Here is a 56,850-nt window from a genome sequence, read left to right as displayed (position 1 = left end):
CACCTGGCCACCTGCCCGTTCCCTGCCGCGTTACCGCACTTGCCGCCACCACTGGGTGGATGGCGCCGGTGCACCGATATCCAACCGCTCGCCCATCTGCGGTGCCGTCAGCACCACACCCTGTTCCTGCGCCAGCGCGGTGATGCGCTCGAAGGGTTCCGTCCACGGATGCAGCGCCAGGTCGAAGGTGCCGTTGTGGATCGGCATCATCACCTTGCCGCGGACATCCAGATGCGCCTGGAGACTCTGTTCGGGCTGCATGTGCACGTCGGCCCAGTCGGCGTCGTAAGCGCCGGTCTCGACGAGCGTCAGGTCGAACGGACCGTACCGTTCGCCGATCTGGGCGAAGCCGTCGAAGTAGCCGCTGTCACCACTGAAGAAAATGCGCTTGCGTCCACTGTCGATCACCCACGACGCCCACAACGTGCGGTTGCCATCGGACACGCCACGACCGGAGAAATGCTGTGCCGGCGTGGCAGCGATCTTCAGACCGTGCACCTGGGTCTCCTGCCACCAGTCCAGCTGCTGGATCTTGTCGGCGGGCACGCCCCACGCCCGCAATCGATCCCCCACACCCAGCGCGGTGATGAAGTGGTCGACCTTCGGCGCCAGCGCACGGATGGCATCGTGGTCCAGGTGGTCGTAGTGGTCATGGGAAATGATCACGCCGGTCAGCGGCGGCAACGCTTCAATATCAAGCGGTGGCGCATGGAAGCGCTTGGGTCCCATGAACGACATCGGCGAGGCGCGCTCGGAAAAAACCGGGTCGGTCAGCCAGAAATGACCATCCAACTTCATCAGCACGGTGGAGTGTCCCAGCCGCCACAGACTGTCGTCCGGCGCGTCCAGCAGGTCCTGGCGGGTCAACGCATGCACCGGAATCGGCGCGGGCGGGGTGGCATCCTTGGGCTTGTCCACCATGAAGCGCCAGAGCACCCCCAGGGTGCCGACGAATCCCAGCGACGACTTGCCCGCGGGATTGTGGAAGCGTCCCTCCTGGTACTGGGGAGATTCTTCGTAGGAAGCGGCAGGACGCGCGCCGCAGGTCAGCAGGCCAAGTGTCATGGCGATCAATACCGTAGAAAGGAGGAGGAAGCGCGGCAGGCGACGGGTCATTCGGGCTTGCCCTGAAAAGTACACCGAAGAGTCTACTTCTATTTCGTTGGAAGTAAACTGAACGGTGTAAAATATCGGTATGAGTGCCGATACCCGCCCTACCCGCCTGACCGACCGCAAGCGCGCCGCCATCCTCGCGGCGGCAGTGACGGAGTTCCGCAGCTTCGGGTTCGCGGCCACCAGCATGGACCGGATCGCTGCCACGGCAGAGGTGTCCAAGCGAACGGTCTATAACCACTTCGCCAGCAAGGACGAGCTGTTCACCGCCATCCTGTTGCAGCTGTGGGAGGCCAGCCAAGACTTGGATGCGCCGGACTACGCGCCAGCCCAGCCGCTTCGTCCGCAACTGCTAGGATTCGCCGCAAGGAAGATGCGGCTGATGGCCGATGAGAGTTTCATCGACCTGTCGCGGGTGGCGATCGCCGAACTGGTGCATGCGCCGGAGCGCGCGCGGGCGATGATGGAGCGGCTGGCGGAGAAAGAAGAAGGGCTGACTGCCTGGATGCGGGCGGCACAAGCGGATGGTCGGCTGCGCACACTGCCCTCGCCGGCTGAAGCCGCGCATCAGCTGCAAGGCATGCTGAAGGCGTTTGCGTTCTGGCCGCAGGTGGCAATGGGGCAGGCGCCGCTGGCACCGGAAGCGCAGCAGCGATTGATGGAAGAGTGCGTGGACATGTTCCTGGCGCTGAACGCACTGGAACATACGTCGGTCTAGCCCCGAGCGGCGCAGGAGGTTGGCATTGGTAGAGCCGACTTCAGTCGGCTGGCGGCGGGAAGCCGACTGAAGTCGGCTCTACCAAGCAGCGACAGCGAGAGCAACAGCCACAGCGACAGCAACAGCGAGAGCGAGAGCAACAGCGACAGCGACAGCGAGAGCGAGAGCGAAAGCAACAGCGACAGCGACAGCGAGAGCGAGAGCAACAGCGACAGCGACAGCGAGAGCGAGAGCGAGAGCAACAGCGAGAGCAACAGCGACAGCGAGAGCGACAGCGACAGCGACAGCGAGAGCAACAGCGACAGCAACAGCGACAGCGACAGCAACAGCCACAGCGACAGCGACAGCAACAGCAACAGCGACAGCGACAGCAACAGCAACGACAGTTACAGCGAGAGCAACCGCGATCGCGAAGGCAACCGGAACCGCGAAGGACAAGGCGACAGCAACGGCAACGGCAACGGCACGGCAGCAGCGACCGCTACCGCAATCACGAAGGCAGCGGCGATGGCACCAGCAACCGCGCCCGTCCCAGCAAGAGCGGGTGCCGACCGACGTCAGCACCCGCTTTCGGTGTTACTGGGCTTCGGCCTTGGACAGCATGTCCTGCACCGAGCCGGTGGTGATCGGGTGGTAGCCCGGCTTGGCCTTTTCAAAGGCAGCCTTGGCAATCTCCAGACCTTCCGGCGTCTTCACCAGTTCGGCGTAGATCGGCATGATCAGCTTGCGACGGCCCACCCGCTCGATGAACTCGGCGGCGGCCGGAGTCGCCTCGGCGTAGCCACTGCGGATCGCCAGCGGGTACCAGCGCATGGCGATTTCACCGTTCGGCGTACCGGTGAACTTGAAGGCACGGTCCAGCGCGGTGAGCTTGTCCAGCGGCTGCTTCGCGCCCAGTCCGTCGATGAAACGCACCCATTCCTGCGTGCTCCATTCAGCGGTCAGCTGGTTGGTGGGCAGCTTGCCGGTACCTTCCCACGCAATGCGCGCGGTATCGACATTGCTGAAGTTGCGCGACTGCGCCTTGGCCGCGAATGCCGGGATGCCCGGCTCGTCGAGCCATGCCTTCAGTTCGGCATCCGTCACTGCGCCGGGCTTCTTGTCGAGCAGGTTCTTCTTCAGATAGTCGACGAACTGATCGGTGTTCGCGCTCTGGAAGGCATGGTCGTTGAACCAGCCACGCAGGAAGGGATCGAACACCTCGCGGCCGAAGCGCTGTTCCAGGAACTCCAGGAACCAGGACCCCTTTACATAGGCAACCTGGCTCAGCGCCTCGTCCGGGTCACGTTCGTTCAGCGGCGGCAGGGCCAGCGCCTGGTCGGCCGGGCTCATGTCCTTCACCTCGGCCAACAGGTCGGTCTGGTCGATCTGCCGCTCCATCTCGGCCATTTCCTTGCCATACAGCGCTTCGGTGATGCGACCCTGCACGTAGGTGGTGAAGCCTTCGTTGAGCCAGATGTCCTTCCAGCTGGCGTTGGTCACCAGGTTGCCCGACCAGCTGTGCGCCAGTTCGTGGGCGACCAGCGAGACCAGCGACTTGTCGCCCACGATCACGGTCGGGGTGGCGAAGGTCAGGCGCGGGTTTTCCATGCCGCCGAACGGGAACGACGGCGGCAGCACCAGCATGTCGTAGCGGCCCCAGCGGTACTCGCCGTACAGCTTTTCGGCGGCGCCGATCATTTTCTCGGTGTCTTCGAACTCCTTCGCTGCCTTGCCGACCATGGTCGGTTCAGCCCACACACCGGAGCGGCCGGAGATCGGCTCGAACACCAGGTCACCCGCAGCGATCGCCAGCAGGTAGGAAGGAATCGGCTGCGGCATCTTGAAGGTGTAATCACCGTCACGCGCGGCCTTGGGGTCGTTGTCGGCGCTCATCAGCACCATCACGTCCGGGCGCGAGACCACGTGCGCGCTGTAGGTGAAGCGAACGCTCGGCGTGTCCTGCAGCGGCACCCACGAGCGCGCGTGGATCGCCTGCGACTGGCTGAACATGAAGGGCAGCTTCTTGCCTTCGGTCATCGACGGCGCCAGCCACTGCAGGCCCGAGGCCGTCGGAGCGGTGTGGTAGCTGATCTCGACCTTGGTCGGCTGCGTGGGGGTTTCGATGGTCAGCTTGCTGCCGAACACCTTGTCCACGGGCGCCAGCACGAACGGCAGCGGGCTGCGCGCGCCATCGGCCGCGATGGCCTCGACCTTGGCGACGGCCAGCTCACGCGTGTCCAGCACCAGCTGCTTGGCGTCCTTGTTCTTCCACTCCAGCGTGTAGGTCGCGGTGCCACCGATCTGCTTGCTGTCGAAATCCAGCTTCAGGTCGAGGGCGATGTCCTTGATGACGACCTTGTCCGGCTCGGCATAGGAGCTTTCGTCGTGGCTGCGGTTTTCAGCGTTCACGGGGGCAGCCGGCGCACTCTGCGCGGGGGGAGTGGCGACCGGCGCGGCGGTCTCCTGGGAGCAGCCGGCGGCGAGGGCCACGGCCAGCGGAAGGAGCAGGAACGGGGTACGCATGCATCGAGACCGTTTCAGGGGTAAAGGCTGATTTTACCCCTGTTCCGCCCTTGGTAGCGCCGAAGGTAGCGGCAGGAGCCGCTGCCAACGTCGCTTGCGACGGCCCGGAGGGTGCCGGTCAGGACGACCGGCATAGCCACGCTAGGCGGGATCCCGCACGCCGAGCATGGCTCGGCGCTACCGGGTTACAGCTTGTAACCGGAGTGGATCGAGACGATGCCCGCCGACAGGTTCTTGTAGTGGCAGCGTTCGAATCCGGCCTCACTCATCATCGCCTTCAGCGCATCCTGTGGCGGGTGCTTGCGGATGCTTTCGGCCAGGTACTGATAGCTGTCCGAATCGCGCGCGAACAGACGGCCCAGCTTCGGCAGCACCTTGAACGAGTGGAAGTCGTAGATCGGCTTGAACCAGTCCAGTGTGACCTCGGAAAACTCCAGCACGCGTGCCTGCCCGCCTACTTTCAGCACGCGATGCATCTCGCGCAGCGCCGCATCTTTATCGGTCACGTTGCGCAGCCCGAACGCGATGGTCACCAGGTCGAAGCTGGCATCCGGGAACGGCAGGGCTTCTGCATTGCACTGCACGTAGTCCAACCCGGCCACCAGGCCGCGGTTGGTCAAGCGATCACGGCCCACCGACAGCATGCCGGCGTTGATGTCGCCCACCACGACCGCACCGTCCGTGCCGACCCGCTCCTTCAGCAGCGCGGCAATGTCACCGGTACCGCCGGCCAGATCCAGCACGCGGTCACCGGGCTTCACCTGCGCGGTGGCCACGTAGTAGCGCTTCCAGACCCGATGCACGCCCAGGCTCATCAGGTCATTCATCAGGTCGTAGTTGCGCGCGACCGAGGTGAAGACCTGGCCGACCAGCTTCTGCTTGTCCTTTGCATCGACATCGCGGAAGCCGAAATGGGTAGTTCCGGACTTGTAGGGGGATTCGCTCATGGATGGATTATCGCACCGCGCGGAGCCGGCGGCACCCCCTGCCCGTATCATGACCCTCTGAATTCACGGAGACCCCCATGATCACCACGCCCGACTACCACGCCCTGCTGCAGACCGCCCTCGCCGAAGCCCGCCAGGGCATGGCCGAAGGCGGCGTGCCGATCGGCGCGGCGCTGTATCACAACGACGGTCGGCTGCTGGGCTGTGGCCACAACCGCCGGGTGCAGGAAGGCGACCCCTCCGTGCACGGCGAGACCGATGCGTTCCGCAAGGCCGGCCGCCAGCGCGGCTACAAGAACACGATCATGGTCACCACCCTGGCCCCCTGCTGGTACTGCAGCGGACTGGTCCGCCAGTTCAACATCGGCACCGTGGTGGTGGGCGAGTCGCGCACTTTCCAGGGCGGCATCGACTGGCTGCGCGAGAGCGGCGTCAACGTGATCGACCTGGACAGCCAGGAGTGTGTCGATCTGCTGGGCGCATTCATCGAACGTCATCCGGAGATCTGGGACGAAGACATCGGCGAGTGAGCGGGACTCGCTGAATATTTCAGCCTTGGCATGGCGACCACGACCTTGGAACGCCGATTGCACGCAGCAATGACGCTGCGTGCACTGGCCGATAGCGATGATCGGGACTCCCCCACCCCCACATCATCAGAAGAAGTAGCAGCCATGCGCGCAGATGTACCCAATGTCCCTCCGGTCATCGACGTGGAGGCAGAGCTGAACCACTGGCGCCAGCGACACGCCGAAGGCGCCATGGGCCCGGGCTCTTTCGGCCATTTTGTCCCGTGGATCAAGTTTGCCTGTGACTCGCTGATCACCCACCCCCGCGCCACCAACGAGCAGCGCGAGGACGCGTTCCAGACCCAGTACGCCCTGCAGATCATGCCGCGGCTGACCGAAGCCCAGGCCCGCGCCTTCATTGAACAGGTATGGGACCACGTCTATGTGGCCAGCATGGTCCGCACTGACGATCGTCCGCGCCTGATCGCCTGATCTGCGCGCTCACGCGGCGGCCTGCGGTTATCTGAAACGGCCACCGAGGGGGCGATGGCCGTTCATCCGGACGAGCGATCAGCGCGCAGCCGGGTGAGCCGGGTGAATGGGCAAACGGTTGAAGGGGGCAGCCGACTGAAGTCGGCTCTACCCGGTCGGCGTTAGTTACCTTCCTGATTCGCGCCAGCCGCCACCCAGCACTTTGTACAACGTGATCCGGTTTGCCTGCTGTGCCAACGCGGTCTGCAGCTGGCTCTGCTGTGCGCTGTAGGCGGTACGCCGCGCGTCCAGCAGCGTGACGAAGCTGTCCAACCCGGCGTCGTAGCGCGCCTGCGACAGGCGTTCGGCCTGCGTCGCGGCCTCCACCAGTCCACGCTGCGAATCGGCCTGGGCATCCAGGCTGGTGCTCAGCGCCAAGGCATCGGCGGTTTCGCGGAAGCCGACCTGGATCGCCTTCTCATACTCGGCCAAGGCGATGTCGCGGTCCGCTTCGGCCACGGCCAACCCGGCACGCAACCGGCCGCCCTGGAAGATCGGCAGGCTGATCGTCGGCAGGAAGCTCCACATCCGCGTGCCGCTGTCGAACAACCCCGACAGTTCGTCGGACCGGCTCCCCAGCGTGCCGGTCAGGCGGATGCTGGGAAAGAACGCTGCACGTGCCGCACCGATGTTGGCGTTGCCCGCCAGCAAGGTGTGCTCGGCCGCCATGATGTCCGGGCGGCGCAGCAGCACATCACTGGGCAGGTCCGCCGGCGGCGGCGCCAGGGCCAGCAGCTGCAGTTCGTTGTTGCCGGACGGCAGCAACGCGGCGTCCACCGGCCCGCCGATCAGCAGTGACAAGGCATTGCGGTCCTGCTCGACCTGACCGCGCAGGCGCGCGGCATCGGTGCGGGCGGTTTCCACCAGCGTACGGGTCTGGGCCAGCTCCAGCGCCGAGCTGCCGCCGCGCTCGAAACGCGCCTGCGCCAGCCGCAGCGAATCTTCGTGGCTGGCCAGCGTGGCTTCGGAGATACGCAGCTGTTCGCTGTCGGCACCGAAGGTCAGCCAGGCCGTCGCGGTTTCCGCGACCAGGCTCAACTGCGCATTGCGCCGGTTGGCGGCCACCGCGAAGTACTGCTGCAGTGCCGCCTCGCTGAGGTTGCGCACACGTCCGAACAGATCGAGCTCGAACTCGGTGATGCCCAGCCCGGCCGTGAACTGCTCACTGACCGGCATGTCACCGCCGATGCGCTCCATCTGCCCCTGCACCGCGAGCCCGGGTACGCGGTCGGCGCGCTGGATGCGGTACTGGCCGCGGGCACGTTCGACATTCAGCACGGCCACACGCAGATCGCGGTTGTTGTCCAGCGCCTGGGTGATGACGTCCTGCAGACGCGCATCGGTAAAGAAGTCACGCCAGCCCAGCGCGGCGACGTCGGTGGCCCGGCCCTGGCCCGCTTCGATCGGCCACTGCGCGGGTATGGCGGGCGCCACGTCGGTGCGCTCAGGCACCAACGTGGCACAGCTGGTCAGGCCGAGGCTGGCCACCAGGGCCAGCAGCAAGGGGATCTGCTTCATGGGGTCTCACTCGATTGCGGCGCGTTGCGCAGCTTGCGGTTGAACACGCGCTGCACGACGACGAAGAACAGCGGGATGAAGAACACGCCCAGCAAGGTGCCGGCGAGCATGCCGCCCAGCACACCGGTGCCGATCGCGCGCTGCGCACCCGAGCCGGCGCCGGAGGCGATGGCCAGAGGCAGCACGCCCAGGCCGAATGCCAGCGAGGTCATGATGATCGGACGCAAGCGATCGCGCACGGCGTGCATGGTGGCCTCGATCAGTCCGGCGCCCTTCTCCAGGTTGTCCTTGGCGAACTCCACGATCAGGATGGCGTTCTTCGATGTCAGGCCCACCGTGGTCAGCATCGCCACCTGGAAATAGATGTCACGCTCCAGCCCGAGCAGCGTGTTGGCCAGCACGGCACCGAGGATGCCCAGCGGCGCGACCATCAGCACCGAGGTCGGCACGCTCCAGCTTTCGTACAACGCAGCGAGGCACAGGAACACGATCAGCAGCGACAGCGAGTACAGCAGCGGGGTCTGCGAGCCGGCCTGACGCTCCTGATAGGACAGCGCGGTCCACTCGATCTCGTAGCCCGGCGGCAGATCCTTGGCGATGCGCTCGATCTCGTTCATGGCATCGCCCGATGCCACGCCCGTGGCAGGTTCACCCTGGATTTCCATGGCCGACACGCCGTTGTAGCGCTCCAGCCGCGGCGAACCGAAGTCCCAGCGCTTGGACGCGAAGGCACTGAACGGCACCATCTCGCCGGCCGCATTCTTCACCGACCACACGTTGAAGTCGTCCGGATTCATGCGGAAGTCCGCATCGGACTGCACGTACACGCGCTTGACCCGGCCACGGTCGATGAAGTCATCGATGTAGCTGCTGCCCCACGCGGTGGCCAACGTGTTGTTGATGGACGTCATGTTCAGGCCCAACGCATTGGCCTTTTCCACGTCCACGTCGATGCGCAGCTGCGGGGTGTCTTCCTGGCCGTTCGGTCGCACGTTGGCCAGCAGCTTGCTCTGCCCGGCGGCACCCAGCAGCTGGTTGCGTGCGTTGAGCAGGGCCTCGTGCCCCTGGCCACTGTTGTCCTTCAGGAAGAAGGTGTAACCCGAGCCGATACCCAGTTCCGGCATGGCCGGCGGCGGGAACGCGAAAATGAAAGCGTCCTTGATACCGCTCAGTGCGCCCATCGCACGGCCGGTAACGGCCTCCACGCTCTGCTCCGAACCGCGATCCTTCCAGTCCTTCAGCTTGACGAAGGCCATGCCCGCGTTCTGGCCCATGCCGGCGAAGCTGAAGCCCTGGATGGCGAAGATCGATTCGATCGCTTCGCCTTCGTTCTCCAGGAAGTGGTTTTCCAGCTTGGCCATCGCCTCCAGCGTGCGCTCCTGGGTGGAGCCCACCGGCGTCTGCACCAGCGCCATCATGATGCCCTGGTCTTCGTTGGGCAGGAACGAGCTGGGCAGGCGCATGAACAACAGCACCATCACCAGCGACAGCGCCGCGAACACGCCCATGAAACGCCACGGGCGGGAAATGATGCCCTTGACGCCACGCTGGTACTTTTCGCTGGACTTGTCGAAGCCGCGGTTGAAGCCACCGAAGAAGCGACCCGACCAGCCCTTGTGGGCGACGTGATGCTCGCCCTTTTTCAGGGGCTTGAGCATGGTGGCGCACAGCGCCGGCGTGAGCACGATCGCGACCAGCACCGACAGCGCCATTGCCGAAACAATCGTGGCCGAGAACTGCCGGTAGATCACGCCGGTGGCACCGCCCATGAAGGCCATCGGCACGAACACCGCCGACAGCACCAGGCCGATGCCCACCAGCGCGCCGGTGATCTGGGTCATTGATTTGCGCGTGGCCTCCAGCGGCGACAGGCCCTCTTCGGCCATGATGCGCTCGACGTTCTCCACCACCACGATGGCATCATCGACCAGCAGGCCGATCGCCAGCACCATCGCGAACATCGTCAGCATGTTGACCGAGAACCCCAACACCGACAGCACGCCGAACGTGCCGAGCAGCACCACCGGTACGGCGATGGTCGGGATCAACGTGGCGCGGAAGTTCTGCAGGAACAGGTACATCACCACGAACACCAGCACGATCGCTTCGATCAGCGTCTTGATCACGCCCTTGATCGACACCTGCACGAACGGGGTGGTGTCATACGGCACCACCGATTCCAGGCCGGCCGGGAAGGTCGCCTTCATGTCCTCCAGTGCCGCGCGCACGCCATTGGCGGTATCCAGCGCGTTGGCGCCGGTGGCCAGGGTGATGGCGATGCCGGTGGACGGCTTGCCGTTGTACCGGGTGACGAAGTCGTAGCTTTCCGCGCCGAGTTCCACACGGGCCACGTCGCCCAGGCGCAGCTCGCTGCCATCGGTGCCGCCACGCACCAGGATGTTGCGGAACTGCTCCGGCGTCTGCAGGCGATCCTGCGCGTTGATGGTGGCGTTGAGCTGCTGGCCCTTCACCGACGGCGCACCGCCCAGCTGGCCGATCGCCACCTGGGCGTTCTGTGCGGTGATCGCTGCGGTGACTTCATCCACCGACAGCTTGTAGGTGTGCAGCTTGTTGGGATCCAGCCAGATGCGCATGGCGTACTTGCCGCCGAACACCTGGATGTTGCCCACGCCCGGCACGCGGCTGAGCGGGTCGACCACGTTGGAGCCCACGAAATCGGAGATGTCGTTGGCGTCCATGCTGTTGTCATTGGACACAAAGCCCAGCACCTGCAGGAAGCCGCTGCTGGACTTGGCCACGTTGATGCCCTGCCGCTGCACTTCCTGCGGCAACAGGGGCATCGCCAACTGCAGCTTGTTCTGCACCTGCACCTGGGCGATGTCTGGATTGGTCCCGGATTCGAAGGTCAGGGTGATGGTGGCCTGGCCGTTGGCCGAGCTGTTGGACGAGAAATAGATCAGCCCGTCGAGGCCTTTCATGTTCTGCTCGATGATCTGCGTCACCGAGTCTTCCACCACCTTCGCCGACGCACCGGGATACGTGGCGGAGATCTCGACGGCCGGCGGGGCCACTTCCGGATACATGGACACCGGCAAGGTGGTTACCGCCAGCGCACCGGCAAGCATGATGATGATCGCGATCACCCACGCAAAGATGGGTCGATCAATGAAGAAACGTGCCATGGGGTTCTCCGCTTACTGCGCGTCGGTGCCGGCCGGAGCCTGGGCGGGTGCAGCGGCGTCGGGGGACGCGGCGGCCGGATCTGCGGCGGCCGGTGCAGCCGCGGGCTTGCCATCTGCCGGCTTTACCGGTTCGCTGCCCTTTTCGGTGGCCTGCACCGGCATGTCCGGGCCGATCTTCTGCAGGCCCTCCACGATCACCTTGTCGCCTGCCTGCAGGCCATCCTCGACCAGCCACTTGTCACCCAGCGCGCGGCTGACCTTCACCGGACGCACTTCCACCTTGTTGTCCTTGTTGACCACCATGGCACTGGTATCGCCCTTGGCGTCACGGGCGATGCCCTGCATCGGGACCAGCAGTGCGCCATCACGCACGCCGCCGCCGATCACCGCGCGCACGTACATGCCCGGCATCAGTACGCCATCCGGGTTGTCCACCTTCACCCGCAGGCCGTAGCTGCCGGTGGTCGGGTCCACGCTGACTTCGGAGAATTCCAGCGTGCCCTTGTGCTCGAACGGCGTGCCATCATCGAGCAGGATGCTGACAGGCAGGCTCTGGTTGTCCTGCAGGCGGCCGGCCGCCAGCTCGCGCCGCAACTGCAGCAGTTCGGCGGCAGACTGGGTCAGATCGACATAGATGGGATCCAGCTGCTGCACCGTTGCCAGTGCCTCGGGCTGAGCGGCGCTCACCAATGCCCCTTGGGTGACACTGGACTTGCCGATGCGGCCGCTGATCGGCGCGGTGATCCGCGCATAGCCCAATGTCACGTTGGCCGCATCCAGCGATGCTTTTGCCGCGCCGACATCGGCCTCGGCCTGCTTCTGCGCGGCGACCGCGTTCTCCAGATCCTGCTTGCTGACCGCATCCACCTTGGCCAGCTCATTGATGCGAGCGGCGCTCAAGCGCGAGGCGTTGGCGGTCGCCTCCGCACGTGCCAGCTGGGCGCGGGCATTGTTGGCCTGCGCGCGGTAGCTGGCATCGTCGATCTGATACAGCGGCTGGCCTTCGGTCACCATGCTGCCTTCGGTGAACAATCGCTTGCCGACCAGGCCATTGACCTGCGGCCGCACTTCAGCAACCAGGAATGCATTGGTGCGCCCCGGCAACTCCCGGGTCAGCGATACCGATTCGGCTTTCAGGGTAACCACGGTCACTTGCCCGGGTCCTTGCTGCGGCGGTTGGTCATCACCGCCACCGCAGGCGGCAACGACCGCGGCGATGGCCAGCGAAAGCGCGATGGGGCGAACACGAGTCAGAAACATGGGGAGGGTCTCGATAGCAGGGAGTCTGTAGCGCCGAGCCACGCTCGGCGGCCCTCTCCTCGGACGCCCCCATTCAGGAAGCGAGCCAAAAGCGACGGCAGTCATGGGCAGGAAATATACATACATGACTGTTTGTTTGTAAAGGGCTACACTTCGTTGACGTTTCGCACGCATTCTGAGCAATGGCCCGAAAGACCAAAGAGGAAACCCAGGCGACCCGCGAAGGCATCCTCGACGCCGCCGAAGTCTGTTTTCATGAGCATGGGGTGGCGCGGACAACGCTGGAGATGATCGGCGCCCGCGCCGGCTATACCCGCGGCGCGGTCTACTGGCACTTCAAGAACAAGATCGACGTCCTGGCGGCCGTGATCGAACGGGTCCGCCTGCCCTTCATGCAGGAACTCGACCGCGCGGCGACAGAAAGCCGCGACACGCCGGTGCTGGACCTGCGTTCGGTGATATTGGGTTCGTTGAATGACCTTGCCGCCGATCCGCGCCTGCGCAACACGATGGAGATCATGCTGCGCAGCGACACCTCGGCCGACAGCAAGGTGCTGGCTGACCTGCAGCAGGCCGGATTCCGAGATGGGCTGGAACGCATGGCGCGCGCCTTGCGGCGGGCCGAGCAACTGGGCCAACTGAAAGCCGGCGCGAACCCCGAGGTGGCCGCGCGGATGCTGCACGCCACGGTGCTGGGCGTGCTGCATGGGGCGATGGTGGAGCCGGATCTGATGGATATCCGCCGTGATGGGATGCTGGCGTTGGACATGACGCTGAGCGCGTATGTCCGCGATGGCGTGTTCCAGACGGGAAGCGAGCCGAACCCGCCGTAAGCGGCCCGCCCCCCGACTGCCCGGGTTCCGCCACCTACTACCTCATCCGGCGTCGGGATCCACACACTGCGCTGCAATCAGGTCGGCCGGCTGCGCTTCTTGCAGGGCGTACGCAATCACGCATTGCTCGCCGGGCTTCGCGCCCCAGCGTACGGTCAATCGACCGCTCGGTTCGATTCCGCGCACCCACAGGCGACTGGCCTGCCCGACGACGCCGACAACCTCCCCGGCTTCGTTGTAGACGTCCAGCCCAAAGGGCAACGGCTGCCCGTCCGCCCTTGGCGCCTCAATCAGCGCGCTGCGGCCACTGCTGGTGGGGATCACCAGCCTGACGACCGCACCGGCCGTTGGCACGCCGATCACCGAAGCGGTCTTCAGCTCCACGTCCATCGACAGTCCCTTGGGATCGATGGTCACTTCGTTGCGACGGAACGGCGTCATGTAGGGAACCACCGCGTAGCCGTCCGCGTTGGTCCTCACCCCGACGGTACTGTCCAGCGCGATGTCGGCCGCATCGGGAACATGCACCAGGGCGACCGTATCACCGAGCTGCTGGGAGAAGGTCACGCCGTCACCGTGGACGATGACGCCGCCCGTAGCGCCGAGACTCAGTCCATCGCTGCCTGCCGAGTGCGTATAGCCCGCACTGAGGCTGGCCACGGACGTCTGGTAGTTCACGCCGGTGTCGTAGCTGCCGCCCTGTCCACGATACTGGCTGGCCGTTACGTTGTAGCTGCCCTGGTTGCGATCGCCGAAGTTGCCATTGATGCCCGCGCGTGCATCATCGCGGCCACTGTTGCGCCTGTTGGCCGCCAGCGTCATCCGCGGCGCGCTGGTGCGCGAACCCAACGGGATGCTCATGTTGAAGTTGATGCTGTTGCCTTCCCGGCCTGTCCCGCCACCCAGGCTGCGCTCCGTGCTTCGCTGGAGGGCAATGCTGTAGGTGGCAGGCCCCAGCCGATCGGAGTACCCGACAGAGAAGGCACTTCGCCGCTGGCGCTGGTCCCAGTAGTCCACGCTGCTGGCACTGACATACAGCAGGCCGGAACGTTCACCCAGGCGCTGGTTGAGATTCAGGTCGAGCCGCGCGCGTTGCTGCGCGGGTGGCGCCCACTCACTGCGTTCATCAACGTACTGGCGAAGCCGTGCGGCATCGGCCAGCGATACATAGCCGGCAGTTGAATAACGATACGCTGCCATCGAAAAGTTGGTGCCGCTGGCTGCGATGTCCTTGCTGTAGGCCAACCGGAACGACTGCCCGCTCATCCTGCCGGCCGCATCCGCCAGTGCGCCACGCAGATCGGCTCGTGCAAAGGTCACGTCACCGGAGAATGCACCCGCCGCTGTGTTCAGGGCAGCGCCAAGCAGCACGGCCTGGTAGCCGTCGCTGGCGGTGGCGCCGGTAAAGCCGGTCACCCGATTGCTCAACCCCTTGCGCAGGGTTGCTTCGAGCAGACGTGGCCTGTCACGCAGCGCCATGTCCTGCAGCACGCCCACCGTCAGGCTGAAGCGCTGCTGGCCTGCGCGCAACAGCTGCGGAACCGACGCAAAGGGCACCACGAAGCGCTGCACGCGGCCATCGTTCTCGGTGATCTCCACGTCCAGATCGCCGGCGTACGCCGTGCCATACAGATCGTTGATTTCGAACGGACCTGCGGCGACATTGGCCTGGTAGAGCACGCGATCGCGTTGCCGGATCACCACCCGCGCATTGCTCTGCGCCACACCACGCACCACCGGCGCGTAGTCGCGGAGCGAATCGGGCAACATACGCGGATCGGTGCTGATGGAGAGACCGCGGAACGACACCCCGTCAAACACGTCGCCACGGGTGCTGGCCTCGCCCGCTGTCAGCTCCACGCCCAGAGCAGCGATCGATCGCTCCGCGTAAGAGCGCCCAGCGCGATATCCCGTTCGCGGCCCACTACCCTGTGACAGGAAACCATCATGCCGCAGACGCCATGCGCCGACGTTCAACCCTGCATTGAGCACAACGCTGGTGGATTGGCTGTCGTAGCCGCGGTTCTGGATGCGTTGATGGCTTACGCTGTAACCGACCAAGGCGGCGGTAATGCCGTCGTCCCACAGCTCCTGCGGAACCCAACCACGCGGATCCCGCGCGAGGTAGGCCTGTGGGATGTCGATATCCAGCACCTGTTCGCCCACATCGAAACGCGCAGCCGCCTGCGGGATGTAGAGCGACAAGGGATCGCAGAACACCGTGTCCGGCATTGGCCGCACCTCCTCTGCCAGGCCGTCAACGTCGGACACCTGCCCGGCCGCCGGCACGCGCGCCAGCTCCAGGCCCAGCACCTGCACCAGCGCGGGCGTGAAACACAGGGCAAGGCTGCCGTCATGCAGCGCGCGCAGTTCCACCTCACGGCGGGCCACCACGGTGCCATTGACGCGTATGTCGGCGCTGTAGGTCCCCGGCAACGCATCACCCCGCTCAAAGCGGGTCAGGTCGAGCGCACCCGCCTGGGTTCCCTGCAGGAACTGCGGATTGAACTCCACGTTGGGAGCCGCCATGGCCGCCATCGGCAACAGGGACGCAACCACCGCGGATGCCAGGCGGCAGGGCCGGCTGGAGAGCAGTGACGTTGGGCAACGCAGGAACATCAATGAAACTCCAATAGGCGCGTGCGCACCGCCGTGGCCCATCGAGGCAGGCAGGTGCAAGGAAACTCTTCAGCGTGGATCAGCGCGCGGAGGCCGCTCAGTCTTCCAGTGCGACCGACTGGCCCACGTTGCCACCTTGGTCGTTGATCCAGTCGAACTGCACGTTGCCGCCGACCGGGCGTGCGTTCAGCCCCTGCACGGCAAACACCTGGGTTGCCAGCGGCTCGATCATCCGCGGGTCGTCCACCGGATGGTCCGTGCCCTGTACGCGCAGCGCGAGCCTGCTCACGTGCACGTAATACGGCGTCGGGTTTCGAGCCTGCAGCGCCCAGCCCTCCCCATCGGGAACCAGCGACCACTGCAGTTTCTGCGCGGAAGACATCACGTCCGCCAGCCCCTTCGGCCGGTAGATCAGCTTGATCCGCGTGCGCAGGCTGAACTGCAGAAAATTACCGGTGGGTACTTCGTCGGCCTGGGGAGCGGGCGGAATATCCAGTACGTTGAGCCAGTAAAGGCTTTCGCGATCCTGCGGCATCGGCGTACCGGTGAACTGGAGGCGCAGCACCTGGCTCTTGCCCGGGTCCAACCGGAATACGGGTGGCCGCAGCACGAACGGTGTCTTCACCGTCTCCGGCGCAGCCTGTTTGTCACCATCATCGGTCCATGCCTGTACAAGCGACGCACGCTTGCCGACGTTTTCCAGTCGTACCGATATCTCGCGCGCAGCGCCGGGAAATATCTGCCGCGTGCCATGCACGATGACCTGCGCAGCGGCCGGGATACCGGCGAGCAGCGAAGAGGCTAGCGCAAGGCAGGTCAGTCCCGTACGGAACAGGCTCATGAATCATTACTCCGGGGAGGGTTGCCACGAACGGACGGGGCGCTGAGGCCCCGTCCGCTACAACGGGCGGGTCAACAGATCAGTTGTAGTCCAGCGTGTACTGCAACGAAGCGGAGACGTCGCCCGCACCGGCCGCTTCACTCGCGTAGTACTCACCCTCGAAACCCAGCGTGGCCACGCCTGCAGCGAAGGGGACGCGTGGGGAGATCCACGGTGTGGAGCTCAGGAAGATCGGCGCACCGGTCGCGTCACGCAGCTGGATCTGCACGTTTTCCGCACCGCCGGCCGCGGTGTTGTCCAGGCGCCCGTTGGTTATCGCGTCGGTGTGATTCGGGTTCAGCTCCAACGCAACGCCGGTGCCGATCTCGCACGGGGTGCCGGTGCTGCCGATCTGGATCTGGAAGGGCTTGTGGCCCGCCGTTGCGCCCGCGGCGGCAAGCGAACCGGTGGACACCGTCGCCAGTGCGATTGTCGGGTTGAGGGTCGTGCCGCCGTTGCCCGGGAAGGTCACTTCACAGGTGGATGCGGTCACTTCACCGGTGAACGTGATGGTGCCGGACTGGGCGTACGCCGATGACGAGGCGCCAACGGCCAGCACGGCCAACAGAGCAATGGAAATTTTTTTCATGGGTGTAAGTGTTCCTTCATGGGTGGTTGTAGTTTTCTGCAACACGGCGCGATGTCCTCCTGCGCTTGGCCAACGTTATGCAGCACTCGCATCGCGATTAATCGGACATGGACCAAACGCCTTTTTTAAAGTCCCTTTTTGAAACTTACACAGCTTTCTTCAAGGCATAGGAGACAGTCATGTGTCGGCCGCGACGCAGCCCTGCGCCTTCGCAGGAACGCCTGTCCGGCATGCCGACCGCAGCGAGCTTCATGGATACGAAATGGTGTACTGAAGCGGCGCCTGGAATATCCCTGGCGTGGCATCCCCGCCGTCGGCGTAGTACTCGGCAAACAGCCGGAACTCCACGGCACCACCGATCGAGGATGACGGAGCGAGGGCCATGCCGCCGGTCAGGTCGATGGGCGCCCCCAACGACGTCATCAGGCCAACCACCGCGCTGGTGCCGCCGCCCACTCCGATTCCGGTAGTGCGCATGCGGCCGTTGAGCAGGCTGTCACTGCGGTCGACATTCAGCGTGAGGTTCGCACCACTGTTGGAGCAGATCGGATCGGATCCGCTGAGTGTCAGGACCACAGGTGTGTGACCGGCACTTTGTCCGGCCAGCAACGAGGTGCTGGCGACCGTGGGCAAGGGGATGGTGGGATTGTTACCGACCAGACCGTTGAAGGAGACGTCACAGGTCGTGGAGGTGACACTGCCGCTGAAAGCGATGGTGCCGCTCTGTGCGCTCGCGGTTGATGCCCAGCCCAGCAGGGCGAACATCGCAGGCAGCACGGTTGACGATCTACGCATGGTGTTGTCCTTGGTTCTACAGTAATGGAAGCGCCGAAAAGCGCATGCGCTTCTCGACCTCCCATCGTCGGACGACCTCACGGCTGACAGCCTAGTACGCGGCCGAGTGGAGACCGGGTGTTATCGAACCCCCGGCTTACGTCACGCACCCGCATTGAACTGCACCACAGCGCGCGGCACCTCGTGCCGACCGTCGGCACGGTGAAGCGAGACCTCGACGCCGTTCATGTCACCGGTGCAATAAAAAAGCGCCCTCTCGGGCGCCTGTCGGAGCATTGCGGGATCCTTCTTCCGTCAGCGGTAGATCAGGTCGTACTGCACCGACGTAGACACCAATCCGCCACCCGCCGATCCGGTGGCGTAGTACTCGGCGGCATAGTTGAGAATCACGAAGCCGGTCATCGGGGGAATTATCCGCACCTGCGAGTTGGCGCCCGTGCGCAGGTTGATGTCGGCGCCGCCATCGTTGAGATTGATCAAGACCACATCTACGCGCTCCGCTGATCCGACGTTGTCCAGTCGGCCTTGTGCATTGACGTTGCCGCTGTCGTGGAACGCGATCTGAACGCTGCTCGCATGGCAGGGCTGCAGGTCGCTGCCAACCTGCACCCGCCAACCGCGTCGACCGGCACGCGCACCGGCCCGGGCAAGATCACGTGCTGCGGCACTGGGCAGGGTCAACCCACCTTCAGCGCTGCCACTCCCGTTGATCGAGACCGCACAGGTGGTCAGCCGTTGGTTTTCGCGGGCCGACGCCAATGCCGACGGTGCGTAACTGTATCCAACAGCCATCAGCGCCATTGCCATGGCGAAGGCTTGAGTGTTCATGCAATGCATCCGAACACGCCGCGGGAAGGGCGTTGCTGGCCGCAGCGTAGCCGATGCCTGCGCACTCCCCCCATCAGACCAGGCGCATAACCCATCTGCAGGAAGACCGCCTTTCAGCGGTCTCCTGATCAGAGGATATAGCGACTGAGGTCAGGATCCTTGACCAGCTCTCCCAGATGCGTGTCCACGTAGATGGTATCGATCTCCAAGGTCTCACCATCGCGATCCGGCGCCTCATAGCTCAGTGAATCCAGCAGGCGCTCCAGCACGGTGTGCAAGCGACGCGCGCCGATGTTTTCCTGCCGCTCGTTCACCAGGAACGCAATCTCCGCGAGCCGGTCGATCGCCTCTTCGGTGAAAGTGACCTTGACGCCCTCCGTCAGCAACAGCGCTTCATACTGTTTGGTCAGCGCGGCCTTGGGTTCGGTGAGAATGCGCACGAAATCGGCCTTGGTCAGTGCACCCAGCTCCACCCGGATCGGAAAACGCCCCTGCAGTTCCGGGATCAGGTCACTGGGCTTGGCCAGGTGGAAGGCGCCGGAGGCGATGAACAGGATATGGTCGGTCTTCACCGTGCCATATTTGGTGGACACGTTGGAGCCTTCCACCAACGGCAGCAGGTCACGCTGCACGCCTTCGCGGGACACATCACCACCGCCCACGTTGTCGCCCCGCTTGGCCACCTTGTCGATCTCGTCGATGAACACGATGCCATGCTGTTCGCAGGCGTCGATCGCGGCGGCACGTACGTCGTCTTCGTTGACCAGCTTGGCGGCCTCTTCTTCCTGCAACAGCGGGCGCGCGGCCTTGATGGTCAGCGTACGCTTGTTGGACTTTGCCCCTCCGAGGTTGGCAAACATGGATTTCAGCTGCTGGCCCATCTCCTCCATGCCCGGCGGCGTCATGATGTCCATGCTGACGTTGGCGGCGATCTCCAGTTCGATCTCGCGTTCGTCCAGCTCGCCATTGCGCAGCATGCGGCGGAACTTGATGCGCGTTTCATTATCCTGCGCAGACGGCTCGTTGCGCGCAGCTTCCGGATCAAACCCAATGCCGCCGCTGCGACGCGGCAGCAGCGCATCCAGGATGCGGTCTTCGGCGCGCTCTTCGGCCTGCGTGCGGACACGCACCTTGGCCTGCTCGCGGTACAGCTTCACGGCCGTGTCGGCCAAGTCGCGGATGATCTGCTCGACATCCTTGCCGACGTAGCCCACTTCGGTGAAGCGCGTGGCCTCGACCTTGACGAACGGCGCGTTGGCCAAGGTCGCCAGGCGGCGGGCGATTTCGGTCTTGCCAACGCCGGTCGGGCCGATCATCAGGATGTTCTTCGGCATGACCTCGTTGCGCAGGCCTTCCTCCAACTGCATGCGGCGCCAGCGGTTGCGCAGCGCAATGGCCACGGCGCGCTTGGCATCGTGCTGACCGACGATGTGGCGGTCCAGTTCCTGCACGATCTCGCGCGGAGTCATGGAAGCGGAGGTGTGTTCGAATTTCTGCGACATGGGGTGCTCACCAATGAGGATTGCCGACTGAAGTCGGCATTACCAGAACGGTTGCCGACCGAGGTCGGCACCAGCGGAACGATTGCCGACTGAAGTCGGCGCTACCCGGTGGAATCAGAGCTCTTCCACAACCACGTTGCGGTTGGTGTAGATGCAGATGTCACCGGCAATACCGATCGCCTCGCTGGCGATGGTGCGTGCATCCAGTTCGGTATGCGCCATCAGGGCACGCGCAGCCGACAACGCATACGAGCCGCCGGAGCCGATGGCGATGATGCCGTCTTCCGGCTCGATCACATCGCCGGTGCCGCTGATGATCAACGAGGTTTCCTTGTCGGCCACCGCGAGCAGCGCTTCGAGCTTGCCCAGTCGGCGTTCGGTCCGCCAATCCTTGGCGAGCTCTACGGCGGCACGCTGCAGCTGGCCATGTTTCTCCAGCTTGGCCTCGAACAGTTCGAACAACGTAAAGGCATCGGCAGCGGCACCTGCAAAGCCGGCCAGCACCTGCCCGTCGCGGCCAAGGCGACGCACCTTGCGTGCGTTGCCCTTCATCACCGTGTGGCCAAGGGTCACCTGGCCGTCGCCGGCTATTGCCACGTGCTCGCCACGACGGACGCAGACGATGGTGGTGGCGTGGAAAACTGTGGGGTTCTGGCTGGGGTCCATCTGGCCTCCGGAATACTGTCAGAGGAACATGGGGACAGCAGCAGCTGCCATCAAGCCGCTGCGGTGGGTCGCGGTTCATCGCCTGGCCGCGACGCCCCCCGGTCAGGGGTATTCCAGCAGGTAATTCACCTGCGAGCGGACCGTGCCCGGTTGCGCTGCGCCCGTCGCATAGTAGCTGGCAAACCAGGACATGACACCGATCCCGTTGTCATCCATGAGCACGATCAACGAGTTCTCGTTACTGGCCAGATTCACGTCCTGGCGCTGCTCGTTGGTCACCACGATACTCACGTTGGACGCCTTGCCGTAATTGTCCAGCCGGCCCGCCGCGTTGGTATAGCCAGCATCGCGGAACAGCGCACGGACAGAGGTCTGGTCGCAGGGATGCTCGCCGGATCCTACTATCAGATGGAAGGGAATGGGCGTGCCGCGCCGCCCTGCAGCCGATAGGGACCGGTGCGCGATGGAAGGCAGCATCACCGTCATGTTGGGACCGGCAATCGGGACAGCCAATGGCTGCACAACGCAGGTGGGCCGGTTCACGCTGCCAGTGAACGACAACGTGCCGTGCTGAGCATGGGCCACATTTCCCAGGCCGGTAAGCGCCAAGGACAGCCATGCACCCATTTTCCTGCCCATCCACCCGCTCCATATCCATTGATCTCCTCCGGCGCCCGCTGCGTGCGCTCACGCGGAGGCGTGGAGGTGGACGGAGAGCATGGGGCCAGGTGGCTTCCGCGACAGCCCATCAAAGCGATCGCCGCAACTATTGGGGTGGATCACGTCTGAATCCGACCGTGTTCAGCTGTTATCGCTTTGGTTTCGCTGCTTTTGACGCTTGGCGCGCGGGTGCGCTGCGTCATACACCTTGGCCAGGTGCTGGAAATCCAGGTGGGTATAGATCTGCGTTGTCGCGATATCGGCGTGGCCGAGCAGTTCCTGCACCCCGCGCAGATCACCGGACGATTCCAGGATATGGCTGGCGAAACTGTGGCGCAGCATGTGCGGGTGCACATGCTTGAACAGCCCCTGGCGCTGCGCCAGCTGCTTGATCCGCACCTGTACGGCACGCTGGCTGATCGGCCCGTTGCGTCCGGGAAACACCGGCGCGGCAGGGGCATCGGGCGTTTCCATCCGCCACGCCTGCAGTGCGTCGCGCGCAGGACGACCAAAGGGCACCCGGCGTTGGCGGTTGCCCTTGCCCAGCACGGTGACCAGCCCACTGGCGAAATCAAGATCCCGCCAGGTGAGTCCGCACAGCTCGCTCAACCGCAACCCGGAGGAATAGAACAGTTCGAGCAGCGCGCGATCACGACGGCCGAGCTCGCCGTCGGTCGGCAGCTCCACCAGTTGCACCGCCTCATCGGCATCGAGTACCTGCGGCAGGCGGCGCGGCGCGCGCGGTGCTTTCAACCCGGTGGTCGGATCCACCGTCAGGCGGCCATGCTTCATCTGCCACGCATAGTAGCCACGGCAGGCTGACAGACGGCGCTGCAGGCTGGTGGCGGACAATCCACGTCGATGCTCATCGGCGATGAAGCCGCGCATCTGCTCGCCATCCAGGGCATCCACGGACACATCACGTGCATGCGCCCACTGCTGCAGCGCGGCCAGGTCACGCCGATAGGCGTCCAGCGTGTGGGCCGACATGCGTCGCTCCACCGTCATGTACTGCAGGAACGGCTGGACGGCATCCATTGCGGCGGTCAGGCCGGTTTGAACCGATGCAGTGCCACGACCAACGCCTCGCCCATCATGCGCAGGAACAAGGTGCCCATGCCCGGATAGAAGCGATTGCCATCATGGCTGCCCACGGCGATGAGTCCAACGCCCGGCAAGGGCAGCAAGGCGGTGGTCTGTATTTCTTCAGCGCGTGCGCCGTACAGCACCGCGTTCTTTTCCGGCTGCAGGCGCCCACATAGCGGCTCGCCGTCCTTCAGGCAGTCGCGGAACGGGCCGAGCAGCGGACTGTCGGCGGGAATGATCTGCAGCCACGGCGCCTGCTCCAGTCCTGCCACGGGCGTGTGCATCACCAGACGCACCAGATCGCCGTCGAAATCTTCTTCCAGCGATGCCGCCATCGCCCGCAGCGTATCGGCCACCGTGGATTGTTTCATCAGCGCGAGCGTCAACTGCTGGGTACGCACGGCAAGCCGTTCGTTGACCTGTGCGGTGTGGCCGAGATCGGCCAGGCGGCGCGACAGTTCGCGGTTCTTGTCGCGCAGCACGTCCAGCTGGTAGCTGGCCAGTGACGCAGTGGGGCCGTCGTCACGCGGCACCACCAGGGTCAGCGCCAGGTCCGGGAACTGCTTGAGGAAACCCGGATGGCGCCGCAGCCAGGAGGCGACCTCATGCGCAGCGATCTTTTCGTTGGTTCCGGTCATGCACTCCACTCCCCTTCGAAAACGAATGCGGCCGGACCGGACATGAAGACCGGCTGGCCCTCGCCGGCCCACTGGATGCGCAGGTCGCCGCCGGGCAGGCTGATGCGGGCACTGGACGTGAGCCGTCCGCGTTGCATCAGTGAAACCGCCGCCGCGCAGGCGCCACTGCCACACGCCAGGGTCTCGCCCACGCCGCGCTCGTACACACGCAAGCGCGCGTGGTCCGGCTCAAGCACCTGGGCGAAGCTGACGTTGACCGACTCCGGGAACGACGCATGGTGCTGCAGCGAGTGGCCCAGCCGTTCCACCGGGGCCGCATCGACCAGGCCGACTTCGATGACCGCGTGCGGGTTGCCCATCGACACCGCACCGAAGCGGACGGTCTCTCCCTGCAGCGGCAGCAGGTACTCGCCGCGCGGATGTGCAAAACCGATCAGCGGAATCTGCGCCGGCTCGAACACCGGCACGCCCATCTCCACTGAATAATCGCCATCGGCCAGCCTGCGCACCGGGTGCGTCGCCAGGGGACTGTCGATGGTGAACGCGTCCTCGCCGGTGTCACCGTTGCGGACCAGCCACGCCGCCACGCAGCGTGCTCCGTTGCCACATTGCTGCGAGGTGGATCCATCGGCGTTCCAGATACGGTACGACGCCACGGAGCCCGCCGCGCGCGGCGCCTCGATCGTGATGATCTGGTCGCAGCCCACGCCGGTGTGCCGGTCCGCCATCTGTGCGGCCAGCTGCGGTGACGGCGGCAACGCGCCATTGCGCAGGTCCAGCATCACGAAGTCGTTGCCTGCGCCGTGCATCTTGCTGAAACGCAGGCGGTTGCCTGCTGCCTCAGTCATTGCTGCCGCCGGTGGTGTCATCGATGGGCGATGCGACCGGGTCGGGCACGGTGCTGGGATTGCCCGCATCGGTGGGCTGGGTGGCCGGCGGCGTGGCGTCGTCGGTGGCCGGGGCATCGACCGGCTCGACCACTTCTTCCACCGGTACCGGCTTCTGCGGCAGCACCAATGGGCCCTTGTTGCCGCAGGCGCTGAGGAACAGCAGCGCGCACGCTGCCAGCGGAATCACGATGAGGTGTCGGCGGGAATTCTTCATGCGCCGAGTGTAGCGCCGAGCCATGCCCGGCGTCGCCCATCCGGGTCATGCGGCGCGTGGCGGATTCATGGTCCGGCAGGGGGCAGCGGGCGGCTCCACAGCCAGAGGCACACCACAGCCATGCTGCTGATGGAAAACCACTTGACCCAGGCGATCGGCACGCACCACAGCATGATCCCGGCACACACGGCCATGGTGATCGTCGCCATCCATTTGCCGTACCGGCTGACCGCTCCGTGTGCCTGCCAGTTGCCGATGGCCGGACCGAATCGGGGGTGCTGCAGCAGCCAGTGGTGCAGCCGCTCCGAACCGCGCGAGGCGGCCCACGCCGAGATCAGGATGAACACGGTCGTCGGCAGGCCCGGCACGAAGATGCCGACGATGCCGGTGCCCAGGCTGGCATAGGCCAGCAGCCACCACGCCCACTTGAAGCGCACCCGGCGTACAGGTACCGGGTCTGCGACGACGGCAGGACGATCAGGCGGGTTCATGCCGACAAGGATACCGGTAGTGACGGCCGTCGGCCGTCACTGACCTGCGGACGGCCAGCGGCCGTCACGACCGGCGGCCCAGTCAGGGACTGGACACATCCAGCTGGTCCAGCACGAACGCATACGATTCAGCCAGCTCCTTGTAACGCTGGAATCGACCGGACTTGCCGCCGTGGCCGGCTTCCATGTTGGTGCGGAACACGATCGGGTAAGAACCGGTGTTGTCGTCGCGCAGCTTGGCCACCCACTTGGCCGGCTCCCAGTACTGCACCTGCGAATCCCACAGTCCCGTGCCCACGAACATTGCCGGGTACGCCTGCTTCACCACGTTGTCGTACGGCGAGTACTTCAGCATGTAGTCGTAGAACGGCTTCTTCTCCGGGTTGCCCCATTCGTCGTACTCGTTGGTGGTGAGCGGAATGGTCGGGTCGAGCATGGTCGTCACCACATCGACGAACGGCACCTGCGCCACCATCACCCGATAGTCCTGCGGCGCCTGGTTGGCCACCGCGCCCATCAGCAGGCCACCGGCACTGCCGCCGGACGCCGCGACGCGATCCTTGGCGGCCCAGCCCTGCTGCACCAGCCCACGGGTGACATCGATGAAGTCGTTGAAGGTGTTCTGCTTCTTCAGCAGCTTGCCGTCCTCATACCAGTCACGACCCATTTCCTGGCCGCCACGGATGTGCGCGATGGCATACACCACGCCACGGTCGAGCAAGCTGACAGCGGTCTGGTTGAAGTACGGGTCCATCGACATGCCATAGCTGCCGTAGGCGTACTGGAACAGCGCCGCCGTGCCGTCTTTCTTGAAGCCCTTGCGGTACACCAGCGACACCGGCACCTTCACCCCGTCGCGGGCGGTGATCCACACGCGGTCGGTCTCATACTTCGACGCGTCGTAGCCGATCACCGGCTGCTGCTTGAGCTGGCGACGCTCGCCGGTCTGCGTGTTGATCTCGAACACCGTGGTCGGCGTGGTCATCGAGGTATACGCATAGCGCAGCCACGGCGTGTCGGCCTCGGTGTTGTCATCCAACCCCATGGAGTACGCCGGCTCATCGGCCTTCACGTAATCCGTGCGGCCATCCTTGAACAGCAGGCGGATGCGCTCCAGGCCATCGGAACGCTCGGCGATGGCGCTGAAGCCATCGAACAGCTCGAAGCCTTCGATGTAGACCGCCGGGTCATGCGCGATCCAGTCCTTCCACTGCGCGCGCGAGGTCGCGTCGGTGGGCGCGGTGACCAGCTTGAAGTTCTTCGCCCCGTCATTGGTGCGGATCACCCAGCGGCCGTCGAAGTGGTCCGCATCGTATTCCACCTCGCGATGGCGCGGCGCGAGCACGGTGAACGTGGTCGGATCGCTGGCCGGCGCGTAGCGCTCTTCGGAGGTGACCGTGCTGTGCAGTCCAATGGTGATGAAGCGGTCGTCGCGGGTGCGACCGATGCCCATGTAGAAGCTGTCGTCCTTCTCTTCGTACAACACCACGTCGGCGCTGGCCGGCGTACCCAGCACGTGCTTCTTCACCCGCACGGTGAGCAGCGTTTCCGGATCGTTCTCCACGTACAGCACCGTGCGGTTGTCATCTGCCCACACCACGTTGCCCGACGAACCGGTGATGACGTCGTCGAGCACCTTGCCGGTGCGCAGATCCTTGAAGCGGATGACGTACTGCCGGCGGCCCACGTCATCGTCGGCCCAGGCCAGCAGCTGGTTGTCCTGGCTGACTTCCATCGTGCCGACGCTGAAATAGCCCTTGCCGGCCGCCATCTGGTTCACGTCCAGCAGGACTTCCTCGGCGGCCTGCATGTCGCCCTTGCGCCGCGCATGGATCGGATAGTCCTGGCCGGTCTCGAAGCGGCTGTAGTACCAATAGCCGCGCTCGCGTGCCGGTACGCTGGAATCATCCTGTTTGATGCGGGCGACGATTTCCTTGTACAGCGTGTCCTGCAGCGGCTTGAGCGGTGCCACGACCTGGTCGGTGTAGGCATTCTCGGCCTGCAGATAGGCCAGCATCGCCTTGTCTTCGCGCTTGTCGTCGCGCATCCAGTAATAGTCGTCGTTGCGGGTCGCACCGAACGGGGCCTTGACCACGTGCGGTCGCTTTTCGGCATCCGGCGGGACAGGCGGGGTGGCAGCGGTGGCGGTCGTGGTCATCAGGCTCGCAAGCAACAGGCAGAGAGTAGTCTTCAAGAGGTGTGGCTCCGTACGGAAGATGCAAGGGGGCCAGATCCGTCTCCCCCCGTTGCAGCGATATGACCGCAGATCGGCGCGCAGGACAAGCCTGCCGTTGGTCACCGGCGTACCATGCGGGGCATGAGCACCCTGCCCTCTTCCCCCGCTGCGGGTCCGGCTTACAGCCGGCGCAGTCATGAAATCGCGCCCTTCCACGTGATGTCCCTGCTGGCCCGTGCACAGGCGCTGGAACAGGCGGGCCACGATGTGATCCATCTGGAAATCGGCGAGCCGGACTTCACCACGGCCGCGCCGGTGGTGCAGGCAGGCCAGGCCGCGCTGGCCGCCGGCCACACCCGCTACACCGCAGCACGCGGCCTGCCGGCACTGCGCCACGCCATCGCAGGGCACTACCGCAGCCGGTACGCGCTGGACATCGACCCGGAACGGATCCTGATAACACCGGGCGGATCCGGCGCGCTGCTGCTGGCCAGCAGCCTGCTGGTGGATCCGGGCCGGCACTGGCTGCTGGCCGATCCAGGCTATCCCTGCAATCGCCATTTCCTGCGTCTGGTGGAAGGGGCCGCGCATCTGGTGCCGGTCGGATCGGGCACGGCGTACCAGCTCACACCGGACCTGGTGGCGCAGCACTGGACGACCGACAGCGTCGGCGCCCTGGTCGCCTCGCCCGCGAATCCGACGGGTACGGTGCTGTCGGCCGAGGAACTGGCGGCGTTGTCGCACTCGCTGCACACACGCGGTGGCCACCTGGTGGTGGACGAGATCTACCACGGCCTGACGTACGGACTCGATGCGCCCAGCGTGTTGCAGGTTGACGACTCGGCCTTCGTGCTGAACAGTTTTTCCAAGTACTACGGCATGACCGGGTGGCGACTGGGCTGGCTGGTCGCCCCGCCGGCCGCCGTGCCGGAACTGGAGAAGCTGGCCCAGAATCTCTACATCAGCGCATCCAGCATCGCCCAGCACGCTGCCCTCGCCTGCTTCACCGATGAGGCGACGGCGATCTTCGAACAACGCCGCGAGGCATTCCGGGAGCGCCGCGACTTCCTGCTGCCTGCGTTGCGCTCGCTGGGTTTCCGCATCGACGTTGAGCCGCAGGGGGCGTTCTATCTCTACGCCGACGTCAGCGCGTTCACCGACGACGCGCAGGCGTTCTGCGCGCACTTCCTGGAGACCGAGCACGTGGCGTTCACTCCCGGCCTGGATTTCGGCTCGCATCGCGCCACGCAGCACGTACGCCTGGCCTATACCCAGGAAATTCCCCGGTTGCAGGAAGCAGTGGAACGCATCGCACGCGGGCTGAAGACGTTCACGGGCTGACACATGCCCGATGCCCGCGGGAGCTCCGACAGAATCCGCCGAGCACGGCTCGGCGCTACCAGGACACCACCATCCCGCCGACACCCGTGAACCGGTAGCGCCGACCCACGGTCGGCGAGCGCAGCGGCCACTTGATCTTCAGCAGAATCCGCCGAGCACGGCTCGGCGCTACCAAGACACCACCATCCCGCCGATACCCATGAACCGGTAGCGCCGACCCACGGTCGGCGAGCGCAGCGGCCGCCTGATCTTCAGCAGAATCCGCCGAGCACGGCTCGGCGCTACCGTCGCGTGTAGCGCACGAAACGGAACGCATACGGGTGGCGCGCATCTGCTGCGTGCAATTCACTTTCTGCTTCCTGCCACACCGCCGGATCAACCTCCGGAAAATGCGTATCCGCAGGCACCTCGGCTTCTACCCAGGTCAGGTACAGCGTGTCGGCCTGACCGATCAGCAGCCGGTAAATCTCACCGCCGCCGATCACACACAGTTCGGCAGCCGCTTCGTCACCGGCCACGGCCAACGCCTCATCCAACGATGCGACCGCGCGCATGCCCTCGAACGGGACCTCGCCACGACGCGTGAGCACCAGATTGGTCCGGCCGGGCAGTGCACGGCCGAGCGATTCGGCGGTCTTGCGCCCCATCAGCACCGGCTTGCCCACGGTCAGCGCCTTGAAGTGCTTCAGGTCGTCCGGCAGGTGCCACGGCAGCGCATTGCCCTGCCCGATACCGCTATTGCGGTCCAGTGCAGCAATCAGCGAAAGCCGTACCGCCGTCATACCGCGACCGGCGCCTTGATCGCCGGGTGCGGATCGTAGCCGTCGATGCGGATGTCATCGAAGCGGAAGCCGAACAGGTCGGTCACCTCGGGATTGAGCCACAGCGTGGGCAGCGGACGGGGCGCGCGGGCAAGCTGCTCGCGGGCCTGATCGTAGTGATTGGAGTACAGATGCGCATCGCCCAGCGTGTGCACGAAGTCGCCCACCCCCAGGCCGGTGGCCTGCGCCACCATATGGGTCAGCAGCGCATAGCTGGCGATATTGAAGGGCACCCCAAGAAAGATGTCACCGCTGCGCTGGTACAGCTGGCAGCTGAGCTTCCCGTCCACCACGTAGAACTGGAACAGGTTGTGACACGGCATCAGCGCCATCTGCGAGAGCTCGCCCACATTCCATGCACTCACCACCAACCGTCGTGAATCCGGGTTGCGCTTGATCTCGTCCACCAGCCACTGCATCTGGTCGATGCTGCTGCCATCGGCCGTCGCCCAACTGCGCCACTGCTTGCCGTAGATCGGCCCGAGGTCGCCGTTCTCGTCGGCCCACTCGTCCCAGATCCGTACCTGGTTGTCTTTCAGGTAGCCGATATTGGTGTCGCCCTGCAGGAACCACAGCAGCTCATGGATGATCGAACGCAGGTGCAGTTTCTTGGTGGTGACCAGCGGGAACCCCTGGTTCAGATCAAAGCGCATCTGCCAGCCGAACACGCTGCGCGTGCCGGTACCGGTGCGGTCACTCTTTTCCGTACCGTGCTCCAGCACATGCGACAACAGGTCCAGGTAGGCTTTCATGCCTTGGCTCCGGCAGAGACCGCAGGCAGTACCGGCTGCAGCACCGGCGCACGCCGCGACAACCACAGCAGCACCAGGCCGAGCGCTACCAGGGGCAGGCTGAGGATCTGCCCGCGGGTAAGCCAGTCGAAGGCCACGTAGACGCCGTTGTCAGGCATGCGGACGAACTCCACGGCGAAGCGGAACAGGCCGTACATCAGCGCGAACAGTCCGGAAATCAGATAGCGGTTGCGCGGCTTCGCCGACACTATCCACAGCACGACAAACATCACCAGCCCTTCCAGGAAGGCTTCGTACAGCTGCGAGGGATGGCGTGCGTACTGGTTCAACGCACCGGCGGCGAACTCTGCCTTCAGCGCAGCCGTGTCCAGCTGTGCCAGCGGTGCGGGCAGGCCGGTCGGGAAGACCACGCCCCAGCTGCCATCGGTGAACTTGCCCCACAGCTCATCGCCGATGAAGTTGCCGATGCGACCGAATCCGAGACCCAGCGGGACAAGCGGCGCGACGAAATCCATGGTGTCGAAGAAGTGCAGGCGATGCCGGCGCGACCACCACCAGCTGGCGCCCAGCACGCCCAGCAGGCCCCCGTGGAAGCTCATGCCGCCATCCCACACCTTGAGCAGCAGCAGGGGATTGGCCAGGAAGTCACTCAGCGCATAGAACAGCATGTAGCCCACGCGCCCGCCCACCACTACGCCGAGCATCCCGTAGAACAACAGGTCGGAGAAACCATCGGTGTTCACCCCCGGCAGGCGGCCGGCGGCGATGCGGCGCTTGCCGAGCCACCAGGCCGACGCGAAGCCAAGCAGGTACATGATGCCGTACCAGTGCACCTGGATCGGCCCCAGCGAAATGGCGATGGGGTCGATGTCGTGGAAATAGATCATGGGCAGCGCCTTGCAGAGATCGGGGTATTTTAGCGCCTGTGCTCAGCCAAGAATCTGCGGCGTGTCGGGCAGCGCATCTTCGTGTGACCGCGTGGACGGCGGAAAGTGCCCGGCCAGCAGGTCCGATACCTCGTTGATCGCCAGCACCAGCGCGGCCTCCGGATCACCGCCCTGCAGGCCCGCACGCAGGTGCGCGCAGATCGCCTGCCACTGCGTCTCCGCCACGTGCCCCTGCAGGCCACGGTCGGCGACGATCTCGATGGCGTGGTCGGCGAGCAGCAGGTAGATCAGCACGCCGTTGTTGGCGGCGGTATCCCAGGTGCGCAGGTGCGAGAACGCGCACTCGGCCGCCTGCCGTGGCGTCACCTGGCGCCACAACGCGGCGAGGGGCAGATCCGCCTCCACGGCGAACATCACCTGACCGCCATGGCGCCGCTCGCCTGCTGCGATCGCATCAGTGATCGCCTGCAACGTCGCGGCAGGAAAGGTGCGTCGCACCGAGGGAGACGCCACATGGCGCAAGGCACGCGCGATCATCACCATCCTCCCGAAGCGCCGCCGCCGCCAGAGCGGCCACCACCGCCACCCCAGCCGCCACCACCGCCGAACCCACCGCCGCCACCAAATCCACCGCCGCCGCCCCAACTGCCGCCGCCCCAACCGCCCCCGCCAGCGAAGCGCCCGGGGTGGCCGGAAGTGACGGCCATCAGCAGACCGACCAGACCGGCGATGCCGCTGGCCAGCAGCAATGAGGTGAACAGGAACGCGGCCAACGCCGCCCCGCCGCCGGCAATCAGCCCGCGCACCGGGCGCGGCAGCCGACCCAGCACGGCGCGCAGGAACGAGCCGACGAAGAAACCAATCACCACCGCGACGATCCAGCCATCGCCCCCGTTCCCACTCTGCTGGGCACGATGGCCACTGACGGGTGCCGGAAGCGGTTCTCCTTCAATGAGCCGCGCCAGCACTCCGGAAGCCTCGGTGATGCCACCTGCGTAATCCCCCGCGCGGAACGCAGGCACCAGATATTCCTGGATCACCCGGTTGGCGACGGCATCGGGAATCGCGCCCTCGAGCCCGTAACCTGGCTCGATACGCACGCGCTTGTCATTCTTTGCCACGACCAGCAGCACCCCATCGTCCACGCCCTTGCGACCCACCTGCCACTGGTCGAAGACCCGGGTGGTGTACTGGGCGATGTCTTCCGGCTGCGTGGTCGGCACGATCAGCACCTGCAACTGGCTGCCCTTGCGCTGCTGCAGCGCCGTGGCCTGCTGCACCAGTTGCTGGGTGCGGGCCGCGTCCAGTGTGCCGGTGGTATCGACCACCGGCGAGTCCAACGCGGGAATCGGCGCCAGCGCCTGAGCGTGCACGCTGCCCAGCGGCAGCCAACACAGCAGCACCAGCAACAGCGTGGTCAGGCGCATCGATCAGCTGCCCGGCTGCGGAGCGGGCTGTGCTGCCGGCTGGCGATTACCGAACTTCACTTCCGGCGCGTTGGAAATCTGCGCTTCGTTCTCCACGGTGAAGTTGGGCTTGGTCTTGTAGCCGAAGATCTTCGCGGTGATCACCTGCGGGAACGAACGGATATAGGTGTTGTAGTCCTGTACCTGCTGGATGTAGCGGCCGCGCGCGACGGTGATCCGGTTCTCGGTGCCTTCCAGCTGCGCCTGCAGGTCGCGGAAGTTCGCATCGGACTTCAGCACGGGATAGTTTTCCGTCACCACCAGCAGTCGGGACAACGCGCTGCCCAGCTCGCCCTGGGCCTGCTGGAACTGGCGCAACGAGGCCTCGTCATCTGCGTTCACGTTGACCTGGCCCACTCGCGCGCGGGCATTGGTGACCTCGGTGAGCACCGTGCGTTCCTGGTCGGCGAAGCCTTGGACCGTGTTGACCAGATTGGGCACCAGGTCGGCGCGACGCTTGTACTGGTTGAGCACTTCGGACCAGCTGGCCTTCACCGACTCATCCTTCTGCTGGATGGCGTTGTAGCCACAGCCGGACAACAGGGCGGTCAGCAGGAGCAGCGGGATGAGGCGGGTCAACAGGCGCATGGCCGGGCTCCACGGAGGTTGCGGGAAGCGGGAGCATGCCACGACGGAAGTTAATGCCGTGCTGCGATGGTCGAACGGGTGAGACCCCCTCGCGGCTGGCGCTGACAGCGGGTTACGAGCTTGGGGCCGGGCGGTGGGACGGCGCGGGGGACGGCAAAAACTGCGTCCTGCGTGCCTCGTTTCGCGCCATCCATGGCGCGGGTCCACGTCATCGCATTCGCGCTGCCGCTCCCACGCTTTGCTTCGCAAACCGTGGGCCCCGTCTCACCAGCACCCACACCCCGCCGCTTCGCGGCCGCCCCTGACTCAGGGGCTCCCTCCACCCGACGAGTTACTGCCATCGGTAGCGCCGAGCCGTGCTCGGCGAAATGTTACCGCCAACGGCCCGCTGCGCTCGCCGACCATGGGTCGGCGCTACCAAGGCACCGCCATGAACCTGTCGAAGGCGGGCGGGGTGGGTTGGCGGGGGCGTTGAGCACCATGGATGGCGCGAAACGAGGCCCGCAGGAGCGGCCTTTGCCGTCCCCCGCCAACCCACCCCGGCCCGCCGTCCCGCGGCTGTCGCCGTTGACGTTGACCTTGCTTCAAAAAGCAGGTGCCGGGCCGTTGGCCCGGCAACCTCTTTACCAGTTACCGGCACCCGGCACGTTGTGTTGCACCGCGCGGCGGCGCATCAGCAGGTTCAGCCACTCCACCAGCACCGAGAACCCCATCGCCGCGTAGATGTACGGCTTGGGTACGTGCACATCCATGCCATCCAGGATCAACACCGCACCGATCAGCAGGATGAAGGCCAACGCCAGCATCTTCACCGTCGGGTTGGCATCGATGAAACGACCGAGCGGGTTGGCGGCCAGCAACATGACGGCCACCGACAGCAGGATCGCCGCCACCATCACCGGCACATGGTCGGCAATGCCGACGGCGGTAATGACCGAATCCAGCGAGAACACGATATCGATGATCGCGATCTGCAGGATCACCATGCCGAACACGGCCGAGGCCTTGGTCGTGGTGGGATCTTCGTCTTCCCCGCCGGTGATCAGCTCGCGGATCTCCATGCCGCCCTTGATGATCAGGAACAGGCCACCCAGGATCAACACGAGATCGCGGATGGAGATGCCCATGCCGGCCACCGTGAACAGGTTGGCCTCCATGTGCGCCAGATACGCCAGGGACACCAGGAGCAGGATGCGGGTGATGCAGGCCACCGCGATGCCGAGCTTGCGCGCGAAGGGACGGCGCTCTTCCGGCAGCTTGCTGACGGCAATCGAGATGAACACCAGGTTGTCGATACCCAGCACGATTTCCAGCGCACTCAAGGTGAGCAGGGTCAACCAGACGTTCGGATCGGAGAGCAGTTCAAGATACATGGGGGGAGTCTTCGAGAAGGCAGGAAAGGGTCAGAACAGCCGGGGAACCAGGATCATCCCCCAGCACAGCAGTACATTCACCAGCAGCACGAACACCGCCGCCGAGCCCATGTCCTTGGCACGACCGGCCAGTTCGTGGATTTCGGGACCATAGCGTTCGATCACCGCTTCAATGGCGGAGTTCAGCAGCTCCATGGCCAGCACCAGCAGCAGCGAGCCGATCATCAGCACGCGCTCGACCGGGCTGTCGCCCAGCCACAGGGCCAGGGGGGCCAGCACCAACAGCAGGCATGCCTCCAGCCGGAACGAGGACTCGTGCAGCCAGGCGGCGCGTAGCCCCTGCCACGACCAGCGTGCCGCCTGCAGCATGCGCCGCGGCCCGCGCGGCATGTGTCCGAACTGGTCAGCCATGCAGCGCACCCCGTGCAGATGCACAGGCAATCAGGTCGCAACGCGGCAACCGCAGGGGCAGGAAGCGGACGATCATGGAAAACCAAGGTAGGCAGCAGGGCGCTATTTTGCCATAAGGCCGCGTGGGGCACGGGCGCGGCGAAGCGTGCGCGACGGCGGTCCCGTTATCATGCAAGGCTGCAACCCGTTGGAGCCCCTGATGAAAACCCGTCGCCGCCCACTGCTGCTTGCCCTGGCCCTCGGCCTGTCCACCACCGGCCTGGCCCATGCTTTGTCTCCCCCTGCACCGCCGCAGGTGCCCGAGCAGGTGTCCAACGTGGCCTGGGCCACCGACATGACCGAGTTCAGCAAGAACGACGCCGCGTCGCCCCCACCGCGCGGCGGCATCGAGTTCATCGGCAGCTCGTCGATCCGCATGTGGGAATCGCTGGCCGCGGACTTTCCCGGTAAACCGGTGTTCAATCGCGGCTTCGGCGGGTCCGAAGTGCGGGACAGCACCTGGTACGCCAATCGCATTGTCATCCCGTATGCGCCGTGCAAAGTGTTCCTGTATGCCGGCGACAACGATCTGAACAGTGGCCGCACCCCCGTGCAGGTGCGCGATGACGTGGTGGCCTTCGTGCAGCGTGTGCACGAGGCCCTGCCGAAGACCACGGTGGAGTACCTGTCGATCAAGCCCAGTCCGTCACGCGCGCACCTGCTGCCGGGCATCAACCAAGCCAACACATTGATCCGCGAGGCACTGTCTGCGCTGCCCAACACGGGCTACACGGACATCTACACGCCCATGCTGGGCGCTGATGGAAAGCCGGATCCGGCGCTGTTCCGCGAGGACATGTTGCACATGACGCCGGCTGGCTACGCGATCTGGACGAAGGCGATCGCACCGAAGGTACAGTGCGATGGCGTGTCCGGTTGATCCGGTAGCGCCGAGCCATGCTCGGCGAAATCCAGCAGGGCGCTGCAAACCCAACCCCGCCGCGCTGCGCGCTCGCCGAGCGTGGCGGGGCGCTACCGTGATCGTGCGCTGACAGTTCGAGAGGCCCAGAGAGACCGGTAGCGCCGAGCCGTGCTCGGCGAAATCCAGCAGGGCGCTACACACCCAACCCCGCCGCGCTGCGCGCACGCAGAGCGTGGCGCGGCGCTACCGGTCAGACGCCCGCGGCCGACTCAGCGGAAAATGATGGTGCCTTCGGTGCCCTTGCCGGGTTCGCTGGTCAGTATCACTTTCCAGCCGAAGCGGTCGCACAGGCGGCGGACGATCGACAGGCCCAGGCCGGTACCTTGCGGGCGATCAGGCTCGGCGCGATAGAACGGCTCGAAGGCCTTCGCCAGCGCTTCGGGTGACATGCCAATGCCCGTGTCGCGTACCCGCACGCGGTCCTGTTCGACAAACACGTCCACGCGGCCCTCGTCGGTGTAGTTGCAGGCGTTGCGCACCAGGTTGCTGATCACCACCTGCAGCACGCGCGGTGGACCATGCAGCTCGACCACACCGGGCGTATGCAACTCCACATGCACCGGCCGATCAACCATCAGCTCGGTGGCCGTATCCACTTCATGGCGCACCACCTCGCTGACGTCGAACATCTCCAACTGCGGATCGACGTCGGCTTCGCGCGCCAGGATGAGGAAGGCATCGATCACCGCCTCCATTTCGCGTCCAGCGCGCTGGATCCGCTGCAGGCTGCGCAGTTGGCGCGGCGAGGCGGTTTCATCGGCGAGTGCCATGTCGCTGGCGACCCGGATGACGGTCAGCGGCGTTCGCAGTTCGTGGCTGGCATCGCGGGTGAAGTTGCGCTCGCGCGCCACGTTTTCGGTCACCCTGCTGGCCAACGAATGAAGTGCAGCCGCCAGCTGGCGGGTCTCGCCCTGCATGTCGGCGGGCAGTTTCTGCGGATCCAGATCACTGGCCTGGGGCTTGCCCGGATCCCAACGCGATACACGACGGGCCAGCCAGTTCACCGGCGACACCAGACGCTTGGAGGCCCGGTAGGTCACCCAGCTGGCGCCGTACACGGCGAGCAGGGTCAACAGAACCGGCACGATGCCGAACCAGAATGCCAACAACTCCGCGCGGGAGCGCAGGAACACCAGATACAGCCGCCCCTGCGGCTGCACATCCACCCAGACCAGCTGATCATCCCGGCGCAGCTCATGGAAGCCGGCCGGCAGGTCACGCAGGTTCGCTGGCAGGTTCAGGCTGGAACGCCCGGTTTCCACCAGATAGCCACGGATGTTCTGGGTGTTGGGCGGAGGCTGCGAGGGCGATGCGTCGTGCAGCGTCCAGTAATAGGCCGCCTCCTCGCGCAACGCCGCACTGACCAGACTGTGCTTGATCACCAGCGAGACCAGCCAGGCACCGAGCAGGATGCCAAGGCTGGCCAGCACGGCCTGCAGGATGAAGGCGATACGTATCTTGCGCGGCAGGCCGTGCGGCATCGGACGGGATCACTACAGAAGATGGCCGCGCCGAGTATAGGCAGCGGGTACGTCAGCCCCCTGTGCAGGCGTGGATGGCCTGCACAGGGGGCATGACTGCGACTTCAGCCCATCGGCTGGGCGATGTCCGCGATGCGGTAACCGGCGCTCTGCACGGTGTGCAGCAGCGGGCGATCGAAGGGCTTGTCGATGATCTTGCGCAGGTTGTACAGATGGCTGCGCAGGGTGTCCGAATCCGGCAGCCCATTGCCCCATATCTCACGCTCGATTTCCTGGCGTGTCACCACGCGCGGGGATTCACGCATCAGGATGGTCAACAGACGCAGGCCGATCGGCGAAAGCTGCAGCTCGGTGCCGGCACGCGTAGCACGCATGCTCACCGGATCCAGCACCAGATCAGCGACCTTCAGCACTTCCGAACCCACCTGACGACGCTCGCGACGGATCAGGGCACGCAGACGCGCTTCCAGCTCCTGGATGGCGAACGGCTTGGTCAGATAGTCATCTGCACCGAAACCCAGGCCAGTGAGCTTGTCGTCCAGTGTGTCGCGCGCGGTCAGCATCAACACCGGCGTGGACTTGCGGGCGTCGTTGCGCAGGCGGCGGCAGACTTCGATGCCATCCAGGCGCGGCAGCATCAGGTCCAGCACGACGACGTCGTAACTGTTCTCAGCCGCCAGACGATAACCGTCCAAGCCGTCCTGGGCATAGTCGACCTCGAAACCGCGGCCTTCCAGATACTCACCGATCATCTCGGAGATATTACGGTTGTCCTCCACGACCAGAACAAGGCCGGAGGTTTCCTTCGTCTGACGCATGGTCTTCCCTCTAACTTCAGCTTTGTGAAACATGCCGGATCGAGGGTGCACGGGATGTGAAGTGCCTGCACGGTGCAGGCAACGTGTTTCAGAGCAGCGGCTGCAACAGCGGCCAGACGTTGGCCAGCACCTTGGGTTGCGCCTGCGCGGTGGGATGCAGGCCGTCAGATTGCATCATTCCGGGCTGCAGGGCCACGCCTTCCAACAGGAACGGGAGCAGCGGCACCTTGTACTGGTCGGCCAGCGCGCGATACACCGCGGCCAAGCGCTGGCGGTAGGCCGGCCCATAGTTGGGCGGCACGTCGATGCCCAGCATCAGCACCTTGGCCCCGCTTTTCTGGCTGGCCTGGATCATCTTCTCCAGGTTGCCGCGGATCTGGGCCGGGGTCAGGCCCCGCAGGGCATCGTTGCCGCCCAGGGCAAGCACCACCACCCCCGGTTTCTCGCGTGCCAGCAATCCCGGCAGCCGGGTTGCCGCGCCGGCGGTGGTTTCACCGCTCATGCTGGCATTGACCACGCGGGCTGTCGGACCCGAACGGGTGCTGAGCCGCTTGCCCAGCAGGTCCACCCAGCCGCTGCCGGCCGGGATATTGTGGGCAGCGCTGAGGCTGTCGCCGAGCACCAGCACCGGCCCGGCTTGACCTTTGGCACACGCCAGCACCGGCAACAGCAGCAACCATGCCAGCAGCATCCCCATCCGGCCCCACGGCCGGTTCTGTCCTGTAATGCGCATTGGAGTCTCCTTATCGACAGCCTGTCCCCCCGCAGCGCGCCCGTCGCCATCGCCGTCGACCAGGTCGGCAAATCCGTGCATGGCCCGGAGGGTGAAGTCCACATACTGGACAACATCAGCATGACCGTACATGAAGGGACCTCGGTTGCCATCGTCGGCGCGTCCGGTTCCGGCAAGACCACCCTGCTCGGGCTGCTGGCCGGGCTGGACCTGCCCAGCCGCGGCCGCATCACGCTGGCCGGCAGCGAGCTCGGCACGCTGGACGAGGAAGCGCGGGCGCAGCTGCGCGCACGTGAAGTCGGCTTCGTGTTCCAGAGCTTCCACCTGCTGCCTGCCCTCACCGCTGCCGAGAACATCGCCCTGCCGCTGGAACTTGCTGGCCGCGAAGACCGCAAGCGGGTGGACGAGGTGCTGGCGGCAGTGGGCCTTTCGCACCGTGCGCGCCATTACCCGCGCCAGCTGTCCGGTGGGGAACAGCAGCGCGTCGCACTGGCGCGTGCCTTCGTGGCCCGTCCGCGGATCCTGTTCGCCGACGAGCCCACCGGCTCGCTGGACCAGTCCACCGGCCAGCAGATCAGCGATCTGCTGTTCGCCCTGAACGCCGACACTGCTACTACGCTGGTGCTGGTCACCCATGACCTGCGGTTGGCACAACGCTGCCAGTACATCCACCGCATCGACAATGGACGCCTGCAACAGGTGCACCACGAGGCCGTCGCATGAACCTGCTGCGCCACGCCCTGCGTTCGCTGCGACGGGAAGCGCTGGCCGGCGACCTGCTGACGGTGTTTGCCGCGCTGGTGCTCGGCGTGGCGGTGATGACCGCGGTGGGTACGTTGGTGGACCGGGTCAACCTGGCGCTTGCCAACGGCACGGCTGAAATGATCGGTGGCGACCTGGGCGTCAGTGGACGCGCCGAGCCGCCTGCGGAATTCGCCGCCGAGGCCACGCAGCGCGGTCTGCGCAGTACCCGCATCGCCGCGTTCGGCAGCGTGTTGTTCCATGGTGAGGCCAGCCAGATGGCCACCATCAAGGCCGTGGAAGCGGGCTATCCGCTACGCGGCCAGCTTCGCATCCGCACGGGCAGCGATGCGCGGCTGGACGATGCCGCCGCCGCGCCTGCACCGGGCCAGGCCTGGGCCGACCCGCGCCTGCTGCAGGCCTTGGACCTGCGCATCGGCGATGACCTGGAGTTCGGCGCGGGCACCCTGCGCATTGCAGGCAGCATCGAAGCCGAGCCGGACACCTCAAGCGAGCTGCTGACCCTGTCACCGACGTTGCTGGTCAACCGTGCAGACGTGGAAGGCACCGGCCTGCTCGATCCGGGCAGCCGCATCAGTTATCGCACCATGTTCGCCGGCGAACCGGAGGCCATCGCCAGCTTTCGCGCGTGGCTGCAACCGCGCGTGCAAGGGCTGCGGCTGGTCGGGCTCGGCGATACCCAACGCGGCGTGCGCGAGTCGTTCCAGCTGGCCGGACGCTTCCTCGGCCTGAGCGCGCTGCTGGCCGTACTGCTGTCCGGCGTGGCCACCGCGCTGGCGGCGAACCGGTTCGCCCTGCAGCGCATCGATCAGGTCGCCGTGCTGCGCTGTCTGGGCGCCCGCCAGCGCGACATCCTGGCCGGCCTGGCCCTGCAGTTGCTGCTGATGGCCATCCCTGCCTGCCTGGTCGGCGTGTTGATCGGCATGGCCGCGCAGGAAGGGCTGGTGCAGATCCTCGGCGGACTGGTCCCGCAGCGATTGCCGTTGCCGCAGGCGATGCCGGCCCTCACGGGCGCAGGTATCGGCCTGCTGCTGCTGATGGGCTTCGGCCTGCCGCCCCTGCTGCGCCTGCGCAACGTCGCGCCGATGCGCGTGCTCAACCGCAGCTTCGCCACCCTGCCGCCCACCTCGGTCCTGGTGTACGCCGGCGCGTTGCTGGCCAGCCTGGCGCTGACCGTGCAGGTCACCGGCGACCTGAAACTTGCCCTCTGGGTACTGGGCGGGCTGGCCGCGCTGGCACTGCTGGCCGGGATCGGTGGCTTCGCGCTGCTGACGCTGGTGCGCGGGGTGCAGCACCGGCTGCATGGCAACTGGCGGCTGGGCCTGGCCGCGCTGACCCGCCGCCGAGGCCTGGCGGTGATGCAACTGGTGGGTCTATCGCTGTCGCTGTGCTCGCTGCTGATGCTGGCCGTCGTGGGTCCCGGCCTGCTGCAGCAGTGGCGTGACCGCCTGCCGGCCGACACCCCGAACTATTTCCTGATGAACATCCAGCCGGACCAGCGCCAACGTGTGCTGGACGCATTGCAGGCGCAGGGTGCCGTGGATGCGAGTGTTGAACCATTCGCGACCGGTCGCCTGCTGGCGTTGAACGGTGAAGCCCCGCGCCGACGTGGTGATGATCAGCAAGCCGAGCAGGATAATGGCCCACAGCAGCCTGCCGGGGCCGACAACGATCGCGACCGGCCACTGAACTTCAGCTGGCGCACGACCTTCCCGCCTGCGAACCAGCTGCTGCAGGGTCGGTTCTGGGCAGCCGACAGCACCGCGGCGGAGGCCTCCGTGGAAGAAGGCTGGGCCACGCGCTACGGCGCCAAGCTGGGGGACCGCATCACCCTTCAAGTGGGCGAGCAGCAGCGCGACTACACCGTCACCAGCATCCGCAAGGCCGAATGGAACAGCTTCCGGGTGAACTTCTTCCTGCTGGTGAACGCCAATGCGGTGGGCGATGCGCCCTACAACCTGATCTCGGCCTTCCACCTGCCGCGCGCGAAGGCCGCCGGCCTGGGCAAGCTGGTGCGCGAGCAGCCCAACCTGTCGCTGCTGGATATCGATGGGCTGATCAGCGAAGTACGGCAGGTGATGGACCGCGTTGCGCAGGCGATCCAGGTGGTCATGGGGTTCAGCCTGCTGGCCGGCGTGCTGGTGCTGCTGGCTGCCTTGCAATCCACCGCCGGTGAGCGTCGCTATGACAGTGCGGTGCTGCGCACGCTGGGTGCCACGCGCCGGCAACTGCGTGGCGCGGTGCTGGTGGAGTTCGGTGCGCTGGGCCTGCTTGCGGCGATCCTCGCCGTGGGTGCGGCCGCGATCATCGGCGTGGTGGTGTCGCGGCAGGTGTTCGAACTGGCCTTGTCGCCGCCGTGGACCGGGCTGTTGTTGGGTGGCGCAGGCGGTGTGGTGCTCAGCGTGGTCGCCGGCTGGTGGGGCACGCGACGCATCCTGCACACCCCGCCGGCCCTGGCGCTGCGCGAGGTATAGGTTACGGGTCTCCACCCGCCCGACCCTCTGACCGGCTCCGGAAGCTGAAAAACGGTAGCGCCGAGCCATGCTCGGCGGAACGTGTCCGAACCCATCGGCAACGCGCCGCCGCGCATCGCGGGCGTGTCCCGACGCGCACGTCAGTGCTTGGCCGATGACCTCTGGAATCCGACGCGATTAGCGTGGAGGCTCCTTCAAGGAGGTCGCTCCAATGCGCACACCTGCGTTGCTGCTCTCGTTCACCCTGCTGTCCCCCGCCATCGCCCAGGCGCAGGCCTTCATCCATCCCGGCATCCTGCTCGATGCGCCGGCGCTGCAGGCAACACGCGAAGCGCTGCGCGCAGGCGATCCGCTCAAGACCGCCGCCATGGCCGCCCTGCGGCAGAGCCCCTTGGCGTCGCTGGATCATGTCGCCACCCCGTTCGCGAAGGTGGAATGCGGGTCGTACGACAAGCCCAGCATCGGCTGCAAACCCGAACGTGATGATGCCAAGGCCGCGTACACCCACGCGTTGCTGTGGGCGTACCTGGGCGATGAGGCGCATGCACGCAAGGCCGCGGAGATCATGGACGCCTGGGCGACCACGCTTTCCGGCGGCCACGAAAACAGCAACGCGCCGCTGCAGGCATCGTGGACGGCGCAGCTGTGGACGCGTTCGGCAGAGATCATCCGCTACACCAGCACGGTGTGGCCGGCAGGGGATGCGCGGCGCTTCGGTGATTGGCTGATCGCGCAGTACCTGCCCGACATCAACCGGATGGGGGCGTGTCCGGGAGGAAACTGGCATGCCAGCGGTATCGAGGCACGCATGAACATGGGCATCTACACCGATCGACGCGATCTCTACGACAGCGCGGTGAATGATTGGAACACCCGCTTGCCTACCTATGTGTACATGCCGGTGGATGGCGCCACCCCGCTACCGCGTCCTGGCTGCGCGACGCCCATCGAAACCTTGTGGTTCGGCCAGACGGTCATGGCGGCCGGACTGGCAGAGGAGACCTGCCGCGACCTGGAGCACACGGCCTACGGCCTGGCCGCCTACCTCAATGCAGCGGAGACCAATCGGCTGCAGGGGGGCAGCCTGTATCAGGCGCAGGGCGAGCGGCTCATGGCAGCGATGGAGTTCCACACCGATATGCTGGGCCGCCCGGACATCCCGACGTGGTTGTGCAAGGGGAAACTGGTATCGGATGTGCGCGGCACGCTGGAGATCGGCTATTCCCATTTCGCCGGCCGCCTGGGACAGGCACTTCCACACACCGCCGGATGGCTGGCCACGCACCGTCCCAGCCAGGGTGACTTCCATTTCCTGTGGGAAACCCTGACGCACGGCTCCGCACTCAAGGATTGAAGGCCGTTGACCTGTCGCCCACGCCGCAGGCGCATAATTCGCCCACTCCACCGGCGTGATCGACATGGCCCAGTACCTTTATCCCGTGTTGCTGCTCCTGGGCAGCAACATCTTCATGACCTTCGCCTGGTATGGGCACCTGAAGTTCAAGACCGCGCCGCTGATGACGGTGATCCTGATCAGCTGGGGAATCGCGTTCTTCGAGTACTGCCTGCAGGTACCGGGCAACCGACTGGGCAGTGCGGTGTATTCGGCACCTCAGCTCAAGGGCATGCAGGAAGTCATCACCCTGGTGGTGTTCGCGGTGTTCTCTGCGTTCTACCTCGACCAGCCGCTGAAATGGAACCACTACGCCGCGTTCGCGCTGATCGTGGTCGCCGCGCTGCTCATGTTCAAGGAGTGAGGGAGCGCCCCGGTAGCGACGGCCGCCGGACGCGGTAGTGACGGCCGCTGGCCGTCAGCTGTTCTGACTGGCACCGGGCAGGCCGTGCGCCTGTCACCGGGCAACGCGTCGCTGTGCGTGCTACAGCAGATGCAGCGCCGCCCGGGGCGACGTGTCAACGGCGCCGTCGGCACTTTCCAGCCGCGCGATGCGTCGAGCTGCCGCGCTTCCCAGCGACGACAACGGCGCCAGGCTTGCCGCGAGGCCACTGCCCTGCTCCACCGCGTGCAACTGCACAACACACATGCGCCACCGCTGACCGCCGAGGCTGCCGGCGAGACGGCGCCATAGTCGCTCGCCCACGCTGGCATCCTCGCTGCCTACCGGGCGTACGGCGAGACCGCTGACAAGCCGGTCCCATGCCAGGAAGTCACTATCAGGCAGCAGGTACAGGCGCCAGCAGCAGCGGCCTCGCGCATCGGTGAAGCACAGACTTTCGCGCACGCCTTCGCTGTCCAGGCCTTGGCAGGCGTGGGCGGCCACTGCCTGTTGCCAGCCGGCCAGTTCATTGCTGTCGGCGCGATAGAGGCACAGCACGGTGCCGAGCGCCGCGAGCTCGGAGGCGCTCGGGCGGTGGATGGGCTGCAGCGGCAGGCTGCGCGGCAAGGACGCGCGCACTGCAGGCAAGGCTCTGCTCATGGAATCACCTCGTGGAGATCGCAAGGAGCGGAAGAGGAGCCCCCGGCCGCCGCCATCGCCACGAGGGCAATGGGCGGAAGACGAGGGGGAGAGAGACAGGTGGGGCGACCGCCTGTGACAGTGTCAGCACACCGGGTGCGCTGACACCGGGAGGGAGGGAGGCGGCCGACCCGGTTACTTGGTCAGGATCAGCTTGTCGTTGCTGGTATGGCGCAACCGGTAGAACCGGTCACCGTGCTGGATGAGGATCTCGCGGCGCCCTTTCAGCAGGGCTTCGCTGTCGATCACTTCCTCGGCAGGCACGGCACGGACCGGGCGATCGCGGAGGGTCAGGACTTCGGGGCGCAGCAGCACAGCTTGAGCATTCATCGTCTGGACTCGTTGCGAGGGGCGAGTCAAATGATAACGATTCTCAGTTCGCAATCAACACCCATTCTCAATTTGATTGATGGGATTGATGATTGCTTAATCAATATCGATAGCCCCTATCTATCAAATTAACGTGTTTCGGCAGATCGGTAGCGCCGAAGGCGGCGGCAGGAGCCGCCGCCAACGTCGCTTGCGACGGCCCGCAGGGTGCCGGTCAGGACGACCGGCATAGCCACGCTCGGCGAACGCGCAGCGCGGCGCTTCAGGTGCCCGCCGAGCACGGCTCGGCGCTACAGGGAGGCTGCGGACACGTCCGCCCCCGCAACTCAGTTGGCGAAGACGGCCTCGACCTGGGCCCATACGTCGTCATCCACTGCGGTCAGCAGCTCCAGCGCCTGCAGGTTCTGCAGCAACTGCTCCACCCGGCTGGCACCGAGGATCACGCTGGACACGTTCGGATTGCGCAGGCACCAGGCAATGGCCAACGTGGCCGGCGACTGTCCCAGATCGGCTGCCAGTCGTGCGTAGCGACGCAACTGTGTCATCCGCGCCGGACCGTCCGCCCCCAACACCAGGTCCTGCAGCCATTCCATCCCGTCCCGCCCCAGTCGGGAGCCGGCGGGGAATCCATCGTTGTATTTGCCGGTCAGCAGCCCGGACGCCAGCGGCGAGAAGGTGGTGATGCCCAAGCCCGGATGCGCATACAGCGCGGCGTACTCGCGTTCCACCCGGTCGCGATGCAGCAGGTTGTACTGCGGCTGCTCCATGGTCGGACCGTGCAGGTTGTGGTGCTGCGCGAAATCCACCGCCTCCTGGACCTGCAGCGCCGACCATTCGGAGGTGCCCCAGTACAGCACCTTGCCTTGCCGCACCAACGTATCCATCGCGCGCACGGTCTCCCCGATGGGCGTATCCGGGTCAGGCCGGTGGCAGTAATAAAGATCCAGATAGTCCACCCGCAGCCGCTTCAACGCCGCATGGCAGGCATCGGTGACGTGCTTGCGCGACAGCCCGCGCTGGGTCGGCCCTGGGTCGGCCGCACTGCCGAAGAAGACTTTGCTGGACACGCAGAAACCATCGCGCGGCAGGCGCAGATCGGCGATTACATCCCCCATCACCTGTTCGGCGCGACCGTTGGCATAGGCCTCGGCATTGTCGAAGAAGTTGATGCCGTTGTCCCACGCCGCAGCTACAAGATTGCGCGCTTGGTCCCGGGCGATCTGCTCGCCAAAGGTGACCCAGGCGCCGAAGGACAGCGCCGAAAGTTTCAGCCCGGACGACCCGAGACGGCGGTAGAGCATGCAAATCTCCTGCTGCAGGCCCGCAGACCGGGCTTCAAGGTCCATATTCTACCTGCAGGGATGCCTTGCCCTGCCTGCCACCCGCGGGCCGTTTCGCCGCTGATCGCATCTTGCTCGCCGCTTTTCCTTGCCCCCGCCCCTGCCCTGCACTAGGCTTCCCGTTTTTCGCGGTGCCCTCAGGGGATTCATCATGGTCGAAGGTTTGGGCAGGATCGGCTTCGGCCTGTTTGGTCTGGCGGTGCTCATCGGCATCACTTGGCTGTTCTCCAACAACAAGCGTGCGGTGGACTGGAAACTGGTCATCACCGGCCTCGTCCTGCAGATCGCCTTCGCCGCGGTGGTGCTGCTGGTGCCGGGTGGTCGAGATGTGTTCGATGCACTCGGCCACGGTTTCGTGCGCGTGCTGAGCTTCGTCAACGAGGGCTCCGGCTTCATCTTCGGCTCGCTGATGAACGTGGACAGCTACGGCTTCATCTTCGCCTTCCAGGTGTTGCCGACCATCATCTTCTTCTCTGCGCTGATGGGCGTGCTGTATCACCTGAACGTGATGCAGGCGATCGTGCGCGTGATGGCGCTGGCGATCACCAAGGTCATGCGGGTATCCGGCGCGGAAACCACCAGCGTCTGCGCCAGCGTGTTCATTGGTCAGACCGAAGCCCCGCTGACGGTGCGTCCGTACATCTCCAAGATGACCGAGTCCGAGCTGCTGACGATGATGATCGGCGGCATGGCGCACATTGCCGGCGGTGTCCTGGCGGCGTATGTGGGCATGCTGGGCGGTGGCGATCCGGAGGCGCAGGCGTTCTACGCCAAGCACCTGCTGGCCGCCAGCATCATGGCCGCGCCGGCCACGCTGGTCGTCGCCAAGCTGCTGATTCCGGAAACCGGCACGCCGCTGACACGCGGCACCGTGAAGATGGAAGTGGAGAAGACGTCCAGCAACATCATCGATGCGGCCGCCGGTGGCGCCGCCGATGGCCTCAAGCTGGCCCTGAACATCGGCGCCATGCTGCTGGCCTTCATCGCCCTCATCGCGCTGATCAACGCACCGCTGACCTGGATCGGTGATGTGACCGGCCTGGCGGCAGCCATTGGCCGCCCGACCAACCTGTCGACCATCTTCGGCTATCTGCTCGCGCCGATCGCCTGGGTCATCGGCACCCCGTGGGCCGATGCCAGCACGGTCGGTTCGCTGATCGGCCAGAAGGTGGTGATCAACGAATTCGTCGCGTATTCCGAGCTGTCGCGCATCATCAACGGCCAGGTCGCAGGGGTTACCTTGTCCGACGAAGGCCGCCTGATCGCCACCTACGCACTGTGCGGCTTCGCCAACTTCAGCTCCATCGCGATCCAGATCGGCGGCATCGGCGGACTTGCGCCGGAACGCCGCCACGATCTGGCCCGTTTCGGCCTGCGCGCGGTGTTGGGCGGTACCATTGCCACCTTCATGACCGCCACGATCGCCGGCGTCCTGACCCACTTTGGTTGATACGCTTCGGATCAACCGCGCTTCACTGAGAACAGTTTTCCTATGAGCAGCAACGTCGTTGTCGTCGGTTCCTTCAATGTCGATCATGTGTGGCGCTGCGAAGCGCTGCCGGCACCCGGGGCGACCATCGCCGGGCGCTACAGCACCGGCCCGGGCGGAAAGGGCTTCAACCAGGCCGTCGCGGCACGCCGCGCCGGTGCAGACACCACCTTTGTCTGCGCCTTGGGCGACGACGCGGGTGGCGCCATGGCCCGTGGCCTGGCGGCACAGGACGGCTTCACCCTGACCGCCGAGGCGAGCAGCGAGCCGACCGGCACGGGCGGCATCTACGTCGATGCCCGTGGCCGCAACACGATCGTCATCGGCCCCGGTGCCAACGCCGCCCTGAGCATCGGCTTCGTCCAGCAGCAGCAAGCGCTGCTGGCGGCTGCCAAGGTCGTGCTGGTGCAGCTGGAATCGCCCGTGGAGACCATCGAAGCGGCGCTGGCGCTGGCCCGCGAGGCCGGTGTCACCACCGTGCTCAATGCGGCACCGGCCGACGCGCCGTCCAGCATCGGCCTGCTCAAGCTGGCCGATGTGATCACCCCGAACGAAACCGAGTTCGCTGCCCTGCTCAGCCGCCACGTAGGCGAGCGGATCGACCCGAACGATGTCGCCGCCTTGGACGGTGCCAGCCTGCATGCGCTGTGCCGCAAGCTGGTGGGCAGTGGCACGGTCGTGGTGACGCTGGGCGCCGTGGGCGTGTTCGTGTCGCACGACGAAGATACCCTGCGCGGTGACAGCCAGCCTTACTACCGCGTGGGGGCCGAGCAGGTCCACGCGATCGACACCACCGGGGCCGGCGATGCCTTCAACGGTGCGTTGGTGGCGTCCATCGCACACGCGCCGGATGCTCCGTTCGCGCGCCACGTGCGTTTCGCCAACCAGTTCGCCGGGCGTTCCACGGAAAAGGAAGGCGCGGCCGCCGCCATGCCGCACTTCACCCCGGACGACCAGCACGCCTGATCAGCGAATGGTGACGGCCGCTCGCCGTCACGGTGTCGCCGCTACGCTCGCCGAGCGTGGCTCGGCGCTACCCGTGTTTGCCTGGCAGCGCCGAGCCATGCTCGGCGGGGTTCGTTCGACAGACCCAGCCGCCCACCATGGCCCCGCGCTGCGACCGGCGGAAGCAACCGTCAAGCATCTGCTGATGCCGGTGCGGCATGAGCCCCTTCCAGATCGGCCTGAACCGGGCCGCAGCCGGGCGTCTTCGGCCCGCACACCGGCACTACAATGGCCGCCATGCAGATCGGCCCTTATTCCATTGCCCCCAACGTCGTGCTCGCGCCCATGGCCGGGGTCACCGACAAACCGTTCCGCCTGCTGTGCAAGCGGCTGGGCGCAGGGCTGGCTGCCTCGGAAATGACCATCAGCGACCCGCGCTTCTGGACCACGCGCAAGTCGCTGCATCGCATGGACCACGCGGGCGAGCCGGATCCGATCAGCGTACAGATCGCCGGCACCGAGCCGCAGCAGCTGGCCGAGGCCGCGCGCTACAACGTCGACCATGGCGCGCAGATCATCGACATCAACATGGGCTGTCCGGCCAAGAAGGTGTGCAACGCCTGGGCCGGATCGGCCCTGATGCGGGATGAGGACCTGGTCGCGCGCATCCTCAGCGCCGTGGTCGGTGCGGTCGACGTGCCGGTCACCCTGAAGATCCGCACCGGTTGGGACTGCGACCACCGCAATGGGCCGCGCATCGCCCACATCGCCGAAGACAGCGGCATCGCCGCACTGGCGGTGCACGGCCGCACCCGCGACCAGCACTACACCGGCCAAGCCGAGTACGAGACGATCGGCGCGATCAAGGCCGCACTGCGCATCCCGGTGATCGCCAACGGCGATATCGACTCGCCGCACAAGGCAGCGCAGGTGCTGGCGAAGACCGGCGTGGATGCGGTGATGATCGGCCGCGCCGCGCAGGGCCGACCCTGGATCTTCCGCGAAGTCGCCCACTATCTGGCGACCGGTCAGACCCTGCCGCCGCCCTCGCTGGCAGAGGTCCGCGACATCCTGCTCGGTCACCTGTCCGCACTGCACGCGTTTTACGGCGAGCCTCAGGGCGTGCGCATCGCGCGCAAGCACCTGGGCTGGTACGCCAAGGATCGGCCCGAGAATGCCGCGTTCCGCGCAGTGGTCAACCGCGCTGAAGACCCGAACAGCCAGATCGCCTTGACCACTGAGTACTTTGATCGGTTGATCGCCGATGCGCGTGAGACAGCGCTTGTCGATTGACCCTTTCGCCGAGCACCACTCGGCGCTACCCGGATACCCCCATGACGCCGCCGATTTCTTCGCCCACCTACCTGCATGGCTTTTCCAGCACTGAACAGGAGCGCCTGATGACCCAGGCGCGCCTGCTCGAACCCACCATCTTCGGGCAGATCGACTACACCGGCGTCAGCCGGCTGCTTGAAGTCGGCAGCGGCGTGGGCGCACAGACCGAGATCCTGCTGCGCCGTTTCCCGGAACTGCATGTCACCGGCGTGGACCTGAGCGAAGCCCAGCTGGCGACCGCGCGGGCCAACCTTGAGAAGACGCCGTGGTGCAGCGACCGTTACGTATTGCATCACGCCGATGCCGGCGAACTGCCGTTCGGTGCGCGCTCGTTCGACGGCGCATTCCTGTGCTGGGTGCTGGAACATGTGCCGTCGCCGGCGCGGGTGCTCAGCGAAGTGCGCAGGGTGCTGTCTCCGGGCTCGCCGGTGTACATCACCGAAGTGATGAATGCCTCTTTCCTGCTCGATCCGTACTCGCCGCACATCTGGCGTTACTGGATGGCGTTCAACGATTTCCAGCATGACAACGGCGGTGACCCGTTCGTCGGGGCGAAACTGGGCAACCTGCTGCTGGCCGGGGGCTATCGCGATGTACACACCGAGATCAAGACGATCCACCTGGACAACCGCGAACCCGCCCGCCGCAAGACGATGATCGCGTTCTGGGAACAGGTGCTGCTGTCGGCGGCAGAGCAGCTGCTGCAGGCCGGCACCGTGGACGAAGAGACCGTGGACGGCATGCGCCGCGAGTTCCGCCAGGTGCAGAACGATCCGAATGCCGTGTTCTTCTTCTCGTTCGTACAGGCCCGCGCCACGGTCTATTGACCATCGCCCCGATATGCACGCGATCTGCCGTGGTAGCGCCGAGCCGTGCTCGGCGAGCGCACAGCGCGGCCTGCGTCAGACACCATCACGCCGGACAGATCCCGCCGAGCATGGCTCGGCGCTACCCCTTACGCACGCGATCTGCCCTGGTAGCGCCGAGCCGTGCTCGGCGAGCGCGCAGCGCGGGCTGCGTCAGACACCATCACGCCGGACAGATTCCGCCGAGCATGGCTCGGCGCTACCGTTTGGGTTCGTGCCAGATGCGGTCCCACATCTCGCCCAACCGGCGACTGACGTCGGCGCGCGCTTCGGGGCTGCTGTAATCACTGCGCAGCTGCTCCGGCACGATGCCGCGCCATTGCCCGTCGCGCTGTTCGGCCACTGCGAAGTTGAACGTGTAATCCGGTTCCAGGCCCATCCGCAGGTCACTCAACACCAGACGCCCGTCGACCACCTGCGCACGCATGAAGCCACGATTGAACCAGGTCAGGCGCTTCACCGACGGGATATCACCGGCTTGCCGCAGCGCCTGTACGTTGGAGGCGAAACCTTCAAAGTGCATCGACCCCTTATCGGCCACCAGCGAACGGTCCGCCACCACATACCCGCTCGGCGTCATCGCCACCACCCGCCACAGCAGCGTGTTGAACGGCATCGGCACGGAGAACCGCGGGGCGTCCCCCAGCCCCATCGCCGCCAGACTCTGCTGCGCGGCGCGGTCGACCTGTGCCTTGGCCAACAGGCTCCAGCCCAGATAGCCGCTGCTGACCACCAGCGCGACCGCCAGTGCCCTGCCCGCCCACGGCCGGCTTCGGCCGAACCACGCCAACACACAGCCGAGCAGCAACCACACCGTGTACAACGGGTCGATGATGAAGATGTTCGAGCCCATGGCCGGCGAGGGCTGCAGCGGCCACCACAGCTGCGTGCCGTAGACCGTCATCGCGTCCAGCAGCGGATGGGTGACCAGCGCCAGCTGCATCGCCCAGAACCAGCGCACCGGCGCCTGCGCCACGCGTCCGTTGCCGAACCGTTTGAACAACCACCACAGCACGGCGGCGACCCACGGCAGCACCAGCAGCGAGTGGCTGAAGCTGCGGTGCTCGGTCATCACCGCGACCGGGTCGGCCGCCATGAAGCCCAGCCACAAGGCGTCGAGATCCGGCAGCGTGCCCAACGCGGCGCCGGCCAGTAACGCAGCGCGACGGTGGCCGGCGGGGGCGATGACAGCGGCTACGGCGCCGCCAAGTACGATCTGGGTAAGGGAGTCCATCGGCCGATGCTAGCAGCCGCGCGCTGCGTGTGGACTGTTGCCGCTGCGCTCGCCGAGCGTGGCTCGGCGCTACCCAAGCCGCCGAGCCTGCCGCTGCGCTACCACGCGCCGGTCATCGTTCCCCGCTACCCTCACATCCGGGCACAACACCTTAACCACGGGCAACCCGTTGCAGTCCACAATGCACGTGCGACGCGCGCCGTGTATCATTCGCGCCCATCTTTCCATCCGAATCAAGGGATATAACGCCTGATGTCCAGCTACCTGTTCACATCCGAATCGGTCTCCGAAGGCCATCCGGACAAGATCGCCGACCAGATCTCCGATGCGGTTCTGGATGCGATCCTGGCCAAAGACCAGCGCGCCCGCGTGGCCTGCGAAACCATGGTCAAGACCGGCGTGGCCATCGTGGCCGGCGAGATCACCACCAGCGCGTGGATCGACCTCGAAGCCCTGACCCGCCAGGTCATCCTGGATATCGGCTACAACAGCTCCGACGTCGGCTTCGACGGCGCCACCTGTGGCGTGCTGAACCTGATCGGCAAGCAGTCCCCGCACATCGCGCAGGGCGTTGACCGCAAGAAGCCCGAAGAGATGGGTGCGGGCGATCAGGGCCTGATGTTCGGCTACGCTACCAACGAAACCGACAGCTACATGCCGGCGGCGATCCACCTGTCGCACCGTCTGGTCGAGCAGCAGGCGAAGATCCGCAAGAAGAAGAATTCGCCGCTGTCGTGGCTGCGTCCGGACGCCAAGAGCCAGGTCACCCTGCGCTACGAAGACGGCCAGGTTTCGGCCATCGATGCCATCGTGCTGTCCACCCAGCACGCCCCGGGCATCAAGCAGAAGGACCTGATCGAGGCCGTCCGCGAAGAGATCATCAAGCCGGTGCTGCCGGCCAAGTGGCTGCACAAGGGCACCAAGTTCCACATCAACCCGACCGGCAAGTTCGAGATCGGCGGCCCGGTGGGCGACTGCGGCCTGACCGGCCGCAAGATCATCGTCGACACCTACGGCGGCTGGGCCCGTCACGGCGGCGGCGCGTTCTCGGGCAAGGATCCGTCCAAGGTCGACCGTTCGGCGGCTTATGCGGCCCGCTACGTCGCCAAGAACGTCGTGGCGGCCGGCCTGGCTGATCGTTGCGAAGTGCAGGTCTCCTACGCCATCGGCGTGGCCGAGCCGACTTCGATCTCGGTCACCACCTTCGGCACCGGCAAGATTCCGGACGAGCAGATCGAAAAGCTGATCCGCAAGCATTTCGACCTGCGCCCGTACGGCATCATCAAGATGCTCGACCTGATCCACCCGATGTACCAGCAGACCGCGGCCTACGGCCACTTCGGCCGCAAGCCGAAGGAGTTCAGCTACATCAATGGCACCGGCGACACCGTCAATGCCACGGCCTTCTCCTGGGAGAAGACCGACCGCGCCGCCGCCCTGCGCGCGGATGCGAAGCTGAAGTAAGCGATAAGCACCACGCACCATCCGAAGGGCCGCGCAAGCGGCCCTTTTTTTTTCGCCAATCGAACGCCCGCGTAGGTTGCGGGTAGAGCCGACTTCAGTCGGCTGGCGTTTTCCATCAAGGCCCCGCAGCCGACTGAAGTCGGCTCTACCAGGGCACTGGCTTGCCGCCCCATGCGAAGATGGCCACATGTCGACCGAACTCAAATCCCACCAGCTCACCATGACGGTGTTGATGACACCGGACATGGCCAATTTCTCCGGCAAGGTCCATGGCGGTGCCGTGCTGCGCCTGCTCGACCAGGTGGCCTATGCCTGCGCGAGCCGCTTCGCCGGTCATTACGTGGTCACTCTGTCGGTGGATCAGGTGATGTTCCGCCAGCCTATCGCCGTGGGCGAGCTGGTCACGTTCCTGGCGTCGGTGAACTACACCGGCACCTCGTCGATGGAGATCGGCGTCAAGGTCGTGGCCGAGGACATCCTCAAGCGGAGCGTGCGCCACGCGAACAGCTGCTTCTTCACCATGGTGGCAGTGGATGAGGAAGGCCGCCCCACGGCCGTGCCTGCGTTGCAGCCGACCTCCTCCGACGAGAAGCGCCGCCACGCCGCCGCACTGCTGCGTCGCCAGTTGCGGCAAGAGATGGAACAGCGGCATCTGGAACTGCTTGCATCGAACCCGCCTGCGCCGGAAGGATGAGGTAACGCTGACCCGTGCGCGGCGTGTGCCGCACACCTCCGTGCCGGACAGATTCCGCCGAGCGTGGCTCGGCGCTACAGACGCACGGAAGCGGCCCACCCGGTAGCGCCGAGCCATGCTCGGCGAGCGCGCAGCGCGGCGTGTGCCACACACCACCGTGCCGGACAGATTCCGCCGAGCGTGGCTCGGCGCTACGGACGCACGGAAGCGGCCCACCCGGTAGCGCCGAGCCATGCTCGGCGGGCGCGCAGCGCGGCCTGTGTCAGACCTCAGCTGGCCCGGCGCACCCAAGCGTCAGCCGGTGTTCTGCACGCCCTGCGACACGCCATTGACGCACGCCACCAGCGCGCGCAGCAGGTCGTCGTCTTCGCCGCCGCTGGCCCGCCAGCGCTGCAGCAGATCCACCTGCAGCACGCTGATCGGGTCCACGTAGGGGTTGCGCAGGCGGATCGACAGCGCCAGCCGCTGGTCGTGCTCCAGCAGTGACGGCTGGCCGGTCAGCGCCAACAACCAGCGCTCGGTCAGGGCCCACTCGTCCTGCACCTTCGGGAAGAAGCTGCCGTGCAGTTCGCCGGACAGCCGTGAGAACTGTTCGGCGATGGTGATGTCGCCCTTCGAGAGCACCATCGCGATGTCATCCAGGAAGGTGCGGAAGAACGGCCAGTCCTGCGCCATCTGCCGCAGCGTGTCTTCGTGGCCGGCATCCACCGCGGCCTGCAGGCCCGTGCCCACACCGTACCAGCCCGGGATCACCGCACGCGCCTGGCTCCAGGCGAACACCCAGGGAATGGCCCGCAGGTTGGTCAGCGCTGCGTCCTGGCCCAACCGGCGCGAGGGACGCGAACCCAGTGTCATCCGCTCGATCACATCGATCGGCGTCGCGGTGCGGAAGTAATCCATGAAGCGCGGTTGTCCGACGAACGCACGGTAGGCCGTGCTGCTCGCATCGGCCACCATGTCCATCACCGGCCGCCATGCCTCCTCGCGCGGCTCAGGCGCGCGAGGACGCAGGCTGGAACGCAGCACCGCGCCGGTGGCCTGCTCCAGCGAGCGCACCGCCAGCGCGCGGATGCCGTACTTGCGATGGATTACTTCGCCCTGTTCGGTGACCCGCAGACGACCGTCGATGCTGCCACGCGGCGAGGCATCGACCGCGTGCGTGGTTTTACCACCGCCGCGACTGATCGAACCACCGCGGCCATGGAAGAAGGTCAGCGCGATGCCGTTCTCAGCGGCCACGTCCAGCAGTTCTACCTGGGCGCGCTGCAGGCCCCAGCGCGATGCCGCGATGCCGCCATCCTTGCTGCTGTCGGAGTAACCCAGCATCACCATCTGCACGTCATTACGCGATGCCAGATGAGCGCGATAGACCGGATCGGCCAACAGGTCGCGCAGGGTCGCGGTGCCATGACGCAGATCGTCCACCGTTTCGAACAGTGGGGCGATGTCCAAGGGTACAGCGCCCTCCTCATCCACCAATCCGCCGCGGCGGGCCAGCGCCAGCACTGCCAGCACGTCACCGCGATCATGCGCCATCGAAATGATGTAGCTGCCCAGCGCATCGGCACCGTGGCGTTGGCGTGCGTCAGCGAGTGCGGCGAACACCGCATCCAGGCGTTGGTTACCCTCTTCATCGGTGACCGGCAGCGCCTCGTCACCACTGGCATACGGCCCCAGCAGCGCGGCACGCGCGGCGGCGTCGCGGGCCTGCCAGGCGTCTTCGCCGTCCAGCGCCAACGCCAGCGCACGGGCATGCACGCTGGATTCCTGGCGTACATCCAGCCGTGCCAGATGGAAGCCGAACGTCTTTACCCGCCACAGCAGCCGCTGTACTGCAAAGCCGCCGGCGTGTTCGCCGCGATTGGCGATCAGGCTGTCCAGAATCAGCTGCAGGTCCTCGATCAGCTCACCCGGGCCCGCATAGGCCCCGTCGCCATCATCCAGCGTCGCCTGCAGGCGAGCGCGCATGCGGTCGTTCAACAGGCGGTAGGGCATGTCGGCATGGCGCGGCCGCGACTGCACGTCGGGCAGTCGCTGCAGATAGTCGTCCAGCCTTGCCTTCAATGCAGGGCTCACCGCCACCCGCTCGGTGGACTGGCTGAGCAGGCTGGCCAGCTGCAGCAGTTCCTTCTGGTACTGGCCCAGCACCGCGCGGCGCTGCGCATCCAGTGTGTTGCGGATGGTGCCGGCATCCACGTTGGGGTTGCCATCCATGTCGCCGCCCACCCACGTGCCGAAGCGCAGCAGGCGTGGCAGCGGCAGATTCTCGCCGTAGGTGTCGCGCAGGGCCTGCTGCAGTGACTCGTACAGCACGGGAATCACGCGGTACAGCACCTGCACCAGATAGAAGCCGACATGTTCGCGCTCATCATCCACGGTCGGCCGCACCGGTGAGGAATCGGTCGTCTGCCAGGACGCGGTCAACGCCATGCGGAAGCGTGCATCGTCGGCAGCCGCTTCACCGGGCGTTCGCTGGCCGTCCAGGTTGTCCACCAGGCTGGCGACCATCAACTGCTCTTTCTCCAGCAACGCGCGTCGCACCGCTTCAGTGGGATGCGCGGTAAACACCGGTTCGATGTCGATGCGCGGCAGCCAGCGTTCCAGCTCGTCCAACGTCACGCCCTGCGATTTCAGGTGCTGCAGCGCATCCTGCAGGCCATCGGGCTGCGGGGTGTGCGTGCCAGCGCGCTGGTAATCGCG

At 65.7% G+C, this 56,850-nt stretch carries 53 protein-coding genes (1 of these 53 running past the window's edge); 16 read left to right on the top strand and 37 right to left on the bottom strand.

Features of this window, described 5'->3' with window-relative positions; translation table 11 throughout:
- Positions 1-30: 30 nt before the first annotated feature.
- Positions 31-1,065 carry an MBL fold metallo-hydrolase gene (locus IFT65_RS09425; protein ID WP_197974078.1) on the bottom strand — a complete coding sequence of 345 codons (1,035 nt, stop codon included), beginning with the start codon at positions 1,063-1,065 and terminating at the stop codon, positions 31-33.
- A 130-nt stretch (positions 1,066-1,195) separates the two neighbouring features.
- Between IFT65_RS09425 and IFT65_RS09420 the strand changes: the two genes are divergently transcribed.
- The gene (locus IFT65_RS09420; RefSeq protein ID WP_192081236.1) at positions 1,196-1,831 is read left to right on the top strand and encodes a TetR/AcrR family transcriptional regulator; all 636 of its coding nucleotides are present in this window, start codon (positions 1,196-1,198) and stop codon (positions 1,829-1,831) included.
- Here IFT65_RS09420 and IFT65_RS09415 read toward each other — a convergent pair.
- From IFT65_RS09415 to ubiE, 3 genes are all read right to left on the bottom strand, one after another.
- Entirely contained in the window at positions 1,828-2,211 is a 384-nt protein-coding gene (locus IFT65_RS09415) for a hypothetical protein (RefSeq protein ID WP_192081235.1), read from the bottom strand. The two genes, IFT65_RS09420 and IFT65_RS09415, sit on opposite strands and share 4 nt — an antisense overlap.
- Before the next feature lie 196 nt (positions 2,212-2,407).
- Entirely contained in the window at positions 2,408-4,336 is a 1,929-nt protein-coding gene (locus IFT65_RS09410; RefSeq protein ID WP_188326139.1) for a M1 family metallopeptidase, read from the bottom strand.
- Between the two features lie 185 nt (positions 4,337-4,521).
- Positions 4,522-5,283, bottom strand: a complete 762-nt coding sequence (ubiE, locus tag IFT65_RS09405) for a bifunctional demethylmenaquinone methyltransferase/2-methoxy-6-polyprenyl-1,4-benzoquinol methylase UbiE (protein WP_188326138.1) — start codon at positions 5,281-5,283, stop codon at positions 4,522-4,524.
- Between the two features lie 77 nt (positions 5,284-5,360).
- Here ubiE and IFT65_RS09400 point away from each other — a divergent pair, with 77 nt between their 5' ends.
- Positions 5,361-5,813, top strand: coding sequence for a nucleoside deaminase (locus tag IFT65_RS09400; protein ID WP_188326137.1), 453 nt, complete (start codon positions 5,361-5,363; stop codon positions 5,811-5,813).
- A 144-nt stretch (positions 5,814-5,957) separates the two neighbouring features.
- The gene (locus tag IFT65_RS09395) at positions 5,958-6,284 is read left to right on the top strand and encodes a hypothetical protein (RefSeq protein WP_188327183.1); all 327 of its coding nucleotides are present in this window, start codon (positions 5,958-5,960) and stop codon (positions 6,282-6,284) included.
- 165 nt (positions 6,285-6,449) lie between these two features.
- Here the strand turns inward: IFT65_RS09395 and IFT65_RS09390 are convergent, their stop codons facing one another.
- Genes IFT65_RS09390 through smeD form a run of 3 tightly spaced genes read right to left on the bottom strand, consistent with a single transcriptional unit; the run spans position 6,450 to position 12,244 of the window.
- Entirely contained in the window at positions 6,450-7,841 is a 1,392-nt protein-coding gene (locus IFT65_RS09390; RefSeq protein ID WP_188326136.1) for an efflux transporter outer membrane subunit, read from the bottom strand.
- Complete coding sequence (gene smeE / locus IFT65_RS09385; RefSeq protein ID WP_192081234.1) at positions 7,838-10,984, bottom strand: multidrug efflux RND transporter permease subunit SmeE; 3,147 nt, start codon at positions 10,982-10,984, stop codon at positions 7,838-7,840. The genes IFT65_RS09390 and smeE overlap by 4 nt, the downstream gene beginning before the upstream one ends.
- Positions 10,985-10,996: 12 nt before the next feature.
- Positions 10,997-12,244 (bottom strand): multidrug efflux RND transporter periplasmic adaptor subunit SmeD, encoded by a 1,248-nt coding sequence (smeD, locus tag IFT65_RS09380; protein ID WP_192081233.1) that lies wholly within the window; start codon positions 12,242-12,244, stop codon positions 10,997-10,999.
- A gap of 182 nt (positions 12,245-12,426) precedes the next feature.
- Between smeD and IFT65_RS09375 the strand changes: the two genes are divergently transcribed.
- A complete protein-coding gene (locus IFT65_RS09375; RefSeq protein ID WP_192081232.1) occupies positions 12,427-13,077 on the top strand; it encodes a TetR family transcriptional regulator in 651 nt (216 codons plus the stop codon).
- Positions 13,078-13,119: 42 nt separating this feature from the next.
- Here IFT65_RS09375 and IFT65_RS09370 read toward each other — a convergent pair whose 3' ends face one another.
- The 14 genes from IFT65_RS09370 to IFT65_RS09305 all read right to left on the bottom strand — a co-directional run bounded on the left by IFT65_RS09370 (position 13,120) and on the right by IFT65_RS09305 (position 27,129).
- Positions 13,120-15,606, bottom strand: a complete 2,487-nt coding sequence (locus IFT65_RS09370) for a fimbria/pilus outer membrane usher protein (RefSeq protein ID WP_249405109.1) — start codon at positions 15,604-15,606, stop codon at positions 13,120-13,122.
- Positions 15,607-15,793: 187 nt separating this feature from the next.
- The gene (locus IFT65_RS09365; protein WP_192081230.1) at positions 15,794-16,537 is read right to left on the bottom strand and encodes a fimbria/pilus periplasmic chaperone; all 744 of its coding nucleotides are present in this window, start codon (positions 16,535-16,537) and stop codon (positions 15,794-15,796) included.
- Between the two features lie 79 nt (positions 16,538-16,616).
- The gene (locus IFT65_RS09360) at positions 16,617-17,165 is read right to left on the bottom strand and encodes a fimbrial protein (protein WP_192081229.1); all 549 of its coding nucleotides are present in this window, start codon (positions 17,163-17,165) and stop codon (positions 16,617-16,619) included.
- 249 nt (positions 17,166-17,414) lie between these two features.
- Positions 17,415-17,960 carry a fimbrial protein gene (locus IFT65_RS09355; protein ID WP_192081228.1) on the bottom strand — a complete coding sequence of 182 codons (546 nt, stop codon included), beginning with the start codon at positions 17,958-17,960 and terminating at the stop codon, positions 17,415-17,417.
- Positions 17,961-18,254: 294 nt separating this feature from the next.
- Positions 18,255-18,788: a type 1 fimbrial protein gene (locus IFT65_RS09350; RefSeq protein ID WP_192081227.1), complete on the bottom strand. Its 534-nt coding sequence runs from the start codon at positions 18,786-18,788 to the stop codon at positions 18,255-18,257.
- 128 nt (positions 18,789-18,916) lie between these two features.
- The gene (gene hslU / locus IFT65_RS09345; RefSeq protein ID WP_192081352.1) at positions 18,917-20,257 is read right to left on the bottom strand and encodes an ATP-dependent protease ATPase subunit HslU; all 1,341 of its coding nucleotides are present in this window, start codon (positions 20,255-20,257) and stop codon (positions 18,917-18,919) included.
- A 147-nt stretch (positions 20,258-20,404) separates the two neighbouring features.
- Positions 20,405-20,956 (bottom strand): ATP-dependent protease subunit HslV, encoded by a 552-nt coding sequence (gene hslV, locus IFT65_RS09340; protein ID WP_108758868.1) that lies wholly within the window; start codon positions 20,954-20,956, stop codon positions 20,405-20,407.
- Between the two features lie 102 nt (positions 20,957-21,058).
- On the bottom strand, positions 21,059-21,595 hold the full coding sequence (locus IFT65_RS09335; protein ID WP_192081226.1) for a fimbrial protein: 537 nt from the start codon (positions 21,593-21,595) through the stop codon (positions 21,059-21,061).
- Between the two features lie 162 nt (positions 21,596-21,757).
- Positions 21,758-22,654: a tyrosine recombinase XerC gene (gene xerC, locus IFT65_RS09330; RefSeq protein WP_192081225.1), complete on the bottom strand. Its 897-nt coding sequence runs from the start codon at positions 22,652-22,654 to the stop codon at positions 21,758-21,760.
- A gap of 8 nt (positions 22,655-22,662) precedes the next feature.
- Positions 22,663-23,340 (bottom strand): DUF484 family protein, encoded by a 678-nt coding sequence (locus IFT65_RS09325; RefSeq protein WP_192081224.1) that lies wholly within the window; start codon positions 23,338-23,340, stop codon positions 22,663-22,665.
- On the bottom strand, positions 23,337-24,188 hold the full coding sequence (dapF, locus tag IFT65_RS09320) for a diaminopimelate epimerase (RefSeq protein ID WP_192081223.1): 852 nt from the start codon (positions 24,186-24,188) through the stop codon (positions 23,337-23,339). Before dapF ends, IFT65_RS09325 begins: the two co-directional genes overlap by 4 nt.
- A complete protein-coding gene (locus IFT65_RS09315) occupies positions 24,181-24,444 on the bottom strand; it encodes a lipoprotein (RefSeq protein WP_192081222.1) in 264 nt (87 codons plus the stop codon). Before IFT65_RS09315 ends, dapF begins: the two co-directional genes overlap by 8 nt.
- A gap of 65 nt (positions 24,445-24,509) precedes the next feature.
- Positions 24,510-24,935: a YbaN family protein gene (locus IFT65_RS09310; protein WP_192081221.1), complete on the bottom strand. Its 426-nt coding sequence runs from the start codon at positions 24,933-24,935 to the stop codon at positions 24,510-24,512.
- Between the two features lie 82 nt (positions 24,936-25,017).
- Positions 25,018-27,129, bottom strand: a complete 2,112-nt coding sequence (locus IFT65_RS09305) for a S9 family peptidase (RefSeq protein ID WP_192081220.1) — start codon at positions 27,127-27,129, stop codon at positions 25,018-25,020.
- 114 nt (positions 27,130-27,243) lie between these two features.
- Here IFT65_RS09305 and IFT65_RS09300 point away from each other — a divergent pair, with 114 nt between their 5' ends.
- Positions 27,244-28,452: a pyridoxal phosphate-dependent aminotransferase gene (locus tag IFT65_RS09300; protein WP_192081219.1), complete on the top strand. Its 1,209-nt coding sequence runs from the start codon at positions 27,244-27,246 to the stop codon at positions 28,450-28,452.
- Between the two features lie 281 nt (positions 28,453-28,733).
- Here the strand turns inward: IFT65_RS09300 and IFT65_RS09295 are convergent, their stop codons facing one another.
- The 8 genes from IFT65_RS09295 to IFT65_RS09260 all read right to left on the bottom strand — a co-directional run bounded on the left by IFT65_RS09295 (position 28,734) and on the right by IFT65_RS09260 (position 34,750).
- Entirely contained in the window at positions 28,734-29,234 is a 501-nt protein-coding gene (locus IFT65_RS09295) for a dihydrofolate reductase (protein WP_192081218.1), read from the bottom strand.
- Positions 29,231-30,025 (bottom strand): thymidylate synthase, encoded by a 795-nt coding sequence (locus tag IFT65_RS09290; protein ID WP_192081217.1) that lies wholly within the window; start codon positions 30,023-30,025, stop codon positions 29,231-29,233. The genes IFT65_RS09295 and IFT65_RS09290 overlap by 4 nt, the downstream gene beginning before the upstream one ends.
- Entirely contained in the window at positions 30,022-30,912 is an 891-nt protein-coding gene (gene lgt / locus IFT65_RS09285; RefSeq protein ID WP_192081216.1) for a prolipoprotein diacylglyceryl transferase, read from the bottom strand. Before lgt ends, IFT65_RS09290 begins: the two co-directional genes overlap by 4 nt.
- 42 nt (positions 30,913-30,954) lie before the next feature.
- A complete protein-coding gene (locus tag IFT65_RS09280; RefSeq protein ID WP_192081215.1) occupies positions 30,955-31,449 on the bottom strand; it encodes a TPM domain-containing protein in 495 nt (164 codons plus the stop codon).
- Positions 31,449-32,339, bottom strand: a complete 891-nt coding sequence (locus IFT65_RS09275; RefSeq protein WP_192081214.1) for a TPM domain-containing protein — start codon at positions 32,337-32,339, stop codon at positions 31,449-31,451. The genes IFT65_RS09280 and IFT65_RS09275 overlap by 1 nt, the downstream gene beginning before the upstream one ends.
- A gap of 3 nt (positions 32,340-32,342) precedes the next feature.
- On the bottom strand, positions 32,343-32,966 hold the full coding sequence (locus IFT65_RS09270; RefSeq protein ID WP_188326111.1) for a LemA family protein: 624 nt from the start codon (positions 32,964-32,966) through the stop codon (positions 32,343-32,345).
- A 623-nt stretch (positions 32,967-33,589) separates the two neighbouring features.
- Positions 33,590-34,339 carry a TerC family protein gene (locus IFT65_RS09265; protein WP_192081213.1) on the bottom strand — a complete coding sequence of 250 codons (750 nt, stop codon included), beginning with the start codon at positions 34,337-34,339 and terminating at the stop codon, positions 33,590-33,592.
- 30 nt (positions 34,340-34,369) lie between these two features.
- Positions 34,370-34,750, bottom strand: coding sequence for a diacylglycerol kinase (locus IFT65_RS09260; RefSeq protein ID WP_188326109.1), 381 nt, complete (start codon positions 34,748-34,750; stop codon positions 34,370-34,372).
- Between the two features lie 199 nt (positions 34,751-34,949).
- Between IFT65_RS09260 and IFT65_RS09255 the strand changes: the two genes are divergently transcribed.
- Complete coding sequence (locus IFT65_RS09255) at positions 34,950-35,669, top strand: SGNH/GDSL hydrolase family protein (RefSeq protein ID WP_192081212.1); 720 nt, start codon at positions 34,950-34,952, stop codon at positions 35,667-35,669.
- A 251-nt stretch (positions 35,670-35,920) separates the two neighbouring features.
- On the opposite strand, the gene IFT65_RS09250 is transcribed toward IFT65_RS09255, so the two are convergent.
- From IFT65_RS09250 to IFT65_RS09240, 3 genes are all read right to left on the bottom strand, one after another.
- A complete protein-coding gene (locus IFT65_RS09250) occupies positions 35,921-37,192 on the bottom strand; it encodes a HAMP domain-containing sensor histidine kinase (RefSeq protein ID WP_188326107.1) in 1,272 nt (423 codons plus the stop codon).
- A gap of 104 nt (positions 37,193-37,296) precedes the next feature.
- On the bottom strand, positions 37,297-38,010 hold the full coding sequence (locus tag IFT65_RS09245; RefSeq protein ID WP_042613699.1) for a response regulator transcription factor: 714 nt from the start codon (positions 38,008-38,010) through the stop codon (positions 37,297-37,299).
- An 88-nt stretch (positions 38,011-38,098) separates the two neighbouring features.
- Positions 38,099-38,743, bottom strand: a complete 645-nt coding sequence (locus IFT65_RS09240; RefSeq protein WP_192081211.1) for an arylesterase — start codon at positions 38,741-38,743, stop codon at positions 38,099-38,101.
- 75 nt (positions 38,744-38,818) lie between these two features.
- Between IFT65_RS09240 and IFT65_RS09235 the strand changes: the two genes are divergently transcribed.
- From IFT65_RS09235 to IFT65_RS09220, 4 genes are all read left to right on the top strand, one after another.
- Positions 38,819-39,466: an ATP-binding cassette domain-containing protein gene (locus tag IFT65_RS09235; protein WP_188326105.1), complete on the top strand. Its 648-nt coding sequence runs from the start codon at positions 38,819-38,821 to the stop codon at positions 39,464-39,466.
- Positions 39,463-41,979 (top strand): FtsX-like permease family protein, encoded by a 2,517-nt coding sequence (locus IFT65_RS09230; protein ID WP_192081210.1) that lies wholly within the window; start codon positions 39,463-39,465, stop codon positions 41,977-41,979. The genes IFT65_RS09235 and IFT65_RS09230 overlap by 4 nt, the downstream gene beginning before the upstream one ends.
- A 211-nt stretch (positions 41,980-42,190) precedes the next feature.
- Positions 42,191-43,333, top strand: a complete 1,143-nt coding sequence (locus IFT65_RS09225; protein WP_192081209.1) for an alginate lyase family protein — start codon at positions 42,191-42,193, stop codon at positions 43,331-43,333.
- Positions 43,334-43,397: 64 nt separating this feature from the next.
- Complete coding sequence (locus tag IFT65_RS09220; protein ID WP_188326102.1) at positions 43,398-43,736, top strand: DMT family protein; 339 nt, start codon at positions 43,398-43,400, stop codon at positions 43,734-43,736.
- Between the two features lie 120 nt (positions 43,737-43,856).
- Here the strand turns inward: IFT65_RS09220 and IFT65_RS09215 are convergent, their stop codons facing one another.
- From IFT65_RS09215 to IFT65_RS09205, 3 genes are all read right to left on the bottom strand, one after another.
- Entirely contained in the window at positions 43,857-44,414 is a 558-nt protein-coding gene (locus IFT65_RS09215; protein WP_249405108.1) for a Hemin transport protein, read from the bottom strand.
- A 174-nt stretch (positions 44,415-44,588) separates the two neighbouring features.
- Complete coding sequence (locus IFT65_RS09210) at positions 44,589-44,783, bottom strand: hemin uptake protein HemP (RefSeq protein WP_188326101.1); 195 nt, start codon at positions 44,781-44,783, stop codon at positions 44,589-44,591.
- A gap of 326 nt (positions 44,784-45,109) precedes the next feature.
- The gene (locus IFT65_RS09205; protein ID WP_192081208.1) at positions 45,110-46,084 is read right to left on the bottom strand and encodes an aldo/keto reductase; all 975 of its coding nucleotides are present in this window, start codon (positions 46,082-46,084) and stop codon (positions 45,110-45,112) included.
- Between the two features lie 190 nt (positions 46,085-46,274).
- Here IFT65_RS09205 and IFT65_RS09200 point away from each other — a divergent pair, with 190 nt between their 5' ends.
- The 4 genes from IFT65_RS09200 to IFT65_RS09185 all read left to right on the top strand — a co-directional run bounded on the left by IFT65_RS09200 (position 46,275) and on the right by IFT65_RS09185 (position 50,719).
- Positions 46,275-47,573, top strand: a complete 1,299-nt coding sequence (locus tag IFT65_RS09200; RefSeq protein WP_188327180.1) for a nucleoside transporter C-terminal domain-containing protein — start codon at positions 46,275-46,277, stop codon at positions 47,571-47,573.
- Positions 47,574-47,615: 42 nt separating this feature from the next.
- On the top strand, positions 47,616-48,578 hold the full coding sequence (locus IFT65_RS09195; protein WP_188326099.1) for a ribokinase: 963 nt from the start codon (positions 47,616-47,618) through the stop codon (positions 48,576-48,578).
- Positions 48,579-48,854: 276 nt separating this feature from the next.
- Positions 48,855-49,850 carry a tRNA dihydrouridine synthase DusB gene (gene dusB, locus IFT65_RS09190; RefSeq protein ID WP_192081207.1) on the top strand — a complete coding sequence of 332 codons (996 nt, stop codon included), beginning with the start codon at positions 48,855-48,857 and terminating at the stop codon, positions 49,848-49,850.
- A gap of 41 nt (positions 49,851-49,891) precedes the next feature.
- Complete coding sequence (locus tag IFT65_RS09185; RefSeq protein ID WP_192081206.1) at positions 49,892-50,719, top strand: methyltransferase domain-containing protein; 828 nt, start codon at positions 49,892-49,894, stop codon at positions 50,717-50,719.
- Between the two features lie 238 nt (positions 50,720-50,957).
- Here the strand turns inward: IFT65_RS09185 and IFT65_RS09180 are convergent, their stop codons facing one another.
- Entirely contained in the window at positions 50,958-51,992 is a 1,035-nt protein-coding gene (locus IFT65_RS09180) for a metal-dependent hydrolase (protein WP_192081205.1), read from the bottom strand.
- A 252-nt stretch (positions 51,993-52,244) separates the two neighbouring features.
- Here IFT65_RS09180 and metK point away from each other — a divergent pair, with 252 nt between their 5' ends.
- On the top strand, positions 52,245-53,456 hold the full coding sequence (metK, locus tag IFT65_RS09175; protein WP_188326095.1) for a methionine adenosyltransferase: 1,212 nt from the start codon (positions 52,245-52,247) through the stop codon (positions 53,454-53,456).
- Positions 53,457-53,643: 187 nt separating this feature from the next.
- Positions 53,644-54,150, top strand: coding sequence for an acyl-CoA thioesterase (locus IFT65_RS09170; protein ID WP_188326094.1), 507 nt, complete (start codon positions 53,644-53,646; stop codon positions 54,148-54,150).
- Positions 54,151-54,444: 294 nt separating this feature from the next.
- Here IFT65_RS09170 and ppc read toward each other — a convergent pair whose 3' ends face one another.
- Positions 54,445-56,850, bottom strand: the 3' portion of a protein-coding gene (gene ppc / locus IFT65_RS09165; protein WP_192081204.1) for a phosphoenolpyruvate carboxylase. It continues 306 nt past the right edge of the window; 2,406 of the gene's 2,712 nt are visible here — the last part of the coding sequence; its start codon lies off the right edge, out of view; it ends in the stop codon at positions 54,445-54,447.

It is taken from the genome of Stenotrophomonas sp. CFBP 13725 (assembly GCF_014841935.1).
In the GTDB taxonomy this organism is placed as follows: domain Bacteria; phylum Pseudomonadota; class Gammaproteobacteria; order Xanthomonadales; family Xanthomonadaceae; genus Stenotrophomonas.
This window is presented reverse-complemented; position numbering and strand designations above follow the sequence as displayed.

Bases quoted from the DNA above. Each gene is read 5' to 3' on its own strand.
- metK (WP_188326095.1), top strand. From the start codon at position 52,245: ATGTCCAGCTACCTGTTCACATCCGAATCGGTCTCCGAAGGCCATCCG.
- IFT65_RS09420 (WP_192081236.1), top strand. From the start codon at position 1,196: ATGAGTGCCGATACCCGCCCTACCCGCCTGACCGACCGCAAGCGCGCC.
- IFT65_RS09210 (WP_188326101.1), bottom strand. From the start codon at position 44,783: ATGAATGCTCAAGCTGTGCTGCTGCGCCCCGAAGTCCTGACCCTCCGC.
- IFT65_RS09410 (WP_188326139.1), bottom strand. From the start codon at position 4,336: ATGCGTACCCCGTTCCTGCTCCTTCCGCTGGCCGTGGCCCTCGCCGCC.
- IFT65_RS09215 (WP_249405108.1), bottom strand. From the start codon at position 44,414: ATGAGCAGAGCCTTGCCTGCAGTGCGCGCGTCCTTGCCGCGCAGCCTG.
- IFT65_RS09375 (WP_192081232.1), top strand. From the start codon at position 12,427: ATGGCCCGAAAGACCAAAGAGGAAACCCAGGCGACCCGCGAAGGCATC.
- IFT65_RS09220 (WP_188326102.1), top strand. From the start codon at position 43,398: ATGGCCCAGTACCTTTATCCCGTGTTGCTGCTCCTGGGCAGCAACATC.
- IFT65_RS09230 (WP_192081210.1), top strand. From the start codon at position 39,463: ATGAACCTGCTGCGCCACGCCCTGCGTTCGCTGCGACGGGAAGCGCTG.
- xerC (WP_192081225.1), bottom strand. From the start codon at position 22,654: ATGGATGCCGTCCAGCCGTTCCTGCAGTACATGACGGTGGAGCGACGC.
- IFT65_RS09245 (WP_042613699.1), bottom strand. From the start codon at position 38,010: ATGCGTCAGACGAAGGAAACCTCCGGCCTTGTTCTGGTCGTGGAGGAC.
- IFT65_RS09360 (WP_192081229.1), bottom strand. From the start codon at position 17,165: ATGAAAAAAATTTCCATTGCTCTGTTGGCCGTGCTGGCCGTTGGCGCC.
- IFT65_RS09315 (WP_192081222.1), bottom strand. From the start codon at position 24,444: ATGAAGAATTCCCGCCGACACCTCATCGTGATTCCGCTGGCAGCGTGC.
- IFT65_RS09255 (WP_192081212.1), top strand. From the start codon at position 34,950: ATGAAAACCCGTCGCCGCCCACTGCTGCTTGCCCTGGCCCTCGGCCTG.
- lgt (WP_192081216.1), bottom strand. From the start codon at position 30,912: ATGATCTATTTCCACGACATCGACCCCATCGCCATTTCGCTGGGGCCG.
- IFT65_RS09350 (WP_192081227.1), bottom strand. From the start codon at position 18,788: ATGAACACTCAAGCCTTCGCCATGGCAATGGCGCTGATGGCTGTTGGA.
- hslV (WP_108758868.1), bottom strand. From the start codon at position 20,956: ATGGACCCCAGCCAGAACCCCACAGTTTTCCACGCCACCACCATCGTC.
- IFT65_RS09260 (WP_188326109.1), bottom strand. From the start codon at position 34,750: ATGGCTGACCAGTTCGGACACATGCCGCGCGGGCCGCGGCGCATGCTG.
- IFT65_RS09300 (WP_192081219.1), top strand. From the start codon at position 27,244: ATGCGGGGCATGAGCACCCTGCCCTCTTCCCCCGCTGCGGGTCCGGCT.
- IFT65_RS09365 (WP_192081230.1), bottom strand. From the start codon at position 16,537: ATGAGCCTGTTCCGTACGGGACTGACCTGCCTTGCGCTAGCCTCTTCG.
- IFT65_RS09310 (WP_192081221.1), bottom strand. From the start codon at position 24,935: ATGAACCCGCCTGATCGTCCTGCCGTCGTCGCAGACCCGGTACCTGTA.
- IFT65_RS09290 (WP_192081217.1), bottom strand. From the start codon at position 30,025: ATGAAAGCCTACCTGGACCTGTTGTCGCATGTGCTGGAGCACGGTACG.
- IFT65_RS09250 (WP_188326107.1), bottom strand. From the start codon at position 37,192: ATGCCGCACGGCCTGCCGCGCAAGATACGTATCGCCTTCATCCTGCAG.
- smeD (WP_192081233.1), bottom strand. From the start codon at position 12,244: ATGTTTCTGACTCGTGTTCGCCCCATCGCGCTTTCGCTGGCCATCGCC.
- IFT65_RS09280 (WP_192081215.1), bottom strand. From the start codon at position 31,449: ATGATCGCGCGTGCCTTGCGCCATGTGGCGTCTCCCTCGGTGCGACGC.
- dapF (WP_192081223.1), bottom strand. From the start codon at position 24,188: ATGACTGAGGCAGCAGGCAACCGCCTGCGTTTCAGCAAGATGCACGGC.
- IFT65_RS09295 (WP_192081218.1), bottom strand. From the start codon at position 29,234: ATGACGGCGGTACGGCTTTCGCTGATTGCTGCACTGGACCGCAATAGC.
- IFT65_RS09400 (WP_188326137.1), top strand. From the start codon at position 5,361: ATGATCACCACGCCCGACTACCACGCCCTGCTGCAGACCGCCCTCGCC.
- IFT65_RS09355 (WP_192081228.1), bottom strand. From the start codon at position 17,960: ATGCGTAGATCGTCAACCGTGCTGCCTGCGATGTTCGCCCTGCTGGGC.
- hslU (WP_192081352.1), bottom strand. From the start codon at position 20,257: ATGACTCCGCGCGAGATCGTGCAGGAACTGGACCGCCACATCGTCGGT.
- IFT65_RS09185 (WP_192081206.1), top strand. From the start codon at position 49,892: ATGACGCCGCCGATTTCTTCGCCCACCTACCTGCATGGCTTTTCCAGC.
- IFT65_RS09240 (WP_192081211.1), bottom strand. From the start codon at position 38,743: ATGCGCATTACAGGACAGAACCGGCCGTGGGGCCGGATGGGGATGCTG.
- IFT65_RS09205 (WP_192081208.1), bottom strand. From the start codon at position 46,084: ATGCTCTACCGCCGTCTCGGGTCGTCCGGGCTGAAACTTTCGGCGCTG.
- IFT65_RS09270 (WP_188326111.1), bottom strand. From the start codon at position 32,966: ATGCGCCTGTTGACCCGCCTCATCCCGCTGCTCCTGCTGACCGCCCTG.
- IFT65_RS09425 (WP_197974078.1), bottom strand. From the start codon at position 1,065: ATGACACTTGGCCTGCTGACCTGCGGCGCGCGTCCTGCCGCTTCCTAC.
- IFT65_RS09170 (WP_188326094.1), top strand. From the start codon at position 53,644: ATGTCGACCGAACTCAAATCCCACCAGCTCACCATGACGGTGTTGATG.
- IFT65_RS09200 (WP_188327180.1), top strand. From the start codon at position 46,275: ATGGTCGAAGGTTTGGGCAGGATCGGCTTCGGCCTGTTTGGTCTGGCG.
- IFT65_RS09275 (WP_192081214.1), bottom strand. From the start codon at position 32,339: ATGCGCCTGACCACGCTGTTGCTGGTGCTGCTGTGTTGGCTGCCGCTG.
- dusB (WP_192081207.1), top strand. From the start codon at position 48,855: ATGCAGATCGGCCCTTATTCCATTGCCCCCAACGTCGTGCTCGCGCCC.
- ubiE (WP_188326138.1), bottom strand. From the start codon at position 5,283: ATGAGCGAATCCCCCTACAAGTCCGGAACTACCCATTTCGGCTTCCGC.
- IFT65_RS09325 (WP_192081224.1), bottom strand. From the start codon at position 23,340: ATGACCGGAACCAACGAAAAGATCGCTGCGCATGAGGTCGCCTCCTGG.
- IFT65_RS09225 (WP_192081209.1), top strand. From the start codon at position 42,191: ATGCGCACACCTGCGTTGCTGCTCTCGTTCACCCTGCTGTCCCCCGCC.
- IFT65_RS09390 (WP_188326136.1), bottom strand. From the start codon at position 7,841: ATGAAGCAGATCCCCTTGCTGCTGGCCCTGGTGGCCAGCCTCGGCCTG.
- smeE (WP_192081234.1), bottom strand. From the start codon at position 10,984: ATGGCACGTTTCTTCATTGATCGACCCATCTTTGCGTGGGTGATCGCG.
- IFT65_RS09335 (WP_192081226.1), bottom strand. From the start codon at position 21,595: ATGGGCAGGAAAATGGGTGCATGGCTGTCCTTGGCGCTTACCGGCCTG.
- IFT65_RS09370 (WP_249405109.1), bottom strand. From the start codon at position 15,606: ATGGCGGCTCCCAACGTGGAGTTCAATCCGCAGTTCCTGCAGGGAACC.
- IFT65_RS09395 (WP_188327183.1), top strand. From the start codon at position 5,958: ATGCGCGCAGATGTACCCAATGTCCCTCCGGTCATCGACGTGGAGGCA.
- IFT65_RS09180 (WP_192081205.1), bottom strand. From the start codon at position 51,992: ATGGACTCCCTTACCCAGATCGTACTTGGCGGCGCCGTAGCCGCTGTC.
- IFT65_RS09265 (WP_192081213.1), bottom strand. From the start codon at position 34,339: ATGTATCTTGAACTGCTCTCCGATCCGAACGTCTGGTTGACCCTGCTC.
- IFT65_RS09195 (WP_188326099.1), top strand. From the start codon at position 47,616: ATGAGCAGCAACGTCGTTGTCGTCGGTTCCTTCAATGTCGATCATGTG.